Source organism: Streptomyces sp. ME02-8801-2C, from assembly GCF_033793965.1.
Taxonomy (GTDB): Bacteria; Actinomycetota; Actinomycetes; order Streptomycetales; family Streptomycetaceae; genus Streptomyces.
Genome location: NZ_JARAXP010000008.1, coordinates 432,567 through 489,817 on the forward strand (window position 1 = coordinate 432,567; position 57,251 = coordinate 489,817).

At 69.9% G+C, this 57,251-nt stretch carries 48 protein-coding genes and 2 pseudogenes (1 of these 50 only partly in view); 25 read left to right on the forward strand and 25 right to left on the reverse strand.

Annotated elements, in window-relative coordinates:
- Positions 1-233, forward strand: a 233-nt coding sequence (locus tag PV396_RS27830; protein ID WP_319209113.1) for a tectonin domain-containing protein, incomplete at its 5' end; no start/stop codon positions are given.
- 157 nt (positions 234-390) lie between these two features.
- Here the strand turns inward: PV396_RS27830 and PV396_RS27835 are convergent.
- Both PV396_RS27835 and PV396_RS27840 read right to left on the reverse strand, forming a co-directional pair.
- The gene (locus tag PV396_RS27835) at positions 391-537 is read right to left on the reverse strand and encodes a hypothetical protein (protein WP_319209114.1); all 147 of its coding nucleotides are present in this window, start codon (positions 535-537) and stop codon (positions 391-393) included.
- 121 nt (positions 538-658) lie between these two features.
- Positions 659-1,006 (reverse strand): DUF1330 domain-containing protein, encoded by a 348-nt coding sequence (locus PV396_RS27840; protein WP_319209346.1) that lies wholly within the window; start codon positions 1,004-1,006, stop codon positions 659-661.
- A gap of 182 nt (positions 1,007-1,188) precedes the next feature.
- Between PV396_RS27840 and PV396_RS27845 the strand changes: the two genes are divergently transcribed.
- Positions 1,189-1,383 (forward strand): hypothetical protein, encoded by a 195-nt coding sequence (locus PV396_RS27845; RefSeq protein ID WP_319209116.1) that lies wholly within the window; start codon positions 1,189-1,191, stop codon positions 1,381-1,383.
- A gap of 480 nt (positions 1,384-1,863) precedes the next feature.
- Positions 1,864-3,189, forward strand: a complete 1,326-nt coding sequence (locus tag PV396_RS27850; protein ID WP_319209118.1) for an MFS transporter — start codon at positions 1,864-1,866, stop codon at positions 3,187-3,189.
- Positions 3,190-3,379: 190 nt separating this feature from the next.
- Here the strand turns inward: PV396_RS27850 and PV396_RS27855 are convergent, their stop codons facing one another.
- The 4 genes from PV396_RS27855 to PV396_RS27870 are packed head-to-tail and all read right to left on the reverse strand — an operon-like array spanning position 3,380 to position 4,822.
- Positions 3,380-3,703, reverse strand: a complete 324-nt coding sequence (locus PV396_RS27855; protein ID WP_319209120.1) for a hypothetical protein — start codon at positions 3,701-3,703, stop codon at positions 3,380-3,382.
- Positions 3,700-4,047 carry a DUF6247 family protein gene (locus tag PV396_RS27860; RefSeq protein ID WP_319209121.1) on the reverse strand — a complete coding sequence of 116 codons (348 nt, stop codon included), beginning with the start codon at positions 4,045-4,047 and terminating at the stop codon, positions 3,700-3,702. The genes PV396_RS27855 and PV396_RS27860 overlap by 4 nt, the downstream gene beginning before the upstream one ends.
- A 29-nt stretch (positions 4,048-4,076) precedes the next feature.
- Complete coding sequence (locus PV396_RS27865) at positions 4,077-4,481, reverse strand: hypothetical protein (RefSeq protein WP_319209123.1); 405 nt, start codon at positions 4,479-4,481, stop codon at positions 4,077-4,079.
- Complete coding sequence (locus tag PV396_RS27870; protein ID WP_319209124.1) at positions 4,481-4,822, reverse strand: hypothetical protein; 342 nt, start codon at positions 4,820-4,822, stop codon at positions 4,481-4,483. Before PV396_RS27870 ends, PV396_RS27865 begins: the two co-directional genes overlap by 1 nt.
- Before the next feature lie 179 nt (positions 4,823-5,001).
- Between PV396_RS27870 and PV396_RS27875 the strand changes: the two genes are divergently transcribed.
- Positions 5,002-5,295 carry a winged helix-turn-helix domain-containing protein gene (locus tag PV396_RS27875; protein ID WP_319209125.1) on the forward strand — a complete coding sequence of 98 codons (294 nt, stop codon included), beginning with the start codon at positions 5,002-5,004 and terminating at the stop codon, positions 5,293-5,295.
- A gap of 475 nt (positions 5,296-5,770) precedes the next feature.
- Here PV396_RS27875 and PV396_RS27880 read toward each other — a convergent pair whose 3' ends face one another.
- The 3 genes from PV396_RS27880 to PV396_RS27890 all read right to left on the reverse strand — a co-directional run bounded on the left by PV396_RS27880 (position 5,771) and on the right by PV396_RS27890 (position 10,093).
- Positions 5,771-6,307, reverse strand: a complete 537-nt coding sequence (locus PV396_RS27880; protein WP_319209126.1) for a hypothetical protein — start codon at positions 6,305-6,307, stop codon at positions 5,771-5,773.
- A 20-nt stretch (positions 6,308-6,327) separates the two neighbouring features.
- Complete coding sequence (locus PV396_RS27885; RefSeq protein WP_319209128.1) at positions 6,328-8,835, reverse strand: hypothetical protein; 2,508 nt, start codon at positions 8,833-8,835, stop codon at positions 6,328-6,330.
- Positions 8,836-8,896: 61 nt separating this feature from the next.
- Positions 8,897-10,093, reverse strand: a complete 1,197-nt coding sequence (locus PV396_RS27890; protein ID WP_319209348.1) for an IS110 family transposase — start codon at positions 10,091-10,093, stop codon at positions 8,897-8,899.
- 888 nt (positions 10,094-10,981) lie between these two features.
- Here PV396_RS27890 and PV396_RS27895 point away from each other — a divergent pair.
- The 3 genes from PV396_RS27895 (at position 10,982) to PV396_RS45215 (ending at position 12,881) form a co-directional block, all read left to right on the forward strand.
- Positions 10,982-11,806: an amidase domain-containing protein gene (locus PV396_RS27895; RefSeq protein WP_319209130.1), complete on the forward strand. Its 825-nt coding sequence runs from the start codon at positions 10,982-10,984 to the stop codon at positions 11,804-11,806.
- 146 nt (positions 11,807-11,952) lie between these two features.
- Positions 11,953-12,273 (forward strand): hypothetical protein, encoded by a 321-nt coding sequence (locus PV396_RS27900; RefSeq protein ID WP_319209131.1) that lies wholly within the window; start codon positions 11,953-11,955, stop codon positions 12,271-12,273.
- Positions 12,274-12,476: 203 nt separating this feature from the next.
- Positions 12,477-12,881 (forward strand): GntR family transcriptional regulator, encoded by a 405-nt coding sequence (locus tag PV396_RS45215; protein WP_416071487.1) that lies wholly within the window; start codon positions 12,477-12,479, stop codon positions 12,879-12,881.
- On the opposite strand, the gene PV396_RS27910 is transcribed toward PV396_RS45215, so the two are convergent.
- Positions 12,834-14,222 carry a glycoside hydrolase family 43 protein gene (locus PV396_RS27910; RefSeq protein WP_319209133.1) on the reverse strand — a complete coding sequence of 463 codons (1,389 nt, stop codon included), beginning with the start codon at positions 14,220-14,222 and terminating at the stop codon, positions 12,834-12,836. The two genes, PV396_RS45215 and PV396_RS27910, sit on opposite strands and share 48 nt — an antisense overlap.
- Positions 14,223-14,583: 361 nt before the next feature.
- On the opposite strand from PV396_RS27910, the gene PV396_RS27915 reads away from it, so the two are divergent.
- A complete protein-coding gene (locus PV396_RS27915; RefSeq protein ID WP_319209134.1) occupies positions 14,584-15,156 on the forward strand; it encodes a hypothetical protein in 573 nt (190 codons plus the stop codon).
- 16 nt (positions 15,157-15,172) lie between these two features.
- Here the strand turns inward: PV396_RS27915 and PV396_RS27920 are convergent, their stop codons facing one another.
- On the reverse strand, positions 15,173-15,760 hold the full coding sequence (locus tag PV396_RS27920; protein WP_319209135.1) for a DUF2165 domain-containing protein: 588 nt from the start codon (positions 15,758-15,760) through the stop codon (positions 15,173-15,175).
- Positions 15,761-15,919: 159 nt separating this feature from the next.
- On the opposite strand from PV396_RS27920, the gene PV396_RS27925 reads away from it, so the two are divergent.
- Both PV396_RS27925 and PV396_RS27930 read left to right on the forward strand, forming a co-directional pair.
- Positions 15,920-19,261 (forward strand): tetratricopeptide repeat protein, encoded by a 3,342-nt coding sequence (locus PV396_RS27925; RefSeq protein ID WP_319209137.1) that lies wholly within the window; start codon positions 15,920-15,922, stop codon positions 19,259-19,261.
- A gap of 231 nt (positions 19,262-19,492) precedes the next feature.
- Positions 19,493-20,626, forward strand: coding sequence for an ADP-ribosylglycohydrolase family protein (locus PV396_RS27930; RefSeq protein WP_319209138.1), 1,134 nt, complete (start codon positions 19,493-19,495; stop codon positions 20,624-20,626).
- Between the two features lie 66 nt (positions 20,627-20,692).
- Here the strand turns inward: PV396_RS27930 and PV396_RS27935 are convergent, their stop codons facing one another.
- A complete protein-coding gene (locus tag PV396_RS27935) occupies positions 20,693-21,076 on the reverse strand; it encodes an SH3 domain-containing protein (protein WP_319209140.1) in 384 nt (127 codons plus the stop codon).
- A 201-nt stretch (positions 21,077-21,277) separates the two neighbouring features.
- Between PV396_RS27935 and PV396_RS27940 the strand changes: the two genes are divergently transcribed.
- A complete protein-coding gene (locus PV396_RS27940) occupies positions 21,278-23,683 on the forward strand; it encodes an ATP-binding protein (RefSeq protein WP_319209141.1) in 2,406 nt (801 codons plus the stop codon).
- A 641-nt stretch (positions 23,684-24,324) separates the two neighbouring features.
- Here PV396_RS27940 and PV396_RS27945 read toward each other — a convergent pair.
- On the reverse strand, positions 24,325-25,884 hold the full coding sequence (locus PV396_RS27945) for a sodium:solute symporter family protein (RefSeq protein ID WP_319209142.1): 1,560 nt from the start codon (positions 25,882-25,884) through the stop codon (positions 24,325-24,327).
- A gap of 183 nt (positions 25,885-26,067) precedes the next feature.
- The gene (locus tag PV396_RS27950) at positions 26,068-26,853 is read right to left on the reverse strand and encodes an SDR family oxidoreductase (protein ID WP_319209143.1); all 786 of its coding nucleotides are present in this window, start codon (positions 26,851-26,853) and stop codon (positions 26,068-26,070) included.
- Between the two features lie 99 nt (positions 26,854-26,952).
- Here PV396_RS27950 and PV396_RS27955 point away from each other — a divergent pair, with 99 nt between their 5' ends.
- Entirely contained in the window at positions 26,953-27,834 is an 882-nt protein-coding gene (locus PV396_RS27955) for a hypothetical protein (RefSeq protein ID WP_319209144.1), read from the forward strand.
- A 114-nt stretch (positions 27,835-27,948) separates the two neighbouring features.
- Here PV396_RS27955 and PV396_RS27960 read toward each other — a convergent pair whose 3' ends face one another.
- The 3 genes from PV396_RS27960 to PV396_RS27970 all read right to left on the reverse strand — a co-directional run bounded on the left by PV396_RS27960 (position 27,949) and on the right by PV396_RS27970 (position 30,733).
- Positions 27,949-28,158 carry a DUF397 domain-containing protein gene (locus PV396_RS27960; RefSeq protein ID WP_319209146.1) on the reverse strand — a complete coding sequence of 70 codons (210 nt, stop codon included), beginning with the start codon at positions 28,156-28,158 and terminating at the stop codon, positions 27,949-27,951.
- Between the two features lie 230 nt (positions 28,159-28,388).
- The gene (locus tag PV396_RS27965) at positions 28,389-29,246 is read right to left on the reverse strand and encodes a helix-turn-helix transcriptional regulator (RefSeq protein WP_319209147.1); all 858 of its coding nucleotides are present in this window, start codon (positions 29,244-29,246) and stop codon (positions 28,389-28,391) included.
- A gap of 731 nt (positions 29,247-29,977) precedes the next feature.
- Positions 29,978-30,733, reverse strand: coding sequence for a GOLPH3/VPS74 family protein (locus PV396_RS27970; RefSeq protein ID WP_319209148.1), 756 nt, complete (start codon positions 30,731-30,733; stop codon positions 29,978-29,980).
- A 224-nt stretch (positions 30,734-30,957) separates the two neighbouring features.
- On the opposite strand from PV396_RS27970, the gene PV396_RS27975 reads away from it, so the two are divergent.
- Positions 30,958-33,789, forward strand: a complete 2,832-nt coding sequence (locus tag PV396_RS27975; RefSeq protein WP_319209150.1) for a D-alanyl-D-alanine carboxypeptidase — start codon at positions 30,958-30,960, stop codon at positions 33,787-33,789.
- A 106-nt stretch (positions 33,790-33,895) separates the two neighbouring features.
- Here the strand turns inward: PV396_RS27975 and PV396_RS27980 are convergent, their stop codons facing one another.
- The 4 genes from PV396_RS27980 to PV396_RS27995 all read right to left on the reverse strand — a co-directional run bounded on the left by PV396_RS27980 (position 33,896) and on the right by PV396_RS27995 (position 38,404).
- Positions 33,896-35,680 (reverse strand): hypothetical protein, encoded by a 1,785-nt coding sequence (locus tag PV396_RS27980; RefSeq protein ID WP_319209152.1) that lies wholly within the window; start codon positions 35,678-35,680, stop codon positions 33,896-33,898.
- A 254-nt stretch (positions 35,681-35,934) separates the two neighbouring features.
- Complete coding sequence (locus tag PV396_RS27985; protein WP_319209154.1) at positions 35,935-36,747, reverse strand: MerR family transcriptional regulator; 813 nt, start codon at positions 36,745-36,747, stop codon at positions 35,935-35,937.
- A gap of 104 nt (positions 36,748-36,851) precedes the next feature.
- Complete coding sequence (locus tag PV396_RS27990; protein ID WP_319209156.1) at positions 36,852-37,379, reverse strand: glutathione peroxidase; 528 nt, start codon at positions 37,377-37,379, stop codon at positions 36,852-36,854.
- Positions 37,376-38,404 carry a winged helix-turn-helix domain-containing protein gene (locus PV396_RS27995; RefSeq protein ID WP_319209158.1) on the reverse strand — a complete coding sequence of 343 codons (1,029 nt, stop codon included), beginning with the start codon at positions 38,402-38,404 and terminating at the stop codon, positions 37,376-37,378. The genes PV396_RS27990 and PV396_RS27995 overlap by 4 nt, the downstream gene beginning before the upstream one ends.
- Before the next feature lie 84 nt (positions 38,405-38,488).
- Between PV396_RS27995 and PV396_RS28000 the strand changes: the two genes are divergently transcribed.
- Complete coding sequence (locus PV396_RS28000) at positions 38,489-39,712, forward strand: MFS transporter (protein WP_319209159.1); 1,224 nt, start codon at positions 38,489-38,491, stop codon at positions 39,710-39,712.
- 249 nt (positions 39,713-39,961) lie between these two features.
- Positions 39,962-41,122 (forward strand): annotated as a pseudogene (locus PV396_RS28005) (ABC transporter ATP-binding protein); the annotation flags it as partial.
- Positions 41,123-41,722: 600 nt separating this feature from the next.
- On the opposite strand, the gene PV396_RS28010 reads toward PV396_RS28005, so the two are convergent.
- Complete coding sequence (locus tag PV396_RS28010) at positions 41,723-42,550, reverse strand: helix-turn-helix transcriptional regulator (protein ID WP_319209161.1); 828 nt, start codon at positions 42,548-42,550, stop codon at positions 41,723-41,725.
- 147 nt (positions 42,551-42,697) lie between these two features.
- Here PV396_RS28010 and PV396_RS28015 point away from each other — a divergent pair, with 147 nt between their 5' ends.
- The 6 genes from PV396_RS28015 (at position 42,698) to PV396_RS28040 (ending at position 50,288) form a co-directional block, all read left to right on the forward strand.
- Positions 42,698-43,459, forward strand: a complete 762-nt coding sequence (locus PV396_RS28015; protein ID WP_319209162.1) for an SDR family oxidoreductase — start codon at positions 42,698-42,700, stop codon at positions 43,457-43,459.
- A 357-nt stretch (positions 43,460-43,816) separates the two neighbouring features.
- The gene (locus tag PV396_RS28020) at positions 43,817-44,374 is read left to right on the forward strand and encodes a (2Fe-2S)-binding protein (RefSeq protein WP_319209163.1); all 558 of its coding nucleotides are present in this window, start codon (positions 43,817-43,819) and stop codon (positions 44,372-44,374) included.
- Positions 44,371-45,387, forward strand: a complete 1,017-nt coding sequence (locus PV396_RS28025; protein WP_319209164.1) for a xanthine dehydrogenase family protein subunit M — start codon at positions 44,371-44,373, stop codon at positions 45,385-45,387. Before PV396_RS28020 ends, PV396_RS28025 begins: the two co-directional genes overlap by 4 nt.
- Positions 45,384-47,516 (forward strand): xanthine dehydrogenase family protein molybdopterin-binding subunit, encoded by a 2,133-nt coding sequence (locus PV396_RS28030; protein WP_319209166.1) that lies wholly within the window; start codon positions 45,384-45,386, stop codon positions 47,514-47,516. Before PV396_RS28025 ends, PV396_RS28030 begins: the two co-directional genes overlap by 4 nt.
- Complete coding sequence (locus tag PV396_RS28035; RefSeq protein WP_319209168.1) at positions 47,509-48,690, forward strand: XdhC/CoxI family protein; 1,182 nt, start codon at positions 47,509-47,511, stop codon at positions 48,688-48,690. The genes PV396_RS28030 and PV396_RS28035 overlap by 8 nt, the downstream gene beginning before the upstream one ends.
- A 137-nt stretch (positions 48,691-48,827) precedes the next feature.
- The gene (locus tag PV396_RS28040; protein WP_319209170.1) at positions 48,828-50,288 is read left to right on the forward strand and encodes an MFS transporter; all 1,461 of its coding nucleotides are present in this window, start codon (positions 48,828-48,830) and stop codon (positions 50,286-50,288) included.
- Positions 50,289-50,366: 78 nt separating this feature from the next.
- On the opposite strand, the gene PV396_RS28045 is transcribed toward PV396_RS28040, so the two are convergent.
- Complete coding sequence (locus tag PV396_RS28045) at positions 50,367-51,161, reverse strand: IS5 family transposase (protein ID WP_319209171.1); 795 nt, start codon at positions 51,159-51,161, stop codon at positions 50,367-50,369.
- Between the two features lie 243 nt (positions 51,162-51,404).
- Here PV396_RS28045 and PV396_RS28050 point away from each other — a divergent pair.
- Positions 51,405-52,112 (forward strand): annotated as a pseudogene (locus PV396_RS28050) (ATP-binding cassette domain-containing protein); the annotation flags it as partial.
- Positions 52,113-52,191: 79 nt separating this feature from the next.
- On the opposite strand, the gene PV396_RS28055 reads toward PV396_RS28050, so the two are convergent.
- Positions 52,192-53,040: a helix-turn-helix transcriptional regulator gene (locus PV396_RS28055; RefSeq protein WP_319209173.1), complete on the reverse strand. Its 849-nt coding sequence runs from the start codon at positions 53,038-53,040 to the stop codon at positions 52,192-52,194.
- 103 nt (positions 53,041-53,143) lie between these two features.
- Here PV396_RS28055 and PV396_RS28060 point away from each other — a divergent pair, with 103 nt between their 5' ends.
- Positions 53,144-53,851 (forward strand): SDR family NAD(P)-dependent oxidoreductase, encoded by a 708-nt coding sequence (locus tag PV396_RS28060; protein ID WP_319209174.1) that lies wholly within the window; start codon positions 53,144-53,146, stop codon positions 53,849-53,851.
- A 316-nt stretch (positions 53,852-54,167) separates the two neighbouring features.
- Here PV396_RS28060 and PV396_RS28065 read toward each other — a convergent pair whose 3' ends face one another.
- Positions 54,168-55,244, reverse strand: a complete 1,077-nt coding sequence (locus PV396_RS28065) for a saccharopine dehydrogenase family protein (RefSeq protein WP_319209176.1) — start codon at positions 55,242-55,244, stop codon at positions 54,168-54,170.
- 95 nt (positions 55,245-55,339) lie between these two features.
- On the opposite strand from PV396_RS28065, the gene PV396_RS28070 reads away from it, so the two are divergent.
- Together PV396_RS28070 and PV396_RS28075 are read left to right on the forward strand one after the other, a co-directional pair.
- On the forward strand, positions 55,340-56,320 hold the full coding sequence (locus PV396_RS28070) for a helix-turn-helix domain-containing protein (protein WP_319209178.1): 981 nt from the start codon (positions 55,340-55,342) through the stop codon (positions 56,318-56,320).
- Between the two features lie 116 nt (positions 56,321-56,436).
- Positions 56,437-57,251: the 5' portion of a cellulase family glycosylhydrolase gene (locus PV396_RS28075; protein WP_319209180.1), read on the forward strand. Its footprint extends 865 nt past the window's final position; the window shows 815 of its 1,680 coding nt (coding positions 1-815); it begins with the start codon at positions 56,437-56,439; the stop codon falls past the right edge of the window.

Genomic DNA, 57,251 nt, shown 5'->3' on the forward strand with positions numbered 1-57,251 from the left:
CGAACAGTGCGGGTCAGATCTGGACGCGGGCGCAGACGTCGATCGGTGGTGGGTGGTCGAGTTGGGTGCAGCTCGACGGCGGGTTGACGCAGGTGGCGGCGGAGACGAACGCGGACGGTCGGATCGAGTTGTTCGGCGTGAACAGCGCGGGTCAGGTATGGCACCGCTCGCAGTCAACTCCGGGAGGGGGCTGGGCGTCGTGGATCCAGTTCGACGGTGCGCTGAGGCCGTAACGCCGTAACTGCGTAGCTCCAGTGGTGCAGTTGGTGCCGATCGCGGGGCAGTGCGCAACCGCACTGCCCCGTACGGCGACCAACAGCACTACTCACTACTCCCAACGAGCGTTCAAACCAGCCAAGTCACGCTCGTACAGGGGCGGATGGCCTGCCCTCAGCGCCGGCCACGGAACTTGCCCAGCAGACGCTTGGCCTGCTCTCGCCGACGAGGGTCGGCCGCGGCCCGCCGCGCCTGCTCGGCCGCACGACGCCCCTGAGGACTCCTGGCGAACTGCTTGATCCGCTCCAACATGCCAGCCATCCGGCTCCACCCCTCCGTACGGGCCCCCAAAACCGGCGGGCGCCTTTCTTGGGTCGGGTACCCGGTGGGGGGTGAGGTAGGCGTGCTGGATGCGCGCAGTTGCGCCGGGCCTGGACCGGGGCTACTCGGTAGGCAGGGCCTCCCGCATCGCCTTGGCGGTGGCCGTCGGGTCGTAGCTCTCGGGGACGCCCTCGACCAGGATGATGTCGCCCTCGATGTGCCGCGAGCGCAGTGGTGCGATCTCCTGGTATGCGGGCGAGTCCCACCAGGCCCGTGCCTCGGCGATCCCGGGGAAGCCGATGACCACGACGTGCCCGGGCCAGCTGCCCTCTTTCACCTCATGCTGTGCGGCGTGCACGAGGAATCGTCCGCCGTGCGGCTCGAGGGTGGCGGTGATGCGCTCGATGTACTCGACGATCTCAGGGACCGGTGCGGCCTCTTGCAGGTGCGCGATGGCATAGGCGGGCATGGTGTCCTTCCAGTCGGTCGGGCTCCGTACGCCCCCGATCATGACATGCACCGCCGAGCAACTCAGCCTCGAGCGCGGTGCGTTCACTGGTACGGCACCGGTGAGACCCGCTGGAACGTTCGACGCGCTATGTCCCCCGGCCAGGAACCCGTACTCGCCTCAAACGGGCTTTCTTCCTGTCGGTGTTCGCAGCCCTGGCCGACCCAGCCTCCAGGGTCTACTACGACAAGGAGATCAACCAAGGCAAGGCGACGCTCACTATCGAAACGGTGGCCAGAACACCGCAGGTGAACCTGACCATCGCCGGCGTCAGGAGCCGATTGATCCCCACCGTGTTCACCATGAAGCCGTGGATTCGCCATGCGACATCGCGGTAGTTGAACGCGACCAGCAAAGTGGCGGCCCCAAGGGCCAGACCCCAACCAAGCCCAGCCCACCCACTCATCGATTCTCCCCCAGAGACAGTCGACGCCCAGTATGGATCCTGGCTCCTTGACCAAACCCATAGGGGCAGCCCCCAGGTGCGGCGAGCAGTGGAGGTCGTTGGCCATTGTGGTCTGCTCTTGCACCCGCAGGGTCGTCCCTGCTGCGGCCGTTTGACGGGCGCGTCGGGGCACCAGACCGTCGTCCAGTTCGGCGTCGGCTAGTGTTCGGGCGCAACCAGTCACCCACGAGGAGTCAATACATGCCCGGTCGTCCGAGCGCGCTTTGACGTCGTAGGCCGTGAACGGCCCGTCATCGCGTGCTGCCCTTGATGTTGCGGCACAGCGAACCTTCTCCGCTTCAACCGTAGGTGTGCCTGTCGGGCACGCCCCTGGGTTGGCGGGTCTCGTTTCCGGCGACTCAAGGGATCCCCCGTGCCGTCCGCTTCCTCCGCTGCATCTGACTCTGGATCTGAATTTAGTCGACCCGTTCCGCCGCCGGCTCTCTGGCGCAACCCCGACTTCCGCCGGCTCTGGGTGGGGCAGACCCTCTCCCAACTCGGCGAACACGCCGGGCTGGTCGTCCTGCCGCTCTTCGCGGTTCTGACACTTGATGCCAGTGCCGGTGAGTTGGGGGTTCTTCGGGCCGTTGGGCAGGCGCCGATCCTGTTGTTCTCGCTCTTCGCCGGTGCGTGGGTGGATCGGTGGCGGGCTCGTACGGTAATGGTGTCGGCGGATGTCGGAAGGTGTCTCGCACTGGGCGCCGCTGCCGTGGCCGGTCTCTTCGGGTGGCTCGGGCTGCCGACGCTGTTCGTGGTCGCCTTCGTCGTCGGGGCGTTGTCCGTGTTCTTCGACGTGGCCTATCAGGTGTCCCTCGTACGACTGGTGGACGATCGGGATCAACTGGTGCTTGGCAACAGTGCACTTGAGGGCAGTCGGTCCGCAGCTCAGATCGGGGGCCCTGCCCTCGGTGGTGCGTTGGTGTCGCTGCTGTCCGGGCCCGTCGCCGTCGCCTCGAGCGCGTCGTTCTTCGCGCTTTCGGTTCTGTCGATCCGGCGGATCCGCAAGAGCGAATCGGTGCCCCAGCAGCCAGGGCGCCCCCCTCGGGTCTGGCGGCGGATCCACGAGGGACTCCGTTTCGTCGTCAGCGACACCTCCCTGCGTACCGTGTGTCTCGCGTCGGCCGCGTTCCAGTTCTCCTTCGCCGCCCTGATGACCGTCTATCTGCTCTTCCTGCCTCGGGAACTGCACCTGTCGGGCGCCGCCGTCGGGCTGGTGCTCGCGGCGACCGGGCCTGGCGCGCTCCTCGGTTCGGTGTTGGCCGCCCGGCTGCCGAGGCGGTTCGGTCACGGCCCGGTGCTGGTGGCTGCGGCGGTCGTCGGCGACGGCGCGTTCCTGTGTGTGCCCGCGCTCCACGGCTCCTCTTCGCTGACGCTTGCCGCGCTCCTCGCGGTCGGCTTCGTGTTCGGGGCCGGGGGGCAGTTGGTGAACGTCACGGTGATGGCCGTACGCCAGGCCGTCACGCCGGACGGAATGCAGGGCCGCGCCGCAGCGACGATCACGTTCGTCGGGATGGGGCTGACCCCGCTCGGTTCCCTGCTCGGCGGTCTGATCGCGGAGGAGTGGGGGCTGCGCACGGGCCTCGTGGTGACGGGCGCGGCCATGCTGCTGTCCCCGGTGGTGATGGCCTTGTCCCCGCTCGCCCGCCTGGGACGGCGGCTTCAGGCCGAGGGCGACGCGCGTGGCTTTGACAATGGTTGACGGCCCCAGTTCACCCGTGTGGCTTCGACAGCGTGAGTTGGCCCTGCTTGTCAGACGCGAGGCTTGGTCATCGCAACACCCCTCAGGGTTCGGCAACGCATGGAAGTGGGCGGGCCGCGCTGACCTGCGGCCCGCCCGTTCACCAGCCACTCGGCGGCGAGCATCCGTCACCGGCGTGACCGGTGCCGCTTCACTGCCAGAAGACCTCTTCCACGATGATCTGCGGATCCTCGGCCCGCAGAACGAAGGTGTAGGCCAGCCAGCCCCGGTGGTTGTCGAAATACAGGATGTGCGGTCCCTTGGGGTCGGTGGATCGGACCGGTTCGACGTACATGGTCTCCGGAAGCCCGGCATCGGTGTCGATGCCCCGGAAGTAGGGGTCCTTCGCGGTGACCAGTTCCGCGCGGGCCTCGTCGACCATCTTCTGGACGTGCTCGGGCAGCGTGTCACGACGCGCCAGAACGTCGAGCCGCCAGTCCATCTGCCAGGGCGGCCCCATGAACGCGTCGGTCACTGGCCGGGCTCCAGTTCCCGCGCGCCGTAGCGGATGTGAGACACCTGCTCGATCAGAGCTTTGGCAACCTCATAGTCAGTGGCCTCCGCCGCGCGGTGATGCAGATCGGTTACGTGCGCGTCGAGCTGAGGATCACGGGCGATCGCGTACTCGACCCACCAGCGGGCCAGAAAGGCCGGCAGGGGGCCGATGTCGAAGGTGTCGGCGATCGCGCGCTTCCAGTGTTCGTCGAAGTCCGGGAGGAGTTGCGGAGCGTGCCGGGCGATCGCCTCGCGCAGCGCCTTCGGGGTCCGCTGAGGCATGGGCGGGACGACCGGTGTGGGTTCGGCGGCGTGGGCGGTCATGACCGGTGAACTCCTTCGATGCGTCGTGGTTACGACCATAGTCCGCTCCCTGTCTTCTGAGGGTTCTGTCCGCCGTCCTCGGTGTCCGGCACGGGCAGGCGCATGCCTCGGGACTCGGCGACGCGCAGGGCGTCGGTCAGGCACTCGGCGAGCCGGAGACCGGCGTAACGGACCTCGGTGTACGGGGACGCGGGGTCGTCCAGCAGGGGGCGGGCGAGGCCGAGCACGTCGACGGCCGTGGCGAGCTGGGTGGCCTCCAGGCCGTCGGCGAGGCGGGACAGGTAGCCGCCGCCGTTGTCGTCCGCGACCAGGTAGCAGGGTTTGCCGTCGAGGGACGGCCAGGGGAGAAGACGGAGGGGCGAGGAGGCGGGCGTCGCGGGGTCCGTCAGGTCCGTGTGGTCGGTGCGCTGGGTGTGGTTGCGGAGGTGCTTCATCAGGCGGCCACCTTCTGGGCGTCGATCAGGTACGGATCGAAGCCGAGGGCGAGGGCAAGGTGGCGGTGATGCCGGAGGGCGGCTTCCCGGCTGGGGGTGATGTCGGTGTCGGTGAGGTACGGGCGTACGAGGACGGAGTCGGTGCCGTCGAGGAACGTGACGAGGCCGTACGGGGAGCGGTGGGACGGGAGGTGCGGGGGCGGGGGTGCGGAGGGACTGCGGCGTACGGCGGTGATGTGCACGCAGAGGTGGGGGCGGTGGTGGATGCGGCGCCGTTTACCCGTGCCGGGGACGAAGAAGAGGCGCACCCAGTGGAGGGTGCGGCGGATAAGGTCGTACATGTCGACGCTCCTTGTAAGCGTTGGCCGTGCCCCGGGAGGTCTTGTCCACCTCGCCGGGGTCTTTGCTGCTCCGACTGTAAACCTCTTCCTACCGAGTCAGGTAGCACTATGACTCGGTAGGGAGAGGCATGACTCTTACTGCCCATCTGTGATCACTCCTGACCATCTAACGTGCTCTCATGGCTCAAGAGCAGGAGTGGCACCCCGATCCCGCATCCCGGATCTACGTCTACATGCAGATCGCAGAGCGCATTGCAGATCAGATTCGCGCGGGAAGCCTGCCCGTAGGCGCACGCTTGGCCTCGGAGCCCGATCTAGCGGCCCAGTACGGCGTCGGGATCAACACTGTCCGACGTGCGATTCGAGAGTTGCGGGAGCGAGGCGTTGCCGACACTGTGCCCGCGAAGGGCACGTTCATCATCGAGGTGCCCGAGCCCGCCGCTGGGAGCCCAGAGGCGCACCGGGACCGCTGACCAACCTGCCGCAGCCGCCGTACGACTACTCGGCGGCCGGTCACCGACCACCCCGCTTCCTCTCGGGGCGCCAGTCGTGAAGGTCGGACTCCGAGCGCTGTCGATCCAGGCGGCCCCGGTTGAGGGCGGTCTGGAACTCCTCGGCGGGAAGTCGGCGCCGGTGTACTTCGGGGGCACCTTGATGTCGAGCCGCACCCCGTCACGGTCCTCCTCGCCGGTCGGGTGCTGTGTCCCCTGACGTCGGTTGTGACGGGCGCGTCTCTTCTCCTTCCAGGTTCGAGGTTCCAGCCGAGCGCGGCCAACCACGAGTTCAGGCCCACGAATTGCCGAAGCTCCGCTGTACGCAAGCGACTTGAGGTCACCTTGCCTCAACGGAGCTTCTGCACGTTCAGTCACACCCCCGCTGACCGGACGCTCCAAGGGCAACCCGGACTCAGGCCGTTTCCCTGGAGCGCCTCGGTGTGGGTATCTCGATTCAGATGATCGTGGCCGGCACCCAGATTCCCTCCCGGGTCGGCCCGAATGTGGCCGACTCGTCCCGGCTGTCGATGACCCAGCGGTCGTAGGCGCCCACGCCCTCTAACCGAATTCCGAAGTGATACATCGGGTCGGCGAAGACGACGAAGTGGTGCTCGAACTCGAACTCGGCACACCTCACTGTTCCGCTGCCCGGCACGGACTCGTTGTTGAGTGCATAGCGAATCCGCGTGATCCGATACTCGGAGTGGGAGTCGGCAAGGAAGGAATCGCCGCAGGAAGCGAGCGTGAACTCCTCGTCCTCGCCCTGGAGCGCCGGAGAGGGTTCCGTCCCGGTGACCAGGCTCATGGCCAACTGTCCGTGATTGCCGACCGAGTCGAGCCGGAAGTATCCCTCGTCAAGGGCCAGGTAGACGCTGTCTGCCAGCGGTGTGAACCGTGGAACGGCCTCATCACGGTCGACGAAGCCGGGTACTTGCACGTCCCGGACCCTCCGCCCGGCCAAGGGCTCGAACACGGAGTGGATCTCATACACCGGCTTGCTCCTCGTAGTACTCACCCGACCATCACGATCTTCAAATCCATTCCCGTGCCCGACTTGAGGAGCGTCCAGAACTCTCCGGGGGCTTTCAGGACCAGCGTAAGCCCTTCGCCACGGAAGATCGGACCGGGCCCTGCGGTCTTGTTGAGTGTCCCCATTCCCTTATATACGAGCTTACCGCTGCGGATCATCTCCAAAAGGTTAACGAGAAACGTCGCACCTTCATCGTCTTTCCATTTCGGATATTTTTTCCCGAGGACGTCCTCAAGCAATGACTTGTGGCTGAGGTAGTGCGCTTTGAAGTTCTTACCGGCGGTCAGGAGCGTCAGGCATGGAATCTTCGGAACGTCGTCGGACTGGGCGAGGGGACTCACCATGTGCGATGTACCGGCCGTCCGAGCGAGGGACTTGTCCAAGCAGGACGGTTTGGGGAACTTCTTCGCCAGTTTGATGATCTGGCGCAGCCGTTCCACGGTCCGCTTGGCCCATTCTGCCTTCTCGAAGAATTTGACGATTCCCGTCGCCACTCGAACAACTGCCTTGGTGACGGCCGGGAGCTTGCCGAGGACGGTGACCAGTGTGCCGACGTCGACGAACGACCAGAGGCAGCTTTCGACGTCGTACTCGCCTATGCAGCGTTTGATGTTGTTGACGCCGATGACTTCGAGCAGGATTTCCGCGCCGTTCGCCCTGAGCCAGTCGGCGAGGGTCATCGCCAGGTCTGCCCGCGCCTGCCGGTAGTCGTCGACGCAACCCTGGCCGCATTCCGCGAGCAGGATGGCTTCGTCGTCGGCAGACAACGCGGGGCCCTGGTCAGCGCCGAGGACGCCCGTGTCGCCTGTCGCCATGGCGGCTTTGCGGGCAGCTTCCTGGTCCTTGCGCTCCTGCTCCTCTGCGCTGTCGGCGGCCTTGTCCGCATCCTTGGCAGCACCGTCGGCGTTGGCGGCGGCCGTTTCGGCGGCGCTGGCGTCCTTTTCGGCCTGGGCGGCGGTACCACGGGCGCTGGCCGCGTCGCTTTCGGCTGCGGTGGCGGCGGTGTGCGCGCCGGCCGCGTCGCGTTCCGCCGCGGTGGCCTCGTTGTCGGCGGCGGCGGCTTCGGACTTCGCCGTTGTGGCCGCGACCTGCGCGTAGTTGGCGTCAGCGCCTGCTTGTGCGTCGTAATTCTGGGCGCTGACGTCCGCCTTCTTGGCGGCTGCGGCGGATTTGGCCGCGGCAGCGGCGGAGGCCTGGGCTGCGGCCACGGAGAGAGCGGCCTTCGCGGCGTCGGCAGCTGCCGCCGAAGCTGCGGTGGCGGCTGCCTTGGCATCTCCTGCGGCCTTGTCGGCGAGCGCCTTGGCGACGGTCGCAGCCTTGGCCGCGTCGCCGGACTTGGCCTTCGCTGCTGCCGCCTGCTGTTCGGCCAGCGTCATGGAGGTCTGGCCGACGAGGACGGCGAACGCGGCGGAGGAGTCGGTCTCCTTGTACGGGGTGCCGATGTTGATGGCGTCATTGGCGGGTTTGATGACTTCGGCTGCCGAGTCGCGGGCCGCGGTGGCGGCTTCGCCAGCCGCGTAGGCCTGGCCCGCGGTGATGGCGGACCAGGAGGCCGTCTTGGCGGCTTCCTCCTGGGCAGCGGTTGCCTCATTACGCGCGGCTACGGCGGCGGCTGCTGCCTTTTTGGCCTCTACCTCAGCGGCGGCTGCGTTCTTCTGGGCAGCGGTCGCGGCAGCGATCGCGGTGGCTGCCGCCGCGTGTGCGGTGACGGCGGCGGCGTGGGTGGTGAGGGCCGCCGCGGCGGCGGCGTCGGCCGCAGCCTGGGCGCGGGATGCGGCCCCGTTCGCCCGGGTCGCTGCGGCACGGGCCGCCACAGCCGCGTCGCTCGCGATGTTGGCGTTGGCGCGAGCGCTGGTCGCCGCGCTCGTCGCGCTGTTGGCGGCTGTCCGGGCTTCCGTGGCCGCAGTCCTGGCCTCGCCGGCGGAGGCGGAACCGGCCGCGGCGGCAGCGGCTGCTTCGAGGGCCGAGGCGCGGGACAGTTTCGCCTGCTTGTCGACCTCGGCGTTCCGTGCGGCATCACGTGCCCGATATGCGTCGGTCTCGGCGTCTTCCGCCGCTTCCAACTTCGCGTCAGCTGTGGCACCAGCCGTTTCCGCCGCACTGCGCGCGGTGGCTGCGGCGTCCCGGTCGGCCTGGGCGCGGGATTCCGCGTCGCTGGCTCTGCCACGTTCGCGGGTGGCGTTGGCGTGTTCGGCCTTGGCGGTGTCGCGGGCCGCTTCGGCCTTGCTGCGTTCCGACTTGGCCTTCGCCGCGCCGGTCTTGGCGGTCTGTTCGGCGGTCTCGGCGGTGGTCTGGGCCGTCCTGGCGTTGGTGGCGTTGGTGGCGGCTTCGGTGGCCTGGGCTGCTGCGGCGGTCGCGGCGGCCTTGGCCTGCGCTGCCGCCTCCTGTGCGGCGGCCCGGCGGAACTCGGTGTTGAGAGCGTGCGCCTGGGTCTGCGAGAGCGCGAATTGCGCCTTGCTGTCGGCGGCAGTCGCCTTCGCCGCGTTCACCGCGGTCTGGGTGGCCTTGGCCGCTGCCTGGGCCGCGGCGTAGGACTTCCCAATGCCGTTGTCAAGCCGCTGCAGTGACTGGTGGTGTGGCTTGGTAGCACGCTCCGTCGCGGATCATGGCCCACAGGGCGTTGGCCCGGCGGCGGGCGAGTGCCAGCAGCGTCTGTTTGTGCCCCTTGCCCTCGGCCCGCTTGCGCTCATAGAACTGTTTCGAGGCGGGACAGTTCCGCAGGCTGGCGAAGGCCGAGAGGTAGAAGACACGGAGCAGGCCGCGGTGGTAGCGGCGTGGGCGGTGGAGGTTGCCGCTGACGCGTCCGGAGTCACGGGGGACGGGTGCGAGGCCGGCGTAGCCGGCCAGGCGGTCGGCGGTGCCGAAGGTGTCCATGTCGCCGCCGGTCGCAGCGAGGAACTCCGCGCCCAGCATGGTGCCCATGCCAGGCAGGCTCTGAATCACCTCGGCGTGCGGGTGCTCGCGAAACCGGGCCTCGATCAGGGTTTCGAGCTCGGCGATCTCCTCATCGAGGGTCATCACCCCCTTCGCCAGGCGGGCCACCATGGTGGCCGCGAGTTTCTCGCCGGGCAGTGCGGTGAACTGGGCCTCGGCGGCCTCGACAATGGTCCGGGCCAGGGCCGCACTGTTGCGAACCTTGCGGTTTTTCAACCACGTCGCGATCCGGGAGGCGCCGGCGCGACGGATCGCGGCCGGGGTCTGGTAGCCGGTCAGCAACAGGACCGGCCCCTTCTTTGTCAGGTCCAACGAGCGTTCCAACGCAGGGAAGATTTCCAAGAGTTGGGCGCGCAGGCGGTTGATCTGCCGAGTCCGGTCGCAGACCAGATCGGTGCGGCGGGTGACCAGGGTGCGCAGGTCGACCGATATCTCGTCGCCGGGCCGCAGGACACCGAGGTCGGTGCGCATGCGGGCCTGGTCGGCGATGACGAAGGCTTCCTTCGCGTCGGTCTTCGCCTGGCCCCGGTAGCCGGCCGATGCACGGTGGATGGCCAGGCCGGTGATGTAGGTGATGTGCTGGTCGTGGCTGACCAGCAGACCAAGCAGGAGCGCGGCCCCGCCGTGGTTGATGTCCACCGCCCACAGCACATCCCGCGACAGCTCCAGTACCTCAGCGATGAGCTGGAGCAACTCAGCCTCGTCGTTCAGGATCCGACGCGACAGCAGCCGCTTGCCCTGGGCGTCGATCACCACGCAGTGGTGATGTTCCTTGCCGATGTCCACTCCGGCCCAGATCTCGGGCACAGCCACCTCCGTCAGCTCGTCGTACACCAACCCAGCAGACGACCTCGCCGACGTTGTCTTACAAAGCGATCGCGTCGCGTCTCCCAATTAGCGGTCGAGTCGTCGCGGGGTTCCGGGCGGCCAAGTTCTCTGAGCCATCCAGCGGCGACTCCATGACAGCCATACCCGGAACCCCTGGGCCCCGCTGATCTTACGAATGACCAGCTCAGACCCACATCAAGAAAGGTAGGACTCCATGATCACGGGCATCCGTGCCTGTTCTGCATCCCAACCTGATCAACCATCAGGAAGCGGACGTCAGCCGAACTACGCCGAAGCCCTGGGCAACGCTGGAGTCATTCGTCCCGCAGAAACACCACCTCGGCCATGAAGCGGAATTACCTCTAGCGAAGTGAACACGCGCATTCCGGATTCGCGTTAGTCGCAGGCTGGTTTCAGTCGATCAGAAATCAAAACCAGCCTGAGCATAGGCGCCGAGCCAGGAATCCAGATGTCCATGCCAAGATTCCTACCACCACCCCCTGCCTTAGGAGATGCACCGATGCGCCGCACAAGACGCGCCACAATGCTCACAGCAACTGCAGTCCTCGCACCCTTCGTCGCAGTTGCCGGACCAGCACCTCAGGCCAGTGCCGCCGAGCCGGCGTTCCCAACCGTGGACTTCCTCACCGCGCGCGCCGATCAGTACTTGGAGCAGCGTGCACGCACGGTAACCATAAGCGGTGCACGAGCTGCCGCAACATCGACGGTGGCAGCCACGGCTGAGATGACTCAACGGCTCAATGCGGAATACCACCAGCTTGCCCAGATGGGCTCCGCGTATCAAGAAGCCGACGGGGGATACAGTCGGGCGGAGGTGACCGTCACCCGGAATCCGGACCCCCAGCAGGTTCAGTGGATGGAAAGACGGCCCTGTTCAGTTTCACCGAAGACACGAAGCTCTATCACGTGCTCACGCCAGAAGAAATAGCGGAAGGCGCCCCCGAGGCGGAAGAGTACTCGTTACATCACCTAGTGCGGTTCACTCGCGGCACCGACGAAATCTGGCGCCTGTCTAGCGATAACGCAAACACCGGCTCAATGCCACCTAGTACCTACATGGCGCAACCGGAACTTGATCTCGAGATACCTGAAGAAGATAGCGGTGCTCCAGATATGCCGGAAGGCGGTAAAGCCGAAGAGTCTTCGTCCACCGGCTCACCCACACCGGGGGACGATCCGAAAGCCTTCCAAGCCATGGCTGGGTACGACTACCCCAAGATGATTTCCTACGCCAACAAGCACTGGAAGAACTATAGCGACGACTGGCGCAAGTACGACAATGACTGCACTAATTTCATCTCACAAGCAATGTGGGCGGGTGGCTGGAAAGCGACGTCAGGCAGCATTGTCTCGCGCAAGGACAATAAGAAATGGTTCTACGGCTCAACGAAGCTGGCCACTAGCTATACCTGGGCGGGGGCCGAGAACTGGTACTGGTTCGCCCAGAAGCACTCCAAGCGAACTAGACACCTCGCCAGCGTGTGGGGCCTTGTCTACTCCGACGTGTTGCAGGCGGACTGGGATCGCAACGGCAACATCAACCACACGATGATCGTCACCAAGGATACGAGCTCAAACAGGTACCTCACGTACCACACCCCCAGCGTGCACAACAAGAGCCTCAAGAAGATCCTCGCCAAGTACCCGAGCGCCTGGTGGTATGCGCACCGCACCTGAGAAACTAACGGCCGACCCAGGAGGTAGGCATGCGTAGGCGACGAAAGTTTGCAGCAGCCGTCACGTTACTCATGGCCACAGGGTGTGGCCCCTCTGGCGCCAGTAGCACCTCGGGGAGCGAAACCCCACCACCAGGAGCCCCGGAAGTGGTGGAGCGCTATGTCCAAGCCCTTAACGCCCGTGACACCGAGGGTCTACTAGCAGTCGGTGCCGCCCCGGACAAGCCCTGGTCGCGGGAGCAGGCGGATGCACTCATCCAGTCGAAAGGCGGCAAGGGGCTGACCATCACCAATGCGCCCATTAGGTACGACCGCATGGGCGACTACATGGGCAAGGTCAGTCTCGCCGCCGCCGACAGAGAAGGCCGACCGGTGCGGGAGACCGTTGACCTGCTTCACGAGAACAGTCGCTGGCATCTCGTGCTATTCGAATGGCCAGCCGGGGACAAAGCGAGCTCAGCACCTTAGCTTGGTATTTATCCACGCTGTCGTTTTCAGGCGGTTATGTTCGGTGAGGGTTTCGGCTCGTTTCACGGTCTTCCCGGGCCAGGGCTTCGGCGTAGTTCGGCTGACGTCCGCTTCCTGATGGTTGATCAGGTTGGGATGCAGAACAGGCACGGATGCCCGTGATCATGGAGTCCTACCTTTCTCAAAAAGGACGAGACCCAACTATGCCGAAGCCCTGCATCGCAGAGCAGATCGGCACGGGACGCCTACCAGTGGGCGCCAGGCTTCCCGCTGAGCGCGATCTCGCCGAGCAGTACGGCGTCGCTGTCAACACCGTCCGCCGGGCCGTGCGCGCGAGCTTCGCGATCAAGGCCTGGTCATCACGGTCCCCATCAAGGGCACCTTCGTACAGGCCGCGCAGCCCCCCAGCGCCTCACCCGAAGAGGGCGAACCGAACGACTGAAGGGGCCGCGCGTTGCGCCGCGCGGCCCCTTCAGTGTCACGCCCGTGGTTCTGGGTGTTCTTCAAGGCACGTCAGTTCCGAGCGGGCACCGGCCCCGCTGTCAGTGCCCTCCGTGCCCTCAGTACCCCACCCGGAACGTCGCGTCCTGCTTCTCCGTGGTCGTTGAGATCGGGTCGATGCGCAGTACGTAGTTCGAGTGGCGGATGTAGCGCGTCGGGTTGTTGTACGACCGGAAGGACGACCACGAGCTGTCCGCCAGGCCCGCCGTCTGGTAGAACGTCGCGTCGCCCGCGAAAGTCGACGTGCCGTCGTTGACGTCGAGTTGCAGGGCGTAGCTGTAGTGGCGGAGGTACCGGGTGGGGTAGTTGACCGACTGGAAGGAGACCCCGGCGCTGTCCGCCAGGCCCGGGACGAGCTTCCACTCCGAGTCGGTGTACAGGTCGAACGGGTACTGGTCGATGCGGCCCACGAAGTTGGCGTGGCGGACGTAACGCGCCGGGAAGTTGTACGACTTGAGGCGGTTCCAGGTTGGGGAGCCCCACTTGGTGAGGAGGTTGTTGTACTCGGTCGTCGTGATCGTCGCGACGCCGCAGTGCTTGGAGTTGACCGGCTGGGTGTACGTCTTCTGGTCGAGCGGAGTCCAGGTGCCCGAGGCCAGGTCGCTGGTCTGCCAGGCGTAGAAGACACCGTTGGGGGTGTAGGTGTCGCCCCACATGTACCAGGTGTTCGACGAGAGGGACTTGAAGACCGTCGGCGCTTCCGTGCCGCCGTGTGACACTCCCGCGCTGTACTCGGTGAAGCTGCCCGGGTCGAGGGTCGTGGAGCGCGTGCCGACCAGCGTCTGGTTCTTCTTGATGAACAGGTAGTTGTAGCCGTTGACGCCCACCGCCATGTCGCCGTCGATCACGTCGTAGCCGGCGTCGAAGAAGACCTGGGGCGCCGACGCCGTGACGAAGTCGCTCGTGTAGTTGACCATGATCACGTTGTGGCCGCTGGAGTTGACCGCCGAGTAGATCACCGCGTACTGGCCCCGACCCGCGTCCCAGAACGCCTCGGGTGCCCAGGCGTGCGTGGCCATGTCGTGGAGCTTGAGGCGGCGGTAGCCGGTGAAGGTGCGCAGGTCGGCGGAGTCCCAGACGTGGATGTACTGGCTGTTGTACGACCAGTCCGTGCCCTTGAGGTCGGTGGCGAGGACGACGAACGTGCCGTCCTGCTTGCGCATGAGGAACGGGTCGCGCAGACCGAGGGCGCCCGCGGTGGGGGTGACCACGGGGTTGTTCTGGTTCAGCGGCGTCCAGTTCAGCGAGTCGGTGCTGACGGCCAGGTGGAGGCCGTAGTCGGTGCCCGCGCCGAGGCTCGTCGACTCGGTGAAGTAGCACATCACGTACGCCGAGTCGGCCGCGTGGGCGGTGCCGGCGCCGAGGGCGAGGACGCCGGACGCGGCGAGGGGAGCGGTGGCGGCCATGCCGAGGAAGAGGCGGCGGGACGGCTGGGGTCTTGGGGTCATCTTTGTCTCCAAGCGGTGCGGGTCCGGGAGCGGGGGCGAGCGGCTGCGTGAGGTGGGGCACGGTGGGGAACCGTGTGAAACGTGGGTAAACGGGGACGGACGTACGCAGCCACGCAGGCGATTTGGCCGAAATTTCGAACTAGGTTCGGAAAGTCGATCAGAAGGTAGATCGCCCCATCGTGCTCGTCAATCACTCTGACGACGCTGTGATGATTCTTTGCAGCCCTTCCCCAACAGGCGGGACGGCCGGGAGCGCACCGATGGCCGCCCGGGGTGGAGCGCGCCTCGGAGTAGGATGATCCGACCTCCGGCGGAGGATCCGGCGAGGATCCGGCGGTGGTTTCTGTAGCTGAGGAGATGCGTGACCGTGGCTGCCCGACGGCTTCCCTCATCGGTCTGGGTCACCGGTCTGACCTTGGGCGCGGTTGCCGTGGTCGCCGCTCTGGCGGTGAGGGCCGAGCAGGGTCCGCACCCCCACGTCACCGCCGCCGCCAAGCCCAGCGCGTCCGCCTCCGCGAAGCCCTCCGCCAAGCCCAGCCAGGCCACCGACGCGCCCGTCCCGGACGGGTCCGGCAGCGGTCGGCGGGTCGTCTACTCGCTCGGGCAGAAGCGGGTCTGGCTCGTTGACGCGAGCGGACAGACCCGCCGTACGTTCGTGGTCTGGCCCGGCTCGGTGAGCCCCGAACCCGGCAGCTACTCGGTGGGGGAGCGCGATGACGCCCGTACCGGCTCCGACGGCGTCGCGATCGAGCACGTCATGTTCTTCGCCACCGGCTCCGGGCTGTCGATCGCCTTCTCCAACGCCGTCGACGGATCGTCACCGCCGCCCGCCGCGTCCGGCACAAAGACGGGCGGCATCCGCATGTCCAAAGCGGACGGCACCGCCCTGTGGGCCTTCGGTGGCACGGGGACCGCGGTGACGGTCGTCAAATAGCGCGACTACCTCCTCCCTACTCCGGGGCCCCGGACTCCTGGGCCCCGGCCTTCGGCTCCTCAGCCGCAGCCGCACGCGCGGTGTCCGGCAGGTGGAGCACCAGCAGCACCACCCCGCTCAGCAGGAACACCCGTGTCGCCGCTTCCAGGCCGTTCCAGTCCTCCGACTGCCACATCGCGAACCACTCACCGCCGATCGCGATGAAACCGGCGCCGAACAGCAGCATCAGCATCAGCAGGCCGTACGTCGAGACGCGCCGCGCCCGTTCGAGGTCGCGGCGCGCCCACAGCCACGTACCGGCGACGAGGACGAGCGCGGCGACGGTCTCCCACGCGATGATCGCCACGTACGCGGCGTCCGCGAGGCCCTTCGACGTGATCGCCCGCCACATCAGGTCGTCGTCCTTGAACGTGGTGTCCATCGCGAGGACATGGCGCACGAACTGTTGGTTGGAGTCGAAGTCGGTGATGTTGCCGAGCGCCACGAGGGCGATGTAGAGCGCGACGGTCGCCGTCAGCAGGGTCGCGGCGAGGGTGAGCGCGGTGCGTGGGGGGTGGGCGGTACGGGTGGGGTGGGGGGTGTGGGGGGTACCTGTAGTGGTCATGGCGTCAACTCTATGGAGCGGCCCGCACCCGGTCTCCCCGCGCCCTGCCCGCTCCCCGCCGGGTGACCTCCCGTGCACCGAAAGGGAGTTGGGCCAGACTGGTGGCAGCACCAACCGGCACCCCGGACCCACCCACAAGGAGACGAAGGAGACGTACGGATGGCTCAGGCCCCGCGGCCGTCGATGCGGCAGCTGATCCAGCAGCGCCGACGCGCCGGATTCGTCGGCCGGGGAGCCGAACGCGCCGCGTTCCGGGCCAACTTCGACCTGCCGCCGGACGACGAACGCCACCGCTTCCGCTTCCATGTGCACGGCAACGCCGGAGTCGGAAAGACCTTCCTGGTAAGGGAGTTGGAGCAGCAGGCCAAGGAACGGGGCGCGCTCACCGCGTACGTCGACGAGGGCGCCGGCAGCGTTCCGGAGGCGTTGGCGGTGATGTGCCGTCAGTTCGCGGCTCAGGGGCGGCGGTTCAAGGAACTGGAGCGGCTCCTCGCGGCCCATCGTGAGCGGCGGCACGAGGCGGAGTCCGCCGTCGCGAGCCTGGAACCGCAGCCGGAGGGACCCTCGGCGGGGAGTCCCTCGGCCGGGAGTCTGACGGCCGCCCGGATCGGGCTGGTCGGCGCCGGACTCATCCCCGTCGTCGGCCCGTTCGCCGGTGCCCTCGACGCCGACCGGATCGCCCAGGGCGCCGACCGGGTGCGCGCCGGGATCGCCGCCCGGCTGCGCAACCAGGACGACGTACAGCTCGTCCTCGCCCCCGAGCGCGTGCTCACCCCGGTGCTGCTCGCCGAGCTGGACGGCATCTGCGCCGACGTGCCCTGGATCGTCCTGTTCCTCGACACGTACGAACGCACCGGCCCGTTCCTCGACGGGTGGCTGCACGACATCATGACCACCGACCGCTACGGCGACCTCTCCTTCCCGGCCAACCTCGTCCTCGTCACCGCCGGTCAGCGCCCCTTCGACACCGGACGCTGGGGCGGCTTCGCCGACTTCGTCACCGAGGTGCCGCTCGGGCCGTTCACGGAGGCCGAGGCGCGCGGACTGCTCGCCGACAAGGGCGTGACGGACGAGCCGGTCGTCGAGGAGGTGCTGCGGCTCACCGGCGGGCTGCCGGTACTGGTGTCGACGCTCGCCGAGGCCCGCCCCACCGACCCGGACGACGTCGGCGACCCGAGCGCGACCGCCGTGGAACGGTTCCTCAAGTGGGAGACCGACCCCGTACGCCAGGCCGCCGCCCTCGCCTGCGCCCTGCCCCGGCGCCTGGACGCGGACGTCTTCCGCGCCGCCGTCACCTGCGAGGAGGCCCAACTCGACGCGCTCTTCGGCTGGTTGAGGTCGCTGCCGTTCGTCAGCGAGCGGGGCGACCGCATCCAGTACCACGACGTCGTCCGCGCGCCGATGCTCCGGCTCCAGCGCCGCCGCTCCCCGCGCGGCTGGGCCGAACGCCACACCCGGCTCGCCGAGACCTTCGCTCGCTGGCGGACGGAGGCAGAAGTCCCGCTCACCGCCGACGAGTTGTGGGGCGAGGAGGAATGGCGCGAGCTACGGCTCGCGGAGTCGTACCACCTGCTGTGCGCCGCCCCTCGTACCGCGCTGCCCGTCGTCCTGCGCGACGGCGTCGACGCGTGCGACCACGGGGAGGTGGTCGCCCGGCGGTGGGCGCGCGTCCTGGTGGAGGCGGGTGAGGACAACGAGACGCCGAACGTTGCCAGTTGGGGGCGCGACCTGATCGCCGTACTGTCGGAGGAGGAGAGCGGCGGGGTGCTCGGCGCGCTCGCGCTGCTGCTCGGCCGGGCCGGGCTCGACGCGCGCGGGCAGGCCGTCGCGCGGATGCTGCGCGGGCGGGAACTGCGGCTGGGCGGCGAGTACGAGAAGGCCCTCGGCGAGTACGAACAGGCCGTCGCCCTCGATCCGGAGCTGGAGCGCGCCTACTACGGCCGGGCCGTCACCCTCGCCGAACAGCGTGACTACGCCGCCGCCATCACCGACCTCGACCGGGCCGACGAACTCGCCCCCGACACCGCCCGCGTGCTGTTCGTACGCGGCGACTACCACCGCATCCTCGGCCACCGCGAGGAAGCGGTCCGCGACCTGGACCGGGCTGTCGTCCTCGGCCCCGACCTGGCCGGCGCCTGGGCCTCCCGCGGTGTCGCCCGGCACGGCACCGGCGACACCGAGCAGGCCCTCGCCGACCTCGACCGGGCCCTCGAACTCGACCCCGAGCACGTGTGGGCGCTGGTCCGGCGGGCCCGGGTGCACCGCTCGCGCGGCGATCACGACCGCCAGTTCGCCGACCTGGACCGGGCGGTGGCCCTCGGCCCCGAGCTGGCCTGGGTCTCGTGCCAGCGCGGCGACGCGCTCCGCGTCGCAGGCCGGGACGCCGAGGCCCTCGCCGACTACGACCGGGCTCTCCAACTCGACCCCGACTACGCGTCGGCGTACGCCAGCCGGGGCGTCTCCCGCAGCCGACTCGGGGGCCACGAACGGGGGTTGGCCGACCTGGACAGGGCGCTGTCGCTGCATCCGGCGTATCCCTGGGCGCTGGTGCAGCGCTCGGTGGTGCACCGGCGGATCGACGGCTACGAGGCGTCGTACGAAGACGCCGACAGGGCGGTCGAGTTGGAGCCCGAGAGCGCGTGGGCGCTGTGGAACCGGGGCGAGGCACTGCGCTGCCTGGGCCGGTACGAGGAGGCGCGCGCGGACCTGGACCGGGCGCTGTCGCTGTACCCGGACAGTGTGTGGGCGATCGGCTGCCGGGGCGCCGTACTGCACGAACTGCACCTGTACGGCGAAGCGTTGGCCGATCTGGATCGCGTGGTCACGCTCGATCCGGAGGGTGCCTGGCATCTGATGCGCCGGATCATGACCCTGCTGGCGGTGGGTCGGCCCGACGACGCGCGCACCGACCTCCACCGCTATCTCGCGATCGGCGACGACCTGGCGTGGGCGCACCACACCCTCGCGCAGATCCATCTCCTCGACGGGCGTCACGAGGACGCGGCGGCGGCGCTCGCGCAGGCCGCGCGGCACGGGCTCGTGGAACCGGCCGGTCTCGAGGAGCTGTCCCGCGCCGAGCGCCAGGCGGGGGAGTGGGCGGCGGCCCGGGAGACGGCGGAGCGGATGCGTGCCCTGCACGAGGCGGGCGGCGCCTTCTGCCTCGCCCTCGCGGTCGGCGGCGAGCAGGGTGCCCCGGCCGCCCGCCCGGTCTGGCGCGAGGCGCACCGGCTGGCCGCGGGCTGGGACCTGACCGAGGGCGCCTCCGACTTCCTGCACGCGGTGATCGCGGCGGGCCTCGGCGACTGGGCGGACCTGGACGACCACCTCGCCGGTCTGCTCACGGGGACGCGGGAGTGGATGGACGTGGCGTGGCTGGCCGACCTGCTGAGCGAGGTCGCGCGGGCCCGGGGCGGCTCGACGGCGGACGACGAGCGGATCGCCGTACGACTGGAGCGGGTGCGGGAGGCCCGGGAGGGGATCCGCCGACGGTACGCGCGCTGAGAAAGGCTCGCGCTGGGAAAGGCTCGCGCTGGGAAAGGCTCGCGCTGGGAAAGGCTCGCGCTGGGAAAGGCTCGATTGGTGACCAGCCGGGATCACTCATGTCGAGTCATGCCCACTCGTGCCACATTTCGCATACCAATCCGGGCCCTGAACAGACCGTTCGCGGTCGATTACAGTGCTGAGCTGTCAATCGTACGAACTCTGCTGTGAGGGAGGACCGAGGTGGGTGTGATGACATCCGGTGGCGCGACCGGTGCCGTGTCCGGCGCCATCTGGGGCCGCTCCGAACAGCAGGACTTCCGCAGCCGGGTACGTGGCACTTTGCTCGGCGCGGCCCTCGGCGACGCCCTGGGCGCCCCGCTCGACGGACTCAGCCTGGACTCCGTCCAGGAGGCGTACGGCGTCGACGGTCTCACCGATCTGGCGTTCGCGTACGGCAGACGCGGCGCGATCACCGACCTCACCCAGCTCACCCTCTTCACCGTGGACGGCCTGATCCGCGCCCAGGTGCGCCGCGACACCGGCGCCTGGCACCCGCCGACCGACCTGCACCGCGCCTACCGCCGCTGGGCGGCCACCCAGAGCGACTGGGGGCCCGACGAGCGCCGCAAGGAAGACGGCTGGCTGGCCCGCGAGGAGTGGCTGTACGCCCGCCGCGACCCGTCCCTGGCCTGTCTGCTCGGCCTCGGCGACGAGACGATGGGCACTCTCGACGCGCCCAAGAACCCCGGCGAGGCGGGGGTCGAGGCGGCGGCCCGCTCGGGCCCGTTCGGGCTCCTGGTCGGCTGGGAGCCGCAGCTCGTGATGCAGCTGGCGGTGGAGTGCGCCGCGCAGACCCACGGCCACCCGACGGGCTACCTGGCGGCGGGCGCGTACGCGGTGATCGTGCACGGCCTCGCGCGCGGCGAGAGCCTCGACGCGGCGGTGCAGCGGGCGCTGGCCCTGCTGGCGGCGAGGCCCGGCCACCAGCCGGTGGCGGAGGCCCTCCAACGAGCACTGGGCGCCGTACGCCAGGGCATCCCGTCCCCCGCGCGGGTCGCGGACCTGGCCGGCGCCTGCACGGCGGAGGGCCTCCTGTCTGTGGCGGTGTACTGCGCGCTGGTCGGCGAGGACGTACGGCACGGGCTGTCCCTGTCGGTCAACCACGGCGGTCCGTCCGCCGCGACGGGCGCCCTGACCGGCGGCCTGCTGGGCGCCCTGCACGGCGAGACGGCCCTCCCGCCCGCCTGGCTGGCGGAACTCGAGGGCCGTCCGACGATGCTGGTCCTCGCGGACGACTTCGCCATGGAGATGACTCAGGGGCCGGCCCTGCACGGTCCGGCGGGGTCGTCCACCGGTTGGCTCACGCGGTATCCGCGAGCGTGAGCCGGCCCGGGGCGCGGATTCGCCGCGAGTCCCCGTGCTATGAATCCCTGCGCTGCGAGTCCCGGATCAGAACTCGCACCACACGTTCGAGCCGTTGTCGGGCAGCAGGGTGTCCTTGACCCAGCCGGCGGTGCCGTCGGTGTCGTTGCGGACGTACGTCCAGGTGCCGTTCTGGCCGGCGGTCCAGCAGTGGTAGTCGAGGACGTTGCGGTTGTCGGCGTAGCCGGTGTTCCCGCAGTCCGTGCTGGAGCCGCTGCGCTGGTTCGCGGCGACGCCCGCCGTCTGCTGCGGCCACGACCTGTCGTCCTTGTCGGGGGCGGTCCGGCCGCAGTAGGCCGCCGAGGAGGCGGGCCCGGCGGTCGCGACCACGAGCAGCGGAACGGCGAGTGCGGTCACGGCCGCGGCCGCGATTCCGCTTCTCTTCAGCCTGGACCTCGATATCGCGATCATTTTTCCTCCTGGTGCGTGGCGCGATGACGTATGCGAACAGTCGCAGCGCGACACCGTGCGCAACCAGGAACGTGACACGCAACTGACCGGCAACTGACCGGTAATCGCTTCCGCAAGTGGCCGGATGTGCTCTCACCCGACGGGGGCGGCGGGATGGGAGGGTGGGGGCCGAACGGGCGGCGGGGGCCAGGGGGGTTTCCGATGCTGGGTGAGGTGCTGCGCGACCGACGGCGCCGACTGGGGCTCACGCAGGAGGAGTTGGCGGAGCGGGCGGGCGTCAGCGTGCGCACGATCTGCCATGTCGAGACGGGCCGTATCGAACACCCGAGACCGGCCACCGTACGGCGGCTGGCCGACGCGCTGGACCTGACGGGAACGGACCTCGAGGACTTCCAGCGGGCGGCGACGGGCGTCGCGTCTCCGACGCCGCACCCGTCGCGGTCGTCCAACTCGCCGTACTCGCCGTACTCGTCGTATGCGTCGAATCCTTCATACTTCGCCTACCCGGAGGCGAAGTCGATTCCGGCTCAACTGCCGCCCGCGCACCCGGGGTTCAGCGGCCGTGCGACACAACTGGCGGCATTGGACGCCTTGTTGGACGGTGGCGCGGATGAATCGCAAGCGCACGCCGCCGAAGCCGTCGTCGTCTCCGCCATCGCCGGGACCGCGGGCGTCGGCAAGACGGCCCTCGCGGTGCACTGGGCTTCGCGGGTTGCCGCCCGGTTCCCCGACGGGCAGCTGTACGTGAACCTGCGTGGCTTCCATCCGACCGGGGCGGTGATGACGAGCGCGGAGGCGGTACGGGTGTTCCTGGACGCCTTCGAGGTGCCCGCCGAGCGGGTCCCGGCGGGCGCCGAGGCGCAGTTCGGCCTGTACCGGAGTCTGTGCGCGGGCAAGCGGCTGCTCGTCCTGCTGGACAACGCGCGGGACGCCGAACAGGTCAGACCCCTGCTGCCCGGCGCTCCCGGCTGCCTCGCCCTGGTCACCAGCCGCAACCAGCTCACCGGTCTGGTCGCCGCCGACGGCGCCCACCCGCTCCGCGTCGACCTCCTGACCACGGCCGAGGCGAGACAGTTGCTGGCCGGGCGGCTCGGCCCCGCCCGCCTGGCGGAGGATCCCAAGGCGGTGACGGAGATCATCAACCGCTGTGCCGGCCTCCCCCTCGCCCTGTCGATCGTGGCCGCCCGCGCGGCCACCGACCCGCACTTCAGGCTGGCCGAGTTCGCGGGCGAACTCCGCGCCACGGGTACGGGTGCCCTGGACCCCTTCACCGACGACGACCCCGCGACGGACGTACGGGCGGTCTTCTCGTGGTCGTACCACCACCTCGGCCCCGAGGCCGCCCGGCTGTTCCGCCTCCTGGGACCGCACCCCGGCCCGGACATCACCGCCCCGGCGGCGGCCGGCCTGACCGGTCTGGGACCCGAGCGGCTACGCCCCCACCTGGCCGAACTGACCCGCGCACACCTGCTGAACCAGCACGCCCCGGGCCGCTACACCCTCCACGACCTGCTCCGCGCCTACGCCACCGAACTGACCCACGAGCACGACCCGGAGCCGGACCGACGCGCCGCGCTCCGCCGCCTCCTCGACCACTACCTCCATACGGCGGCCACGGCGTCCGAGGCCCTCAGCTGGTACCGCGACCCGATCGCCCTGCCCGACCCGGACGACACCGTCGTACGGGTTCAACTCGACTCCCCGGCACAGGCGTTGGCGTGGTTCACCGCCGAACTGCCCAACCTGACAGCTGCGGTGCAGCAGGCGGCCCGGTCCGGTTTCGAGACCCACGCCTGGCAACTGGCCTGGACGATGGCCGCGTTCTTCGACCTCGCCGGGTACTGGCCCGAGTGGGTCACCACGCACCAGCAGGCGCTGGACGCGACCAGACGGGCCGGCGACACCGTCGGCGAGGCCCGCACCCGTCGCAACCTCGCCCGCGTCCGCTCCCGCCAGGGCCGCCACCAGGACGCCCTCGTCCATCTCGGCCGGGCACTGAGCCTCAGCCGTGAACTCGGCGACCCGGTGGGCCAGGCACAGGCGCTGCGCAACATGAGCGCGGTGCTCGGCCGACGTGCCCGGCACACCGACGCGCTGGACCTCGCCCGACAGGCGCTGATCCTGTTCCAGGGCGCCGGACACCGCATCGGCCAGGGCAGGGTCCTGAACCAGATCGGCTGGCACCTCTCCATGCTGGGCGACCATCGGCAGACCGTCGACTACTGCCGACGGTCCCTGCGCATCCTCCAGGAACTGGGCGACCGCGACGGCGAGGGCGCCACCTGGAACAGCCTGGGCCGCGCCCACCACCACCTGGGCGCCCACCAGGAGGCGATCACCTGCTTCAACCGCTCGCTGAACCTGCGCCGAGAGCGAGGCGACCTGGGCGAGATCGCGGAGACCCTGGACCACCTGGCCGACGCACACCTGTCCGTCGGCGACCACGCGACAGCGGCGACCTGCTGGCGGGAGGCACTGGAACTGCTGGACCGCCTGGGCCACAAAGACACCGAGGCGGTCCGCATCCGCGCCCGCCTACGGGGACTGGAAACCCCGAACGCGTCCCCGGCCCCGACACCACCGGACGACACATTGCACCTGGCGTGACCGACCGCGGCGGCCGCCCAGACTGGAGTGTGGCAGCGCCTGGCGTGCCAGGCCGCCCCAACTGGTCTGACCGAACAGGGCACTTGGCGCGACCGGGCGGCGGAATCGGCGACAGGACGTCGCGCCCGTCCCGACCGGACATGGTGCTTGGCGTGGCCGGGGAGCGCGCCCGGAGTCCGGACGTCGTACCCGACCTGGTCGGTCAGTGCACCTGGCGACGGGAGGTCGGGCTCGCCCCGAGTGGATGTCGCGCTTGGCGGTAGCCGGGTGACACACGCGGTGACCCGGATGTCGTTCGTGATCTGGTCGGGCAGCGCGCGTGGCGGCCGGATGGCGCCCTCCGCCCGACCAGACGTGGCGCTTGGCGTGGCCGTGCAGCGCACCCGGCGACCTGACGCAGCGGGCCGGACGCCGGCGTCCGATCCGACCGCATGTCGCCCCCGACCTGACCGGACAGCGCACCCGGTGACCGAGCCCCGCACCCGGCCTGGCCGGGCCTCGCACTCGACCCGGCCGGGTGCACCTGCTCTGCCTTGCCTCGTCGGGCACCGATACGGCTTCCGGGGCGCCAGGAGGTGCTGGCGGCCCGGAAGCCGAAGGTCACGAGTGCCAGGAGGTGCCGGCGGTCCGGAAGCCGGAGGTTACTTCGAGCCAGGTGTTGCGTCTGCCGGTTCCGGTACAGGGGGCCGGGCCGCCGCGCTCTCGTCGCCGTCCGTGTTCACGGCCTCGATGACCGCCAGCCTCTCCGGGGTGTCCTCGGGGCGGAGGAACCCGATCAGGATGTACAGCACCAGCGACACGGCCAGCGGGATCGACACCTGGTACTGGAGCGGCACGCCGCCGTCCACGTTCCAGTCGATCGGGTAGTTCACCAGCCAGAAGGCGAGCAACCCCATCGACCAGCTGCCCAGCGCGGCTGTCGGCCCCGAGCGGCGGAACGGCCGCAGCAGCCCCAGCATCATCGGGATCGCCATCGGACCCATCAGACCGGCCACCCACTTGATGACGACGGTGATGATGTCCTTGAACGCGGGGGAGTTGACCTGCGTCGCCGCGGCCATCGACAGCCCGAGGAAGACGACCGTCGTCACCCGCGCAGCGACCAGCCCCGACGAGTCCGTCCACGTCCGCGCCCGCTTCCAGATCACCGGCGCGCAGTCACGGGTGAAGACGGCGGCGATGGCGTTCGCGTCGGACGAGCACATGGCCATGGTGTGGGAGAAGAACCCGACGATGACGAGGCCCAACAGCCCGTGCGGCAGCAGCTGTTCGGTCATCAGGGCGTACGAGTCGGACCCGTCCGTCTTCTGCGACTCGACCAGCAGCGGGGACATCCACATCGGGAAGAACAGCACCAGCGGCCACACCAGCCACAGCACCGCCGACAGCCGCGCCGACCGCTCGGCCTCGCGGGGGCTGGCCGTCGCCATGTACCGCTGGGCCTGGTTGAGCATGCCGCCGTTGTACTCGAACAGCTTGATGAAGAGGAACGCGAGCAGGAACACCGTGCCGTACGGACCCACCAGCGGCTTCCCGTGACCCTGCAGCGCGGGCTCGTCCCAGACCCCGAAGAACCCTCCGTGGTCGTCGAGTTTGGCGACGACAGCCACGAACATCGCGATACCGGCGAGGAGTTGGATGACGAACTGTCCCAACTCGGTGAGCGCGTCGGCCCAGAGCCCGCCGATCGTGCAGTAGACGGCCGTGATCGCGCCGGTGATGAGGATGCCCTGGTTGAGGGAGATACCGGTGAAGACGGACAACAGGGTCGCGATCGCGGCCCACTTGGCGCCCACGTCCACGATCTTCAGCAGCATCCCGGACCACGCCAGCGCCTGCTGTGTCTTCAGGTCGTACCGGTTCTTCAAGTACTCCAGCGGGGAGGCCACATGGAGCCGGGACCGCAACCGGTTGATGCGCGGCGCGAACAGCTTGGAGCCGATGGCGATGCCCAGCGCGATGGGGAAGGACCAGGTGACGAAGGACGTCACGCCGTACGTGTAGGCGATACCGGCGTAACCGGTGAACATCACCGCGCTGTATCCGGACATGTGGTGGGAGATGCCGGACAGCCACCACGGCATCTTTCCGCCCGCCGTGAAGAAGTCACTGACGTTGTCGACCCGTTTGTGGGACCAGACACCGATCGCGACCATCACACCGAAATAAGCGATGAGCACGGCCCAGTCGAGACCGTTCATGTGCTCCCTCCCAGGGGCGTCGAGCAAGTCGAGCGGGGGTGTCGAGCCCGCTCATACTCGATTCGCGGGCATGGCAGCGACAACAGCCCGGATGGTCAAGAGGGAGTAAAAAAGTTCGCCGCACTGACCTCGGTTCATGTCCATGAACTGAGAGCGACCACTGAAAGATTGGCGGAATATCAGCTACCGCATCAGCTCACCCGCGTTCACCAGCAACGACTGCCCGGTGATGGCCCGGGCCCGCTCCGACGCCAGAAACACCACCGCGTCCGCGACATCCCCGTCCGTGGCCAGCTCGGGCAACGCCATCCGCTCGGTCAGCCGCCCCCGAACCTCGGCCTCCGGCACCCCCTCCCCGTGGGCCGTGAACCGCACGTACGCCTCCACCGGCGGCCCCCACATCCACCCCGGCAGCACGCTGTTGACCCGTATCCGATGAGGGCCGAGCTCCCGGGCCAGTGAGTACATCGCGCTCGTCAACGCTCCCTTGGAGGCGGCGTACGCGGCCTGCCGCACCTGCGAGGGGGCCGCCACGGCGGACTGCGTACCGATGAACACCACACTCCCGCCCCGCTCCTTCAGCGCCGGCAGACAGGCCCGCGTCATCCGTAGCGTGCCCAGCAGGTTCACATCGACAACCCCGGCCCAGCTGTCGAAGTCGGCATCCTCGATCCCCCCGAAGTAGCTGTCCCAGGCGGCGACGTGGACGACCGCGTCGATCCCGCCGAACCGCTCGCGCGCCAGCGCGGCCAGCGCCCGGCACTGCTCCTCGTCGGTGATGTCGGTCGCCCGGTACGCCGTGTGCGCCCCGTCCGGATCGAGCTCGGCGGCGGTCTTCACGAGGTGCGCCTCGGTACGCGCCCCGAGCACGGCGTTCCCCCCGTCCCGCACGACGGCCGCCGCGACCTGACGCCCGAGCCCGGCACCGACTCCCGAAACGACGACGGTCTTCCCTGCGAGCAGCGACATCAAAGCCTCCTCGACCCTGGCGGATTATCTGACGGAGCGTCAGAGTATGGGCGTCCGAAGGAGGAAGGAAGAGGGCGAAGAGGAAGGAAGGGGAAGGCGATGACCGAGGAGACCCGCCGTGAGGCGGAGGAGACCCGCAGTGAGGCCGAGGGGACCCGAAGCGAGACGTACGCCGAGCTGGCCGCCGTCGGACCGTACGGAGTCCGGCCGGGCCATGCGCTCATCACCATGGTCGAACCGCACCCCGGCCACGAGTACGCGTACAACCGCTGGTACGAGGACGACCACTACTACGCCGGGGCGATGGCCATGCCCTGGATGTTCTCCGGCCGCCGCTGGGTCGCGCCCCGGGACCTCCAACTCCTGCGCCGGCCCGAGAAGTCGGCGGTCGCGCAGCCGGTCACCGCGGGCTGCTACCTCTCCACGTACTGGATCACCGAGGGCCGCTACGCCGACCACATGCGCTGGACCGTGGGCATCAACAAACGCCTCAACCGCGACGCACGCGTCTATCACGACCGTACCCACGTCTTCACGGCGTTCCAGGACCACGAGGCGACGGTCTACCGGGACGGTGCCGCCGGACCCCGTGACTTCCACGCCCTCGACCACCCGTACGCGGGGCTGGTGTTGCAGGTCATCGACGCCGAAACCCCGGAGCAGCGGGTCGAGTTGCTCGAGTGGCTGTGCGCCCGCCACCTCCCGAAGCGGTTGGCCGGCTCACCCGCGGCCATGGTCACCGTCTTCCGGCCGACCCCGCTGCCCGGTGACCGTATGACGTACGTGAAGCAGGTCGAGGGCGTGGACGTACGGCTGACGCTGCTGTGGTTCCTGGAGGCGGATCCCCGGGCGTGCTGGGAGCCGTACTTCACGGGGCTGGAGGAGGCGGTCACTGAAGTGGGCCTGGGGAGGGTGGAGTTGGTGGCGCCCTTCATTCCCACGGTGCCGGGGACGGACCGGTACGTGGACCGGCTCAGGTGACCGCTCGGGTGACCGGAGCCGGGCATGGCCGAGCCCCCTCGGCCAGGACGGCGGGCCAGTCGAGAGGGCTCTTCCTGCGGTGCTTATGGAGTTGTGGAAAGTGGCGGTGAACCATCAGATGAGGTCGAACGCTCCCCGGCTGACCTCTGCCACGAACGAGTTCCATGAGTCGGCCGGGAAAGCCAGCGTCGGACCGGACGGGACCTTGGAGTCCCGGACCGCCATCGCCGCGTGAATCGGGGACTTGACCTCGACACACGCGCCGTTGCCAGTGGAGTACGAGGACTTTGTCCAGGTGCTCGTGGCGCCTTGCTGAATTGCCATGTTCGCTCCGCTTTGACCAGTGGTGAGAGTTGCTGTCGCCGACCGGAGGGCTCCCTGCGGAGCCCACGGCACGGTTTGCGCCAACGTTGTTTCTCGATGGCCTGATCGACGCTACTCGCCAACACCGTTATGCGGACCAACCGTTCACTCGACCGGGTGGCATATACCAGCGGGCTCTTCCTCTGGCGTGATGCGGAGGTGTACTGTGCGTCCCTTGCTTCTCCAGGGCGTCAGTGTGCGTACTCTTTCGCCAAGTCCGCGATGAATTGCCGGGATTGCTCCACGTTGAGGGCCTGCGCCCGCAAGTGTTCGTACATGACGCTGTACTTCTGTACGTCCTGCGCCTTCTCGAGATAGAGGTCGCTGGTGACGCCCTCGATGTAGACCACGCTGGAGTCGGCCGCGTCGGGGAACTCCAGGATCGCGTACTGGCCGTTGAGGCCCGGATGCGCCCCCATGTCGAAGGGGATGACCTGCACGGTGACGTGCGGCAGCTGGGACTGCTCGACCAGGGACTCCAGTTGCTCCCGCATCAGCAGCTTGTTGCCCACGACGCGGCGCAGCGCCGCCTCGTCGAGCACCGTCCACAGGCGCAGCGGGTTCTCCAGCGCGGTGATTCGTTCCTGCCTTCGCAGGCGCACCTGGACGCGGTTGTCGATGTCGCTGGACGACGTCTCGGGCAACGCGCCGGTGATCAGCGCCTCCGCGTACGGGCGGGTCTGCAACAGCCCAGGGATCACCTGGGGGTCGTAGACGCGCAGCGACGCCGCGTCCGTCTCCAGCCCGATGTACACGCTGTACGGGACGTCCCCGAACGCGTGCCACCAGCCTTGCTGGCGGGAGTCCTTGGCCATCTCCATCAGGGAGTCGACCATTCGCTGGTCCTCGACCTCGTACACTCCGCACAGGTCTCGGACGTCGCGCTGACTGATGCTGCGGCGGCCGTTCTCCAGCCTGCTGATCTTCGACTGGGACACCAGGAGCCGCTCGGCGACCTCTTCGGCCGTCATGCCCTTCTGCTCGCGGAGCCTGCGCAACTCCTGGCCCAGCCGGCGTCGCCTGACGGTGGGATTGACGTTGGACGCCATGGGAACGTGCACCTCCGGCTGCGTGCCTGTACTTGCCACTTTCCGTATCTGCTGTTGAGCAGACTGCCACCAAGGCGCGTGCTACCGCTGGGAAACTGCGGATATGCGGTGCCTAGGCGGGAGATATGCGCCCGGTACACGCCAGTTCAACGAATTCCGCTTACCCTTCGGCCCCACTCCCGATGGACCGCACGTACGCATGTGCCGGACGCCATGTGTCGACGGCAGGGGCCGCGGCGGCGGTACGGGGGTTGGGCGCGGGTGCACCTACTCGGCGTAGGGCTACGCGGGGCCCTGCTCCGGGCCGCGCCTGGCCGGCGCTGCCTTGCCCGGGCCGCCCGGCCAAGGGTCCGCCCAGGCTGCTCGGTCAGGGGTCCGGCTGCTCGATCGGGGGTCCGGCCGCTCGGTCGGGGATGTCCGGCCCGGCTGCCAGTTCGAGGGTGTTCGATTGCGGTCAAGGGCGCGCCCACCGGGTTGCGGTCGTCCCGGGCATCGGGTTGCGGATGCCCGGTCACTGCCGCCGGGTTGTGGCTGTCCGCGCCCCGGTCGCGCCGGGCGCGGGCATGCGGTCGCGCGGGGCGGTGGGGGGCGGTTGGAGTCCTCGTGGACTTCCTTGCGCTTCCTCACCGACCCGCGCGGCCAGCGGCTCCCGGACCGGTCTTGGGGACTGCGGTACGGCGCTCTTGATGTCCTGCGTGGTGCGGATCCTGCGGGCGTCGTGGGACTGCGGCTCAGTGAGCCACGGCACGCGCCATGGTTCCGCGGTGCTGCTGCATCGGAACGCCGCGTGCGGGCTCCGACACCGACCTGGCTCCGGGGGCGGCCTGACGGCCGGCCGGTGCCGGGCTGCGACGCGGCTGGGCCGCGACGCCGTTCTGCACGTCCATGACAGCGTGGGCCACCAGACCGCCCATGGGGTCGTGCCGGATCAGGTCCCGCAGCCGGGAGCGGGACGAACGTCCCTCGTTACCCGGATACAGGTGCTTGCCGAGACCGACCGCATGGGCCAGCGCGGCGAGCGCCGCCGTCCGCGGGTCCGGCGGAACGCCGGTACGGATGGCGGTGTCCAGTCGGGTTCTGATCTCCCGGCTGATCTCCGTGTCCGTCGCCTGATAGCGAGTGGTCGGCAGCACCCCGCACATCTGTCCCGCCACGGCATGCACCATGCCGCACCGCTCGAGATGCGAGAGGTAGGTCTGACGCAGCCCCAGGCGGGGCCCGCCAATCCAGTTGACCGCGCGTACGGGTGCTCCGCGTCGGCGAAGCAGTTCCAACGCACAGTCGAGTGTTGGATCTCCAGTCGGCCGTGGTACGACCACGGCGATACGATCCCCGTCCGGGGCTATCCGTCCGGCCATCGCCAGCTCCACTAGCTGTGCTCCGGCCAGACCGAGGTCGAGCGACTGCGGCTGTGCGGTGGTACCCGTGGCCGGGTCCAACGCCAGCAGAAGAAGCTCTTCCGGAATTGATCTGCGGCTCCTGCCCATCCATGCCTCCCCGCGTGGATGAATGACAGGGTGACCCCTCTCACATTCATCTGTCGAGAGGGCGTGACCGGTTCGTAGTGGAACCAGTAGGTATGTCGTTCTCGTCTACCGCAGGAGTCAAGGCTGCGCACAGGACACTGGTAGCTCGTTCGGACAGTGTCGTTCGGGCGGCGTCTGACGGTTCACGGTTCACGTTCAGTACTCGCACGGAGAACGTGCGGCGCATGAAGGAGGCATCGGTGGCGGGCGAGTCCCCCGACAGGTCGAAGCAGCGCGAGTCGTCGGAAGAACCGACGTCGGGGAGCGCGGGGTCGGTTCCCGGGGCCAGGGGTGAATCCGGCGCCGGGGCACGTGACCCACGGCTCGCGGTCGCCCGGGACCGGGAGTCCGCGCCACGCGGCGGCGTCGACACGGCGACGCGGGTCTTCTCCCGCCCGCCGCTCCCCGCGAAGGCGGACGCGGATGCCGCGGACGCGGGTGCGGGAACCTCGGGCGCCGGCGCTCCGGACACGGAGGGCGAGGTCGACGCCGACCTCGACACGCCCCCGGCGGTTGCGAACGAGCCCGAGGACGCCGCGAAGGCCGACTCGGCCGACGGCGCCGAGGGGACCGACGGGACGGGCAGCACCCGGCTGCGTGCGGCTGTGGCCGCGTGGGTCGCCGGTGAGGGCGACGGTGGGGCGAAGGAGCCCGAAGGCGTCGAGGATGCCGCCGACGAGACCCGCCCCGTGACGGACGCTTCGGCCGAAGTCCCTGAGGGCGACGAGGAGCCGGTTACGGAGCCTGAGGGCGACGCGGGCCCATCCGCCCCCTCCGAGGCCGCTGACGGGGCCTCTGGTGTCGCTGAGGGGGCCTCCGGAGCCTCCGACGGGGACTCCTCTGAGCCGGACGGTGCACAGGAGAGCGCGTCGCGGCCCGAGCCGGCCGACGAGCCCGACTCCGACTCCGCATCGGCACCCGGGCCCAAGTCCGAGTCGCAGGCCGAGCCTGAGGCTGTATCAGAACCGAGCCCCGAAGCCACGTCTGAGCCTGAGCCTGAGTCCGAGTCCGAGTCCGAGTCCGAGCATGAGTCGGACGCGATCACCGAAGCCGAAGCCGGCGTCGAAGCCGATGGCGGTGGCGATGGCGAAGCCGACCCCCGCGCCGACTCCCGTCCGGACCCCGCCGACGCTCCGGAAGAGGCGCCGGACAAGGATCCCCGAGACGCGGCTCCCAAGGACCCCGTCGACCAGTCGCCTGCCGACCGGACCCCTGCGGACCAGTCACCTGCCGACCGCACCCCCAGCGACCAACCCCCCGTAGACCAGCCCACCGCCATCTTCAAAGCTGTCCGTCCCCCCGCCGCACCCCCGGTCGACCAGCCCACAACCATGCTCAAGCTGGGCGACGTTCCAGGCGCGAAGCCCAAGAGCGACAAGAGCGACAAGGGCAGCACAGGCGGCACAGATGGCACCGGCGGCAAGCGTGACGCGGACGTCAACTCTGAAGGCGACGGGCGAGTTGGCGCCGACGCGGCGACCGACCCGCCAACCCCCGCCGCCGCCCGCGTCGAGTCCCCTTCTGAGCGCACCAGCAAATTCGTAGCCCTGAAGCAGCTCGACGACCCCGCCACCCGCAAGCCGCCGACCGCCGCCGAACCGTCCGCGGCACCCGGGGCCGGTGCCGCGCCCGCGGCCCGGCGTGCGGCCGCGCCGCCGCCCAAGGCTCCCGTCGCCGAGGCGACCGCCGCGATTCCGCAGGTCGGGCCCGAGCGGACGACGCAGCAACCCCTGCCGCCGCTGCCGCCGTTGGATCTGCTCGCCGAGCTGACGAACACGCCGCCGCCCCGGAACACCGCGGTGCGGTCGATCGCGCGGCGCATCAAGATCTGGACGCCGGTGGCCGTCCTGTTGGCGATCGTCTTTGCGGTCGTACAGACGTTGCGCCCGTTGCCGACCCCCGAACTCACGCTGACCGCCAAGGACTCCTACACCTTCGACGGAACGGCCGCCGCACTGCCGTGGCCCTCCGAAGGACAGGGCTGGATGGACGTCAACGGCGTCGGCACCATGGGCAGGTTCGGCGAGCAGAAGGCGGTCGCCATCGGGTCCGTCGCCAAGGCGATGACCGCGTACATCATCCTCAAGGACCACCCGCTGAAGGCCGGCGAGGACGGTCCGAAGATCCCCGTGGACGCGCTCGCGGAGAAGGAGGCGGGCTACTGGAAGCAGGGCGAGTCCACCCTCACCACCGCCAAGAAGGGTGACGTCCTCACCGAGCAGCAGGCCATCGCGTCCATCATGATCCCGTCCGCGAACAACATCGCGCGGCTGCTGGCGCGTTGGGACTCGGGGACCGAGACGGCGTTCATCAAGAAGATGAACGACACCGCCAAGGAACTCGGGATGAAGAACACCACCTACACCGACGCCTCCGGACTCAAGGAGACCACCGTCTCCAGCGCCGAGGACCAGGTGAAGCTGGGCAACGAGCTGGTGAGGATGCCGGCCCTGATGGCCATCACCAAGCTGCCGGTCTGGTACGACCACACCGGCAAGAAGTGGGACAACTTCAACCGTCTCGTCCCCTACAACGGCGCCATCGGCATCAAGACCGGCACCACCACCGCCGCCGGCGGCAACCTGCTCTTCGCCGCGACCAAGGAGGTCGGCGGCGAGACGGCCATCGTCGTCGGCGCGATCCTCGGCCAGCACACGTCGCCGATCATCGACACCGTCAACGCGGTCAGCAAGACGGCGATGATCGCCGCCCGGGACGCCCTGCTCTCGTCGAAGATCCTGAAGAAGGGCGACGTCGTCGGGTACGTCGACGACGGGCTCGGCGGTCAGACCCCGGTCGTGCTGTCCAAGGACGTCACGGCGATCGGCTGGGCCGGGCGGAAGGTCGAGCTGTCGTTCGCGGCCGTCGACGACCTGCCGCACTCCGCGAAGGCGGGCACCCCGGTGGGCTCGCTCACCGTGGGCGACGGCAAGGGCGGCGCGGTGAAGGTGCCCGTACAGCTCCAGAAGGACCTGGTCGAGCCCGGCTTCGACAAGAAGCTGACCCGGCTCGGCTGAGCATCAGCGGAAAGAGAAGCGCCCGTCCCGGTCGGAGAGACCGGGGCGGGCGCTTCGCTGTGACCAGTGCGGTCCCCGTTATTTCCTGTCCTCTACTTCTTGCCCTCTACTGCTTGTCCTCTTCCTTCTCGCACTGCAGCGTCGTCTCCCGGGACGGCCCCCCGTACGCCGAGCTGATCCGGATGTCGCCGGGCTGCTCGACGGTCAGCTTGGTGAACTCGCCGTCGTCCGTCAGACAGCCGTTCTCCGCCCACAGCCACGGGGAGTACGCGATCCGTACGGTCACCGCGCCGGCCCTCGGCATGTGGACGACGAGGTTGGCGCCGTCTGCGCTGACCACGCTGGCGGGCTTGTCGACCAGCGGGGTCGCGTTCTTGACCCGGTAGATCTTCCAGTTGGCGTCCTCCCAGACCGGCTGGAGATAGCTCGGCCCGCTGGTCACCAGGGCGTGCTCCAGCTTCGCGGGGCCGTCCGGTTCGCCGTTGACGAGGACGACGAAGCCCACCGCCCACTGGGAGAGCCACGCCTTGTAGGCCGAGGCGGAGAAGCCGCCCTCGGGCTCGGCGGTGCCGCCGTGGCCCTCGTAGAAGAGGCGGCCCCGCTCGACGTCCGCCTGCCGGTTCCAGCCGCGGGCCATGTTGATGTACGGGGCGAGGATGGCGGCCTCGCGGTGGTCGCGGGCCGGTACGACCTCGACGCGGGTCTCCTCGGCGCCCAGCCGCTTCAGCTCGTTGACGACACCGTCCGTCTTGACGGCCCACTCGGGCACCGTCGTGTTGGTGACGATGTCGGCGATCGTCTTGCCGGACAGCCAGCTCACGGCGATGGTCATGGCCAGCCCGAGCGCCACCATGCGCCGCCGGGCAGTGAACCAGGGGAGGGGCAGCTGGAAGGGCAGCCGGGGAAGGATGCCGGCCACCTCAGGGAGGTCCCCCCGGTCATCGGCCCCGTTGTCTCCGTTGTTCCCGTTGTTCCCGTTGTCCCCGTGCTCCCCGTGCCGCTTCTCGGTCCGGTACATCATGATCGCGAGCATTGTCGCCGGGGCCGCCAGCTCCGAGAGCCGCTCGACGTTCGTACCGATCGGCGTCGGGATGAGGTAGCAGAGGACCACGCCGAGCGCGTACACCGCGGCGCCCAGACGCAGTGTGCGCCAGGCGCTCGGGGCCGTCAGAACGACGATCGCGCACAGCACGACCGGCAGCCATATGCGGGCGAACGGCATGGGCTGCTCTCCCTCGAACGGGAACAGCAGGGTCGTGACGCCCACGACGGCCACCGGGGGCACCAGCAGGGCCGCGGCCCGGCCCCAGTCGCGGGACAGGAAGTAGGCCGCGCCGACGACCAGGACGAACAGACCGGCGACGGGACTGCCGGTGGTGGCCAGCGTCGCGCACAGGGCTGCCACGCCGAGGTGGCGCGCGCTGCGCCCGCTGACCACGGACAGCACGGCCGCCATCCCGAAGGCGGTGCCCAGGACGAACGTGGAGCGCCCCGAGATCACCTGACACCACAGCGAGAACCCGACCGCCACGGCCGGCCACAGCGGCTTGCGAACACCTGTGCGAGCGATGAGTTCCGCGCCGAGCACCGTGGCCGCGACCCCCGACAGCATGGTGGTCGCGACGACACCGATGGCGGCCATCAGGTACGGGGACATCAGGCTGTAGTTGGCCGCGTGCAGACCGCCGTACCAGAACAGGTTGTACGCGGAGTTCGGGTACATCTTCGCGAACTCGGCCCACGCCACCTGTGCGGCCAGGTCACCGCCGCCGGTTGCGAAGACCGCCCACCACACGAAGTACAGGGGCACCGCGCCGGCGGTGACCGTGAGGGCCACCCGATGTCGCTCGTGCCACACCTCACGCGCCTGCGTGGGCTTGTCGGCACGCATGGCAGGCCTGCGTGGGGTCAGCTCGGCAAAGGCCACTGCAACTTCCGTTTCGGCTCGGCTCGGCTCGGGCGCGCGCACGCCTGGCGGTGTCTGTCCTGTGGAGGTAGACGCTAATGGCACCCCGGGCGTTGGTTCACAGGGCCCCATGTGACCGGGTGGTGACCAGGGCATGACGGGAAAGAGCCTTACCAGCTTCGGACGGTTCCCGGGCGGGCGCGACCGGATAATTCAGGCCGCGCCCTTCCGGACACCGGTCAGGAGCCTCCCGACAGACCGACGGGGAACGCTACGTCGCACACCGCGTCGTCCGGCCCCGCCGCGTCCCAGTCCGCGAAGTACACCTCGCGGCACGGCCCCACCGGCTCGATCCCCTGCCCGGCCATCCACCGCTCGACCGCCTCGAAAGCCGCGATGATCTGCGGATGGGCCACCTGCGCCTTGACGATCCGCGTGTACGCGAGCCGCCGGGCCGGCTCCACCCGTACCGCCGTCGACCGGGCCCGGCCGTGCGCCGCCACCCAGGCCCGCGCGGCGGCCTCGTCGGCGACCGGGACGCACGACTCGGCCGGGCCGTCGCTCTCCATGGACACCTCGGAGTGATAGACGACGAACGGCGCCGCGCTCACGCCCCCGCACTCCCGGGCCCCCGCCTCCAGGCGCCCCAGCGACGCCCCGATCCACGCGGGCAGCTCGTCCGCGAGAGTGTGCCGCGTCTCGGTCAGCACCACCCGCTCGGGCACGTCCACGGTCTCGACCACGAACCTGCCGTACAACTCGTCCAACCCGTCCATCTCGGAGCTCCTCCCCGACAGTCGTCCACGGAGGAAGTCGGCCAATGTGCGCGCCAGCTGCCGCAGCAGCGCCACCAGGCGGGCGCGTTCGGTCTGCGCCGGCCGGTAGTAGCGGTAGCCGCTCGTCGCGTCGACGTGCGCGGGGGCGAGCAGCCCGAGCCGGTCGTACAGCCGCAGGGCCTTGGGCGAGAGCCGGGCCCGGGCGGCGAACGCGCCGATGGAGAGCAGTTCGTCGTCCCCGTACGCGCCGTAGCCGTTGACCCCGTGACCGTTCACTCCGACATCCTCCGTCACCGGGCGCGGTCGGCCCGGTGACACAGGACGCTCACCCTTGCCCCAGGGACAAGGCCAACCCACGCGATCGACTCGGATCCGGTGGGTCAGCCGATGGCCTTCTCCACCGCGCCGACCAGCTCGTCCGTCTCCGGCTCGGTCTGCGGGGAGAAGCGCGCGACGACCTGCCCGTCACGGCCGATGAGGAACTTCTCGAAGTTCCAGCGGATGTCGCCGGTGTGGCCCTCGCCGTCGGCGAAACCGACCAGGCGGTCGTACAGGGTGTGCCGGGCGTCCCCGTTGACCTCGATCTTCTCGGTCATCGGGAAGGTCACGCCGTACGTCGCCGAGCAGAACTCGGCGATCTCCTCGGAGCTGCCGGGCTCCTGGCCCATGAACTGGTTGCAGGGCACCCCGAGCACGGTGAAGCCCTGGTCGGCGTACCGCGCCTGGAGCTTCTCCAGCCCCGCGTACTGCGGGGTCAGCCCGCACTTGGAGGCGACGTTGACGATGAGGACGGCCTTGCCCGCGTACTGGGCGAGGTCCGCGGAACCACCCGTGAGGGCGCCGATCTCGACGGCGAGGGGGGAGTCGGCGGCGGGGGAGGAGGCGGGGGAAGTGGCATCAGTGGTCATAAGCGGATGCTAGCTCCGGAAGGTACCGGCCCGTCCCCCGCCCCTGCCGCCTCCGCCCCGGCCCCCGAAGCCTCGACCAACACCTCCCCGGCGGCCGTACGCGAGTACAGCACCGACCGTCCCGCCCGCCGCCGCTCCACCAGCCCCGCGTCCAGCAGCACCCGCAGATGCCGTCCGACCGAGCCGAGCGTCTGCCCGGTCACGGCGGTCAGCTGGGTGGTGCTGTGCGGCGAGTCCAGGAGTACGAGCACGGCGGCCCGGGCCGGCCCGAGCAGCGCCCCGAGTGCGGCGGACGCCCGCCGCCCGCCCTCGTGCCCGGCCAGCACGCCCGCGCACGGGTAGATGACCGCGTACCGCTCCGGGTCCTCCCACGCGACCCACCCGGCCTTCGGTGTCACGGGTACGAAGACCAGCTCCGCGCCGGAGATCTCGCGGGGCGGGTACTCGTGCAGGTTCACCTGGAGCCGGTCGCCGTCGAGCCAGCGGGTGCCGGGGCGCAGGGCGTCCAGTACGGCGGCCCAGCCGTCGTGACCGACCCGCACGGTCCGCGCGACCACGTCGGCTTCGAGGACGCGTCGACGCCGGTCCCAGTCCGGGAGTACGGCCTCCTCCCAGATGTGGGTGAGGAGATCCGCGGCGCGCTCGGGGAGGTCGTCCCGGTCGGCGAGGCCGGCGGGGAGCGGGCCGGGGCGGGAGCGGACGAGGTGGTCGCGGGCAAGGGCGGGGGCGACCGCACGGACACGCGCGACGCCCGTTTCGAACGTCTCGCCGTACCGGGGGGTGGGGGTCAGGAAGTCGGCGATCCACTCCCGCCCGAGGCCGACCCGGACAAGGAGGGCGGTGATGGGGTCCCGCTCGAGACGGTGGCGGTACGCGGGCAGGTGGGCGGCAAGCCACGCGCGCTCGCCGGGGTGCGTGGCCGTCCCGGCGTGCAGCAGTTTGAGGCTCGCGAAGGTCTCGGCGAGGGGCGAGACGACGAACCGGCTGCGGGCGAGGGTGTCGGCGTTCACCTGCCACCAGCCCATGCCCGTACCTCCAAGTCGCCGCTGGATGTTTCGCGTGTGCGCGAAACAATAACGCGGGCCGGCTGCCCCTCGCAGACTCCCCGCATGCGCAGCTACTCCGCCCTCTTCGGCACCCCCGAGTTCACACCGCTCTTCCTCGCCACGGCCCTCAGGTCGGCCGCCTCGACCATCGGCGGTCTGGCCCTCGCCACCCTCACCTACCGTGCGACGGGCTCGCCGCTGCTCTCCGCTGTGAGCATGTTCGGCCCCCAGCTCGCCCAGGTGGTGGGCGCGACGACCCTCCTCTCGGCCTCCGACCGGCTGCCCCCGCGCGCGACCCTGACGGGCATCGCGGTGGCCTTCGCGCTCGGCACGGCGGCGATGGCGATCCCGGGGCTGCCGATCGCAGCCGTCTTCGCCCTGCTCTTCCTCCTGGGGCTGATCGCGTCCCTGGGGGCCGGGGTCGGCTGGGGTCTGCTCAACGAGATCCTGGCGAAGGAGGGCTATCTGCTGGGGCGTTCGGTCTTCAACATGTCGAACGGCCTGATGCAGATCGCGGGTTTCGCGACGGGCGGCATCATGGTCGCGGCCCTCTCCCCCCGGACCACGCTCCTCACCGCCGCGGCCCTCTACCTCGCGGGCGCCCTGACGACCCGCCTGGGCCTGACCCGCCGCCCGCCCCGCCTCTCCGGGCGCCCGTCCATCGCCCAGACCTGGCGTACGAACGCCCAGTTGTGGTCGGACCGGCCGCGCCGGCTCACCTATCTGGGCCTGTGGATCCCCAACGGCCTGGTCGTCGGAGTCGAGTCCCTGTACGTGTCCTACGCCCCGGACTCCGCCGGCATCCTCTTCGCCTGCGGGGCCCTGGGCATGCTGATCGGGGACGTGACCGTCGGCCGGTTCGTGCCACCCCGGGTGCGCCGCCAACTGGCCGTACCGCTCCTGCTGTTGCTGGCCGTGCCGAACCTGCTGTTCGCCGTGGGACCCGGGGTGTGGACGGCGGCCGTGACGGTCTGCGTCGCCTCGGTCGGCTACGGCGCGAGCCTCGTCCAGCAGGAACGCCTGATGTCCCTCACCCCGGCCGAACTCTCCGGCCACGCCCTCGGGTTGCACTCCGCCGGCATGCTCACGATGCAGGGCGTGAGCGCGGCCCTGGCGGGCACCCTCGCCCAACTCACCACGCCGGGCGCGGCGATGGCCCTGATGGCGACGGGGTCGGTGTGCGTGACGGTGGGGCTGGTGGGGGCGGGCCGGTGTGAGGGGCGCGGCCGGGGTGAAACGGGGGGCGCGGTTTCGAGTCCCGGGGAGCGGTCGCGCTCCGGCACGTGACTCCTGACGGTCCCCGGACCGGGTGAGCAATTCCGCGCGCGGGCAGAACTGGGCAGACATGCGCGCGGCTCGACCGGCTCACAAGGGGGACCCACTCGGATGACGACGCGTGACGAACGCACGGAAAAGGCGGAGAAGGCAGCCGAGGAGGGAGTCGGAGAGGAGACCGGTGCGGGCGCGGAGACCGGTGCCGACGAAGGTGTCTCCGAGTCCGAACGGCTGCTGTTCGGGGGGCCGTTGAGGTACGACATGGGGTGGAACCAGCATCAGGGGTCGTTCCTGCAGCTGGGGCTGCGGACCATGGTCGCGCGGATGCCCCGGCTGATCGCCGCCACCATCCGGCTCGCCGACCGTGCCGACCCGCGTGCTCTGCGCCGGGTGGCGATCGCCGAGTTGGGCGGGGGAGTGGCGCAGGCGGTCGGGCTCGTGGCCGTCAACCGGGTCCTCGGCGAGTTGCTCGGCGGCGGGGACACCACCGACCGACTGCGGGCCGCCGTACCGGCGTTGATCCTCGTCGCGGTCACCGCGGTCGTCGGCGCGCTGTTACGGTCCGTGTCCACGGCCGGGACCGGGCGGCTGGAGCCCAAGGTGTTCCGGGTGGCGACCGAGGAGTACCTGGAGCGGGTGGCCCGGGTCGAGTTGGCCGCCGTGGAGGACGAGGAGTTCCACAAGCTGCTCGACTCCGCGCAGTGGGGCGCCGAGTCCGCGCGGCGCATGATCCGGTTCTGTACGTCCGTGATGACGGCGGGGATCGCGCTGGTCGCCGCCGCCGGGGTACTCACCGTGCTGCATCCGGCCCTCCTCCCGCTCCTCGCGCTGATGACCCTGCCCAGCGCCTGGAGCGCCCTCACCATCGCCCGCAGGCGGTACGTCTCCTTCCACACCTGGGTCCAACACGCCCGCGCGGGACAGCTGTTGGGGCGGCTGCTGATCGACACGCAGGCCGCGCCCGAGGTGCGGGTGCACAACATCGGGCCGTTTCTGCTGCGCCACTTCCGGACCATGGCCGAGACGGGGGAACGGGAGCAGACCAGGCTCGCCTCGCTGGCCGCCCGTACCGGCCTGATCGCCTCCGGATGGACGGGCATCGCGACGGCGGGCGCGTACGGCGTGCTCGGGCTGCTGCTGTGGACGGGAGCCATGGATTTGGCCGTCGCCGGTACGGCGGTCATCGCGATCCGGACCGGTTCCGCCAACCTGGAGGCGCTGGTCGTCCAGCTCAACTACCTCTACGAGGAGAGCCTGTTCGTCGCCGACCTGGAGCGACTGTGCCAGGAGGCGGACCGCCGGCTCATCCCGGAGACCGGCCGCCCGCTGCCCGCGCACGTGGACGCCGTCCGCTTCGAGAACGTCTCCTTCACCTACCCGGGCACGGCCACCGAACCCGCCCTCGACGCGGTGAACGTCACCTGTAGGCACCATGTGGAGCTGAACACGGTCGACGCCATGACCACGGCCGCATCTCACCGATCCAAACACATGAACATCGCGCTTGCGGGAACAGGGTGAACAATCCCTCAGGGCTGTTCCGTATGACCGACAACGCGAGAACGCCTGCGACCGACGGCGGTTTGAAACCACTCGATCTGAAGTAACCCGGCCGGAAGCACCATGACTGAGCAGCCCGACCAACTGTCGTTGGAGGTCTCGCGCCGACAGGCCGACCGTGTTGCAACTTAGCCGCCCGAATCATCGATGAGACCGTATGAAGGGGCGCTCTGCGTCCCTGCTGAAGGGCACGATGACGTTCTTTTCCACCTGTTCAGGCGGAACGTTGTCCGCGGCGGATCATTGCCGCCGGCGCCGACCCGCGCGCCACGCTCATGGTCGGCGACAACCCCGTACGCGACGGCGGCGCGACCGCCTGCGGTCTGCGGATGTACATCCTTCCGGCCGAACGCCGCACCGGAGACCGCGGCCCGGCGGACGCTCTTCGGCTCGTGGGCTCCCGATGATCAGGTCCGGGCCTGGACCCGACCGCACTGCGGGATCTGCTCGTACGAGGCTTCGCTACGTGCCCGTACTGGCCCAGCTTCCCAGCAGAGCCAGCCTCTCCGCCGTCTCCGAGCCCGGCTCAGAGGCGTAGATCACGAGGGTCTGCTCGGGATCCGCCGGGTGGACGGTCAGGGTCTCGTACTGGAGGGTCAGCTGGCCCGCCACCGGGTGCCGGAGCCGCTTGACGCCGAACATGCACTCCTTGACCTGGTGGTCTGCCCACAGGTGGCGGAAGTCCTCGCTCTTGACGGAGAGCTCCCCGACGAGTTCGGCCAGTTGCCGGTCCTCCCGTCGGTGCCCCGAGACTCTCCGCAGGTGGGCGACACACTCGGCGGCCATAGCCGCCCAGTCGGGATAGAGGTCGCGAGAGGCGGGGTCGAGGAAGACATGACGCGCGACGCTGCGTGCCCTGGGCGCGACGCGGGAGTAGCCGAAGAGGGCGTCGTAGAGCGCGTTCCACGCCAGGATGTCCAACCGGGGCCCCACGACGGCCGCAGGGCTGCGGTCCATGCTGTCGAGCAGCAGCCGGATGCCCGGGCGTACCCGGGGCGCGGCCTTGCGCCCGGGGCGATTGGCGGGGCGGGCCACCGCGTGCAGGTAGGCGTGCTCCGTCTCGTCCAGGCGCAGCACGCGCGCGATGGCGTCCAGGACGGCAGCGGAGACGCTCTGGCCCCGGCCCTGTTCGAGGCGGATGTAGTAGTCGACGCTCACGCCGGCCAGCTGCGCCACCTCTTCCCGGCGCAGGCCCGGAACGCGGCGCCGCCCATGAGAGGTCAGTCCCACTTCCTCCGGCTGGATGCGGGCGCGCCGCGAGCGAAGGAATGCGCCCAGTTCGCCGTCCATGGACTCGATCGTACGGGAGGAGCTGAACCCTAACCTGGTACTGCCAGACCCAGGAAAAACACATCCCTGGGTACGCCTGCAGGGGTGCCGGAAGGTGGTCGAGACGGGGGAGACACCCGACCGATCTACTTCCCGAGGAGCACTTCCATGTCGTACGAGAACCTGGCCGGCCGTACCGCCGTCGTCACCGGGGCCGCCAGCGGGATCGGAGAGGCCACCGCCCTGCTGCTGGCCGCGCAGGGTGCGAAGGTCGCGCTGATCGCGCGGCGCGCGGAGCGCCTGGAGGCGATCGCCGACAAGATCCGGGCCAACGGCGGGCAGGCACTGGCCGTCGTCGCGGACATCACCGACGACGCGTCCGTCGAGGCCGCGGCCGCCCGCGTCCACGACGCCTACGGCACGGTCGACCTGGTCGTCAACAACGCCGGCGTCATGCTGGTCAACCCCGTGGACGACGGTCGTATCGACGAGTGGCAGCGGATGATCGACACCAACCTGACCGGCGCGCTTCGGGTGATCCGCGCCTTCACCGGGGACCTGGTGGCCGCGGCCGCCGATGGCCGTGCTGCGGACCTGGTGAACATCTCCTCCGTCGCCTCCCACACCCCCTTCCCCAACTACACGGTCTACGGGGCGACCAAGGCCGCGGTGTCCTTCCTCTCCCAGGCGCTGCGCACCGAGCTCAGTCCGCGGGACGTGCGGGTCACCAACATCGAGCCCGGGATGACCCAGACCGAGATATCCACCCACATCAGCACCGACGAACTGCGCGAGCAGGTGGACGGGGTGCTCGCGGCCATCGGCGCACTGGCTCCGGAGGAGCTCGCCGACCTCGTCGCCTACGCCACCAGCCGGCCCCGGCACATGAACCTGCGGCAGATCATCGTCCTGCCCACCCGGATGGCGTAAAGACCCGCGGGGAGGCAGGCGCCGCCGAGCGCGGGGGCGGACCGTCTCAGCAGTTCGGTTCATGGGTGCACCCCGACTGCCGCCGCCCTCTGCCCCACCCCGCCCTCTGGTGTGCGCAACGAGCCCGACCCGTACCCGGTGCGCACCTGCGGCTGCCGGAACCCTCGCCGGCGCCGATCACTGTCCAGGGACGGCTGCCCCAGCGACGGCCGCGTTCAAAATGAGCCGCCGGTGACGTGTCCGAGCCCCGTTCCTTGCCGCCCCCCACATCTTCCCTTCTCCCGTACACGCCGTCTGACTCCTCGGTCTGCCGGACCGTCGCCCGGCGTGTTCCGGATCTGTGAAAGAAGGCTGACCATGACCCCGCCGACGACCAGCGCCATCACCCTGAACATCAACGGCGAGAAACACACGCTCTCCGTCGACCACCGCACCACGCTGCTCGACGCCCTGCGCGAGCGCCTCGACATGACCGGTACCAAGAAGGGCTGCGACCAGGGGCAGTGCGGTGCCTGCACCGTCCTCGTCGACGGACGCCGGGGCGTCTCCTGCCTGCAGTTGGCGGTGGCGGCCGAGGGGCGTGAGATCACCACCATCGAGGGCGTCGCCGACGGGGACGAACTGCACCCCGTGCAGCAGGCGTTCCTCGATCTTGACGGCTTCCAGTGCGGCTACTGCACGCCGGGCCAGATCTGTTCGGCGATCGCGGTCATCGAGGAGCACGCGGCGGGCTGGCCCAGTGCCGCCACCGACGACGTACGCCCGGAGGCCGGACCGCCACCGCTGACGCCCGAGGAGATCCGGGAGCGGATGAGCGGCAACCTGTGCCGCTGCGGCGCCTACGTGTCGATCGTCGAGGCCGTCGCCCACGCCGCCGCCGACAGCACCGTGAAGGCCAAGGAGGCCGTGGCGTGAGGGAGTTCGACTACCAGCGGGCCCATGACGTCTCCGGCGCGGTCGCCCTGCTCGGCGCCGACCCCGAGGCGCGCTTCCTCGGCGGCGGCACCAACCTCGTCGACCTGATGAAGATGGGAGTCGAGCGGCCCGCCCGTCTCGTCGACGTCCGCGAACTCCCGCTCGACGGGATCGAGGCGACCGAGGACGGCGGGCTGCGGATCGGCGCGACCGTGACCAACAGCGACCTCGCCGCACACCCCGAAGTCCGCCGCCGCTACCCGGCGTTGGCCCAGGCGGTGCTGGCCGGTGCCTCCGGGCAGCTGCGCAACATGGCCACCGTCGGTGGCAACCTCCTGCAGCGCACCCGCTGCGGCTACTTCGCCGACGTCACCCGGCCGTGCAACAAGCGGGATCCCGGCAGTGGCTGCCCCGCGATCGAGGGCGAGCATCACAACCACGCGATCCTGGGCGCCTCCTCGCACTGCGTCGCCACCCACCCCTCCGACATGGGCGTGGCCCTGGCCGCCTTCGACGCCGTCGTGACGTACGAGACGCCCGACGGGCCGGGCACGTCACCGCTCGCCGACTTCTACCTTCCCGTGGGCGACACCCCCCACCTGGAGACGGCGCTGCCGCCGGGCGCCCTGATCACCGGCATCATCCTGCCGGTCACCCCGGTGGCCGCCCGCTCCCGTTACCGCAAGGTCCGCGAACGCGCCTCGTACGCCTTCGCCATCGGCTCGATCGCCGCCGCGCTCGACGTCCGCGCCGGGGTCGTGCGGGACGTGCGGCTGGCCTTCGGAGCGGTCGCGTCCCGGCCGTGGCGGGCCCACGCCGCGGAACGCGCGCTGATCGGCGCGCCCGCCGACGCCACGAGCTTCGCGGCCGCCGCCGACGCCGAACTGGCGGACGCGAAACCGCTGCCGCACAACGCGTACAAGGTGACGCTGATGCGCAACCTCGTGGTGGCCGTCCTGTCCGAACTCACCTCCGAACTCGCCACCGCTGCCCCCGAGGAGGCCAACCGATGACCACCGCCCCCACCGCACACCCGGGCGCCGTCGGCACCGCGCACACCCGCGTCGAGGGCCGCGCCAAGGTCACCGGCGCCGCCCGCTACGCCGGTGAGATCCCCTTCGCCGGACTCGTCCACGGCTGGCTCGCGCTGTCCACGGTGTCACGCGGCCGGATCCGCGCGATCGAGTCCGCCGACGCGCTCGCGCGGCCCGGCGTGCTCGCCGTCCTGACCCACGAGAACGCCCCGCGCGTCGAGACCGACTACGTGACCGGCTACACGAGCCTCATGGGGACGCCCAACCCGACCCTGGCCGTCTTCCAGCACGACAGGATCCCCCATCTGGGCTGGCCGGTCGCGCTCGTCGTCGCCGAGACCTCCGAGCAGGCCAGGGAGGCCGCCGAGGCCCTGGTCGTGCACTACGACCAGGAGCCGCACGACGTCGCGTTCACCGCCGAGCACCCGAACGCCTACGACGCGGGCCACCTCGGCCCGGCGGTGACCGGGAAGGGAGACCTGGAGGCCGAACTCGCCACCTCCGCCGTCGTCCTGGACGCCGAGTACACCACCCCCGAGGAACACCACAACCCGATGGAGCCGCACGCCGTGACGGCTCACTGGGACGGCGGTCGGCTCGACGTCGTCGACTCCAACCAGGGCACCACGGTGGTCGCGGTCGACCTGGCCCACCTGTTCTCCCTCGCCCCGGCCTCGGTGCGGGTGCGCTCCGAGCACGTCGGCGGCGGCTTCGGCGGCAAGGGGCAGGTCCGCGTGCACCAGATCGCCGCCGTCATGGCCGCGACCGTCCTGCGGCGGCCGGTCCGGGTGGTCATGACCCGGCGTCAGATGTTCTCCCTGGGGGGACACCGCAGCCCCACCATCCAGCGGGTCCGGCTCGGCGCCGATGCCGACGGACGGCTGCGCGCCCTGGAACACCGCTCCCAGAGCCACACCTCGACCCTCCACGAGTTCGTCGAGGCGGGCGCCGGACCGGCCCGCGTGCTGTACGACGCCGACGCCCACCACACGGCCAACCGGGTCGTCCGGCTCGACGTGTCCACCCCGACGTTCATGCGGGCGCCCGGCGAGGCCCCGGGATCGTTCGCACTGGAGTCGGCGGTCGACGAACTCGCCGAGAAGCTGGGCATCGACCCGATCGAACTGCGCGCCCGCAACGAACCCGAGCGCGGCCCGGTCTCCGGGCTGCCGTTCGCCAACCGCAACCTGCACGCCTGCTTCCGCGAGGGCGCCCGCCGGTTCGGGTGGGCCGACCGAGACCCACGCCCGGGCCTGCGCCGCGACGGCCGCTGGCTGCTGGGCACCGGCACAGCGGCGGCCTCCTTCATCGTGGTAGTGGGACCGTCCACGGCGGCGGTGACGGCCGAGGCCGACGGCACCTACACCGTGAAGGTCAACGCGGCGGACATCGGTACGGGCGCCCGCACCGCCCTCACCCTGGTGGCCGCCGACGCGCTGGACGTCGCCGTGGACCGCGTTCGCGTACGGCTCGGGGACAGCGACCTCGGCCCGGCCATGAACGCCGGCGGTTCGATGGGCACCCGCTCCTGGTCCTGGGCGGTCACCCTCGCGGCGGCGGAACTGCGCCAGCGCCTCGCTCTCGGTGAGGCCATCCCGCCCGAGGGCGTCACCGTCCGCTCCGACAGCAGCGCCGCCATCGGAGCCCTCGCCCAGAAGGAACGCCACGCCTACGGCGCCCAGTTCGCCGAGGTCGCCGTGGACCCCGCAACCGGCGAGGTACGCGTACGCCGCATGCTCGGCATCTTCGCGGCCGGAAAGATCGTCAACCCGCTCACCGCCCGCAGCCAGTTCATCGGCGGCATGATCTGGGGCATCTCCATGGCCTTGCACGAGGAGGCGGTACGCGACCAGGCGTCCGGCGGCCACTACGGCGCCGACCTCGCCGGCTACCACGTGGCCGCGCACGCCGACGTCCCCGCCGTGGAGGCCGGCTGGGTGGACGACGCCGACCCCGAGGACCCCGTCGGCATCAAGGGCATCGGCGAGATCGGCATCGTGGGCGCGGCGGCCGCCGTCGCCAACGCGGTCTGGCACGCCACCGGCGTCCGCCACCGTCATCTGCCGATCCGGCCCGACCGCGTCCTGACGGCGGTGCGGAATGCTTGACCTGGCAACCGAGTTGAGCGTCTGGGCCGAGGAGGGCCGCGACTTCGCCGTCGCCACCGTCGTCGCGGTCGGCGGCAGCGCACCGCGCGGCCCCGGCGCGGCCCTCGCCGTCGACGGCGAGGGCACGGTCATCGGCTCCGTCTCCGGCGGATGCGTCGAGGGCGCGGTGTACGACATGTGCCAACAGGCCCTGGCGGACGGCGAGAGCGTCCTGGAACGCTTCGGATTCAGCGACGACGACGCCTTCGCGGTCGGGTTGACCTGCGGCGGGATCGTCGACGTCCTGGTCACGCCGGTGCGCGCGGGAACAACCGCCAGGGCGGTGTTCCGGTCCGCCTTGACCACCGCGGCCCGCGGCGAGCCGGTGGCCGTCGCCCGGATCGTCCGCGGCCCCGCCGATCAACTCGGCGCCGCCCTGCTCGTACGGCCGAGCGAAGCGAGATGGGGCTCCCCCCGGACGGAGTCCGGGGGAGGTTCGTACGAGGGCGGTCTCGGCGGACACGCCGACCTGGATCGGACGGCGGCGGCCGAGGCACGCGCCCTGCTGGAGGCCGGCCGCACCGGCACGGCCGACCTGTCCGAGGACGGCTCGCACTGTCCCGGCGGCCTCACCCTGTTCGTGGAGTCGAGCACCCCACCACCCCGCATGATCGTCTTCGGTGCGATCGACTTCGCGACGGCGCTGGTCCGTGTGGGCAAGTTCCTCGGCTACCACGTGACCGTGTGCGACGCCCGCGCCGTCTTCGCCACCAGGGCACGCTTCCCGGAGGCGGACGACATTGTGGTCGACTGGCCACACCGCTACCTGCGGCGCACGCCGACCGACCCGCGCACGGTGCTGTGTGTGCTCACCCATGACGCCAAGTTCGACGTACCGCTGCTGGAGACGGCCCTGCGGCTGCCCGTCGCCTACATCGGTGCGATGGGCTCGCGCCGCACCCACACCGACCGCGACCGCCGACTGCGCGAAGCCGGGCTCGGCGAACACGAGTTGGCCAGGCTCAGGTCCCCCATCGGCCTGGACCTCGGCGCCCGTACGCCCGAGGAGACCGCGCTGTCCATCGCGGCCGAGATCGTCGCGCTGCGGCACGGCGGTACGGGCATGCCGCTGACCGAAACGCAGACGCCCATCCACCGCGCCGGGCAGACACAGGAACCCGAGCTGGCGGCCTGACGGCCCGGACGCACTCCACCCCCGCGCGAGAGCGTCCGGGCCTCCCACGCGGGCGGTGTCCTGCGCACCGCCCGTCCCCACCACCCTTTCCCTTTTCCCTTTCCGCAATCGCCGCACTCCGTTCGCAGAGGCTCTTCATGCACCGCAAGTCCACCCCCCTCACTTTCGTGGTCCTGGCGATCGGTACGGGCGTTTTCTCCATGCTGCAGTCGCTGATCGCGCCGGCCCTGCCGACCGTGCAGCACGCCCTGCACACCTCTCAGTCCACCACGACCTGGGTGATGACGGCGTATCTCCTGTCCGCCTCGGTCTTCACGCCGATCCTCGGCCGCGTGGGCGACCTGATCGGCAAGAAACGCACCCTGGTCGCCGTCCTGGCCACCGTGGCGGTTGGCTGTCTGCTCGCCGCGCTCGCGCCGAACATCGGCGTGCTGATCGCCGCCCGGGTCGTGCAGGGCGTCGGCGGCGCGCTGTACCCGCTGTCCTTCAGCATCATCCGGGACGAGTTCGCTCCCGAGAAGGTGAGCGGCGGCATCAGTGACCTGTCCGCAGTCGCCGCGGCGGGCGGCGGCGTCGGCATGGTGGCGGCCGGTCCCGTCGTGTCCGCGCTCGACTTCCGCTGGCTGTTCTGGATCCCGGCCGCCATCGCCGCCGTCACCGCGCTCATCGCCCTGCGGTACGTGCCCGAGTCGCGCAACAGGGCGGAGGGGAAAGTAGGTTGGCTCGGCGCCGTGCTGTTGTCGGCATGGCTGGTGGCCCTCCTGCTGCCGCTCAGCCAGGCCGGCCAATGGGGTTGGGGTTCGGCGCCCGTGATCGGTCTGTTCGCCGCCGCCTTGGTCCTGTTCGCGCTGTGGTTGCTGGCCGAGTCACGCTCGCGCACCCCGCTGATCGACCTGCGCGTGATGCGGCTGCCCGCCGTGTGGACCACCAACACCGCGGCGCTGCTCTTCGGCGCGGGCATGTACGCACTCTGGTCCTTCCTGCCCGGCTTCGTGCAGACACCGAGTTCCGCCGGGTACGGCTTCGGCGCGAGCGTCACCGCCGCCGGCCTGCTGATGCTGCCGATGCTGGTCGCGATGGTCCTCTCCGGCGTGCTCAGCGGCCGTCTGGAGCCGGTGCTGGGCGCCAAGACCCTGCTCACGGCCGGTGCGTCGCTCTGCGCCCTCGCCTGCGGCTTCCTCACCCTCTGGCACCACGAGCAGTGGCAGATCGCCCTTGTCGCGGGCGTGTTCGGGCTCGGTATCGGCCTGGCCTTCGCCGCGATGTCCCACCTGATCGTGGCCAGCGTCCCGGCCGACCGGACCGGTGTGGCCACCGGAATGAACGCCAACATCCGCACCATCGGCGGCTCCATCGGCACAGCGGTGACCAGCGTCCTGGTCACCGGCCGGCTCCAGCCCTCGGGCCTGCCCTACGCCTCCGGCTACACCCACGGCTTCGCACTGCTGGCCCTGCTGTGCCTGACGGCGGCCCTGGCAGCCCTCCTGGTCCCGGTCCGGCACACGCGACCGAGCCGCTGGGTACGGCTGTCAGCCGCCCGCGGCACATCGGCGGTGAATTCCGGTAGCACCGGAATCTCGAAGAGCAATGAAGCGTGAACAACAGTGAGCGAACTGAACGATCACGAGATCGACGGCATCCATGTGTATCGAGCCGACCCCGAGAAGGGCACGCGGTTATTGATCACGCGGCGAGCGTGAGTTTAGCGGTGCGGTGTCGGCGTTCGATTCATCGGGGCTGAGGTGGCCGTTGGCCGAGTGCCGGCGGCGGGTGTTGTAGCGGGTCAACCAGGCGAAAACAGCTCTGCGGCAGGGGCCGGCGTCACCGTAGTCGTGGGCGCCCTGGAGGGTCTCGCGTTTCAGGGACTTCACCGCCCCGTGGATGATCACGGCGTCTTTGAAACCCTGGTCGACCAGGACCTTTTCCAGGCGCATCCCGCACCGCTCGGCCGCCTGGTCCAGCAGGGCGATGCCGGCCTCGTTGTCATGCGCGCTCGCGGCGAGGATCACCACACCGATGATCAGGCCCAGCACGTCGACGGCAAGTCCCCGCTTCCTGCCCGGCGTTTTCTTGTGTGCGTCCAGTCCCGTCGTCGCCTTCGGCACCCCGGCCGCCACGCGGACGGACTGGGTGTCGATGATCACCAGGGACGGGTCCTCTAATCGTCTGGCACGCTCCCGCACCTGACAGCGCAGGATCTCCTGGATCCGCTGGTCAAGGCCGTCCTGGCGCCACAGGGTGAAGTAGTAGAACACCGCCGACCAGGCCGGGAGATCGTGCGGCAGGAGCCGCCACTGACAGCCCGTCCGGTTCTGGTAGAGCAGCGCGTTCACGACCTCACGCAGGTCGCAGGAGCCCGGGTCCCCGGTCGCCGACCGCGCCACCCGCTCCTGCTTCCACGCGGTGACCAACGGCTCGATCAGCGCCCACTGCTCGTCGGACAAGTCGGTTGCGTACGGCATCCGTTCCATGCCCGCGACTCCATCATGCACACGACATGACGCGAGCGTGGAACCGTCCCATCACCCACGAACGGGCGACACCACATCATCAGGAACGGGACTTAACGGCTCTCACCGGTAGAAGTTCGGGGTGCCGCGCATGCACCACACCGCAGCGGGCATGATTGCGAAATGCTCAGCGGCGCGTTCCCAGACACTGTTCAAGCAGTGTTCAGGAAGTACCCGCATTGTTCATTCGGGCGCGGAACCTACATCACCATCCCGACCGGCCGGATCATCGCGCTGGTCGGCAACAACGGCAGCGGCAAGTCGACCCTCGCCAAGCTGCTGTGCGGGCTGTACCCGCCCGACACCGGCCGCATCCTCTGGGACGGCATCGACTCCACCGAGCTGGACCGGGGCGACCTCTTCGACCGGATCGCGGTCGTCGCCCAGGACTTCTACCGCTGGCCCTTCACGGCCCGCGTCAACATCGCCATCGGCCGTCCCGACGCCCCGCACGAGGACGAACTCCTGCACGCCGCCGCCGAGTACGCGGGCGCCGACGAGACCATCGCCGCCCTGCCCCGAGGCTGGGACACCCTCCTCGCCCGCGGCTACAAGGGCGGCCACCAGATCTCCGGCGGCCAGTGGCAACGCCTGGGCATCGCCCGCGCCCGGCACCGCGACGCCCGCATCCTGGTCGTCGACGAACCGACCAGCGCCCTGGACGCGGAGACGGAGCAGCGAGTCTTCGACCAGATCCGCAGCCTCGCCGCGACGGGCCAGACGATCATCCTGATCACCCACCGCCTGCACAGCGTCAGGCACGCCGACGAGATCTACGTCCTGGAAAGGGGCCGCGTCGCCGAACACGGCACGTTCGAGGAGCTGTTGAGGCCGGGGGGCGACGGGCCGGGGCTGTTCCGGCGGATGTATCTGGTGCAGTCGGAGCAGTATCGGGTGGACGGAGAGGGGTGATCCACGCGTGGTGATCGTCCGCGGCTGACGCGTCAGCCCTGCTTCTCCCCGAGTGCCTGACCTGGGCGGGCTGAGTGTGTCAGGTGGCGGGATCGGTGAGCGTCTGGGTGCCGAGCACTGTCAGTAGGGCGAGGCGTTCTGCGTCCTCGGTGCCGGGTTCGGCCGTGTAGACCATGATCCGAAGGTCGCTGCCCGCGACCGTGAGTACGTCGCAGTCCAGTGTCAGAGGTCCCGCATGTGGGTGGTCGATGGTCTTGCGTGCGGCCTCATGGCGGCCGACGGTGCCGGCATCCCACAGCGCGGCGAACCGGTCGCTGTTCGCGCGTAGTTCCGCGATCAGCCGCTGCAGTCGCCGGTCGGCCGGGTAACAGCCGGCCGCCGCGCGCAGGTCTGCCACCAGCGCGGCCTCGAAGTCGCGCAGGGACTGAGGCGTGTGCCGGGCCCGGGTGCCCGGGCCGAGGAAGTGGCGCCACACACCGTTGCGCTCGTTGCCACGCCATCCGGACGGATCGCCCATCAGGGCCGCGTACCGCGCGTTGGCCGTGAGGAGGCTCCAGGAAGCGTCGTAGACCGCCACGGGTGTCCCCGTCAGTCTGTCGAGCAGCCGCTGGACACTCGGGGTGATGTACCCCGGCACTGTCTGCGGGCCCGGCGGCACGTGCCCGGCCAGCCGGAACAGATGGGCGCGCTCGTCCCCCGACAGCCGCAGCGCCCTGGCCAGCGCCTCGACGATCTGGGACGAGGGATGGGCCGCGCGGCCCTGCTCGAGCCGGGTGACGTAGTCGACGGACATCCCGGCGAGCATGGCCAACTCCTCGCGGCGCAGCCCGGCCGCGCGCCGAACAGCGCCGACGGGCAGCCCGGCCGCCTCGGGTGGGATCCGGTCGCGCCAGCGACGCACCGCCTGCCCGAATTCCGTCGTCGCCATACCTGCCAGTGTGCACCGCCCACCGTCCGGCCCGCCTGGTACTGCCAGTCCCAGGAAAACCGGACGCCTGGCTGACCGAATGGTCCGCACGCACCGTGGAGCCATGACGACAACACTGATCACCGGAGCGAACAAGGGTCTCGGCTTCGAGACCGCCCGCCGCCTCGTCGCCGCAGGCCACACCGTCTATATCGGCAGCCGGGACCCCGAGCGCGGCCACCGGGCCGCCGTGCGACTGGGCGCGCGGACCGTACAACTCGATGTCACCGACGACGCCTCCGTCGCGGCAGCCGCCGAGACCATCGAAGCCGACGGCGGACTGGACGTGCTGGTCAACAACGCCGGCGTCGAAGGAAGAAGCGAGGACAACGACGTGATCGGCGCCGCGGACGTCACCGCCGACATGATGCGGCAGATGTTCGAGACCAACGTCTTCGGCACGGTGCGGGTCACCCACGCGTTCCTGCCGCTGCTGCAGCGGTCCGCTTCCCCGGTCGTCGTCAACCTCAGCAGCGGCCTGGCCTCCCTCACCCGGGCCACCACCGCCGGCACCCCCGTCCACGCCTACCCCGGCGTCGCGTACCCGGCGTCGAAGACCGCGGTCAACATGATCACCGTGCAGTACGCGAAGGCGTTCCCGAACATGCGGATCAACGCGGTGGAGCCCGGTTACACCAAGACGGACCTCAACGGGAACACCGGCATCCAGACCGTCGAACAGGGCGCCGAGATCATCGTCCGCATGGCACAGACGGGCCCCGACGGCCCCACGGGAGGCTACTTCGACGCGGAGGGGCCTTTGCCCTGGTGAGCTTCTGGGGCCTGGCGACGACGAAGACGAAAGGGTGACTGAGCGCCTCACCTGACGCATCCCGCCGACAGAGCGCCCAGCCGGATATCGGAGGTTTTGGGGATCCGGACAGTAGCGCCGGCGATACTATCGCCGCCGATACTCTTCCTGGTGGGACCATCGCCTACGTCGGCGATCACCGACGAACCGGTCCCCCTGGTGCGAAGAACTGCTGGGCGCCCGGCGCAGGACCGCTGCCGCCGCCACGGCCGAACCCGGAGAGTCCCGCCCTTGTCCGGACGGCTCCAGCCCGGACAGGCCCACTCACCCCCACCCCCTACCGGGACAACTCCACCGACACATGCGCCGACAGCGCGTCCAGGAAGTCGGTCGCGTCGAACGCCGCCCCCGCCGACAGCACCCCCACCGCCCGCGTCTGCCCCGTCAGTACTCGGCGTACCGCCTCCACCGCCAGTGGTGCGCTGACCGCGTAGATGTCCCGCCCGCTCGCCACCGCCCGCCGCTCCACACCACCGGACCGTACGACGACGTCGACCACGAACGTCTGCGCGGACCGCCCATCCTCGTCGACCGCGACCGGTGCCGGGGTCTCCGGTGCCGCCAGGTCCCTGGCCGCGTCGGCCGCCATGTAGGAGCGCACCTCGGGAATCGCCAGGTGGCTCGGGACGGTGACCACGTCGGCCATCGAGAACTCGCCGATCACCTCCCGGGCGCCCATCGGGTCCGGGAAGGTCCACTTCAGGGTCGGCAGGGCGTCGTCGTGGTACTCGAGGCCGCCCCCGCTGTAGCGGACCCGGCGGCCGTTCCTGCGGTCCCGGGAGACCGTGCCCGCGATGCGCGTCCCGGCGGTGGGGTGCCAACTGCTCAGCCCGTACGCGACATGCGCCTCGTCCGCCGACGTCCAGTCGCCCATCGCCGCCGTGACCAGCAGATCGCTGAGGCCGCCGAAGAACGCCATCGCCGGGACGACCACCGCGTCCGCGGCCCGCGCGCGGTCCCCGAAGTGCGTGAACGTGTCGAGGTTGGCCTCGATCTCCGCCGCCACGTCCACATACGGGATTCCCGCCCGCAGTGCCGCCTCGATCACCGGCGCCCCCGTCGCCGCGAAGGGCCCGGCGCAGTTGATCACGGCCGCCGCTCCGGCCAGCGCCCGGTCCAGCGAGCCCGGGTCGTCGACCGAGGCGGGGCGGACCTCGAGCCCCGGGCGGGACACCGCCGCCAACTCCCGCAACCGCTCCGGGTCCCGCCCGGAGAGGACCGGGACGAACCCCTTCTCCACCAGCTCCGCCACCACGAAGCGCCCGGTGTGCCCGTACGCGCCGTACACCACGACCGTCTGCCCGGAAACCGTCTGCCCGGAAACCGTGTGCCCGAACTCCATTGCCGATCCCATGACTTCTCCCCGTCCTGTTCGCATGACCACCATCCTGGCGACGCCCACCGCCCCGCACGAGTGTCCGGAACGACATGCCCCGTACAATTACGGACATGAGCAGGAACCCGGGTACCAAGACCGTCGCCCTCGCCCTCACCGAGGGCATGCTCCACTTCGAACTGGCCGTCGCCCACGAGGTGTTCGGCTCCGACCTCTCCGGCCTCCCCGGTCTGGCCTTCCCCTGGTACGACCTCGCCGTCTGCGGCCCCGCCCCCGTCCGCGTCGGCAGATTCCTCATGGAGCCCGACGCCGGCCTCGACCAACTCCCGTACGCCGAAACGGTGATCGTCCCCGGCTGGGCCGACATCGACATCGCCCCGCCCGCCGAACTGGTCGACGCCGTACGCGCCGCCCACGACGCCGGAGCCCGCATCGCCTCCCTCTGCACCGGCGCCTTCGTACTGGCCGCCGCCGGAATCCTGGACGGTCTGCGCGCCACCACTCACTGGGCGCACACCGATGACCTGGCCGCCCGTCACCCCCTCGTCGAGGTCGACCCGGACGTGCTGTACGTCGACAACGGCAGCGTGCTCACCTCCGCCGGCAAGGCGGCCTCGATGGACCTGTGCCTGCACCTCGTACGCCTCGACCACGGCCCGGCGATCGCCAACACCGTCGCCCGCCGGCTCGTCGTACCCCCGCACCGGGCCGGTGGTCAGGCGCAGTTCGTCACCGCGCCGGTGCCCGCCCAGGACGACCATCCGCTCGCCGCGCTGCTTCCGTGGGCGATCGAACGGCTCGACCGCGCGCTGACCGTGGAGGACCTGGCCCGACGGGCGAACATGAGCTCGCGCCATCTGGGCCGCCAGTTCCGGACCGTCACCGGCACCACCCCGCTGCAGTGGCTGCTGAACCAGCGGATCCGGCGCGCCCAGGAGCTGCTGGAGGCCACCGGCGACAGCGTGGACGCCATCGCGGAGGCCGTCGGCATGGGTACCGCCACGACCCTGCGCCGGCACTTCAACCGCACGGTCGGAGTTCCGCCGGACGCCTACCGCCGTACGTTCCGCAGCGCACGGTCCCTGACCCGCTGACGAGCGGCGGATGTCTGTGCGACTCCTTGACGTGTCCCTGCCGCAGTGCGTTTATGGGAGCGCTCCCATATTTCTGCTGATCTGAAGTTTCTTGGCGCTCACTCCCTGGAGTCGCAGTGAGAACAACGAGAAGCACGACGACAAGCACCACGCGAAAGAGCTCCCTGGCCGTCCTGCTGACCGCCCTGGCCACCCTCCTCGGCCTGCTGGCGCTCGCCCCGACCCCCACCCAGGCGCAGGCCGCACCACCCGGCGCCCTCGCCACCGGCCTCCACATCTCCAATGGCCGTCTCCTCGAGGGCAACGGCAACGACTTCGTGATGCGGGGCGTCAACCACGCCCACACCTGGTACCCGACCCAGACCCAATCCCTCAGGGACGTCAAGGCGTTGGGCTCCAACACGGTCCGCGTCGTCCTCGCCGACGGGCATCGCTGGACGAAGAACAGCGCGGACGACGTGGCCGCCGTCATCGCGCAGTGCAAGGCCAACCGGCTGATCTGCGTGCTCGAGGTGCACGACACCACCGGCTACGGCGAGGAGGCCGCCGCCGGGACGCTCGACCAGGCGGCCGACTACTGGATCGGCCTCAAGAGCGTGCTCGAGGGCCAGGAGAACTACGTCATCATCAACATCGGCAACGAGCCCTGGGGCAACACCGATCCGGCCGGCTGGACCGCCCCCACCGTCGCCGCCGTACAGAAACTGCGCGCCGCCGGCTTCCAGCACACGATCATGGTGGACGCGCCCAACTGGGGCCAGGACTGGCAGGGCGTCATGCGCGCCAACGCCCAGACCGTGTACAACGCCGACACCACCGGCAACCTGATCTTCTCGATCCACATGTACAGCGTCTTCGACACGGCGGCGGAGATCACCGACTATCTGAACGCCTTCGTCACGGCCAGACTCCCCATCCTCATCGGTGAGTT

Coding starts and splice junctions, on each gene's coding strand:
- PV396_RS27835 (WP_319209114.1), bottom strand. CDS start 537: ATGGCTGGCATGTTGGAGCGGATCAAGCAGTTCGCCAGGAGTCCTCAG.
- PV396_RS27840 (WP_319209346.1), bottom strand. CDS start 1,006: ATGCCCGCCTATGCCATCGCGCACCTGCAAGAGGCCGCACCGGTCCCT.
- PV396_RS27860 (WP_319209121.1), bottom strand. CDS start 4,047: ATGACCGCCCACGCCGCCGAACCCACACCGGTCGTCCCGCCCATGCCT.
- PV396_RS27865 (WP_319209123.1), bottom strand. CDS start 4,481: ATGAAGCACCTCCGCAACCACACCCAGCGCACCGACCACACGGACCTG.
- PV396_RS27870 (WP_319209124.1), bottom strand. CDS start 4,822: ATGTACGACCTTATCCGCCGCACCCTCCACTGGGTGCGCCTCTTCTTC.
- PV396_RS27875 (WP_319209125.1), top strand. CDS start 5,002: ATGGCTCAAGAGCAGGAGTGGCACCCCGATCCCGCATCCCGGATCTAC.
- PV396_RS45215 (WP_416071487.1), top strand. CDS start 12,477: ATGCCGAAGCCCTGCATCGCAGAGCAGATCGGCACGGGACGCCTACCA.
- PV396_RS27910 (WP_319209133.1), bottom strand. CDS start 14,222: ATGACCCCAAGACCCCAGCCGTCCCGCCGCCTCTTCCTCGGCATGGCC.
- PV396_RS27920 (WP_319209135.1), bottom strand. CDS start 15,760: ATGACCACTACAGGTACCCCCCACACCCCCCACCCCACCCGTACCGCC.
- PV396_RS27925 (WP_319209137.1), top strand. CDS start 15,920: ATGGCTCAGGCCCCGCGGCCGTCGATGCGGCAGCTGATCCAGCAGCGC.
- PV396_RS27930 (WP_319209138.1), top strand. CDS start 19,493: ATGACATCCGGTGGCGCGACCGGTGCCGTGTCCGGCGCCATCTGGGGC.
- PV396_RS27935 (WP_319209140.1), bottom strand. CDS start 21,076: ATGATCGCGATATCGAGGTCCAGGCTGAAGAGAAGCGGAATCGCGGCC.
- PV396_RS27940 (WP_319209141.1), top strand. CDS start 21,278: ATGCTGGGTGAGGTGCTGCGCGACCGACGGCGCCGACTGGGGCTCACG.
- PV396_RS27945 (WP_319209142.1), bottom strand. CDS start 25,884: ATGAACGGTCTCGACTGGGCCGTGCTCATCGCTTATTTCGGTGTGATG.
- PV396_RS27950 (WP_319209143.1), bottom strand. CDS start 26,853: ATGTCGCTGCTCGCAGGGAAGACCGTCGTCGTTTCGGGAGTCGGTGCC.
- PV396_RS27955 (WP_319209144.1), top strand. CDS start 26,953: ATGACCGAGGAGACCCGCCGTGAGGCGGAGGAGACCCGCAGTGAGGCC.
- PV396_RS27960 (WP_319209146.1), bottom strand. CDS start 28,158: ATGGCAATTCAGCAAGGCGCCACGAGCACCTGGACAAAGTCCTCGTAC.
- PV396_RS27965 (WP_319209147.1), bottom strand. CDS start 29,246: ATGGCGTCCAACGTCAATCCCACCGTCAGGCGACGCCGGCTGGGCCAG.
- PV396_RS27970 (WP_319209148.1), bottom strand. CDS start 30,733: ATGGGCAGGAGCCGCAGATCAATTCCGGAAGAGCTTCTTCTGCTGGCG.
- PV396_RS27975 (WP_319209150.1), top strand. CDS start 30,958: ATGAAGGAGGCATCGGTGGCGGGCGAGTCCCCCGACAGGTCGAAGCAG.
- PV396_RS27980 (WP_319209152.1), bottom strand. CDS start 35,680: ATGCGTGCCGACAAGCCCACGCAGGCGCGTGAGGTGTGGCACGAGCGA.
- PV396_RS27990 (WP_319209156.1), bottom strand. CDS start 37,379: ATGACCACTGATGCCACTTCCCCCGCCTCCTCCCCCGCCGCCGACTCC.
- PV396_RS27995 (WP_319209158.1), bottom strand. CDS start 38,404: ATGGGCTGGTGGCAGGTGAACGCCGACACCCTCGCCCGCAGCCGGTTC.
- PV396_RS28000 (WP_319209159.1), top strand. CDS start 38,489: ATGCGCAGCTACTCCGCCCTCTTCGGCACCCCCGAGTTCACACCGCTC.
- PV396_RS28010 (WP_319209161.1), bottom strand. CDS start 42,550: ATGGACGGCGAACTGGGCGCATTCCTTCGCTCGCGGCGCGCCCGCATC.
- PV396_RS28015 (WP_319209162.1), top strand. CDS start 42,698: ATGTCGTACGAGAACCTGGCCGGCCGTACCGCCGTCGTCACCGGGGCC.
- PV396_RS28020 (WP_319209163.1), top strand. CDS start 43,817: ATGACCCCGCCGACGACCAGCGCCATCACCCTGAACATCAACGGCGAG.
- PV396_RS28030 (WP_319209166.1), top strand. CDS start 45,384: ATGACCACCGCCCCCACCGCACACCCGGGCGCCGTCGGCACCGCGCAC.
- PV396_RS28035 (WP_319209168.1), top strand. CDS start 47,509: ATGCTTGACCTGGCAACCGAGTTGAGCGTCTGGGCCGAGGAGGGCCGC.
- PV396_RS28040 (WP_319209170.1), top strand. CDS start 48,828: ATGCACCGCAAGTCCACCCCCCTCACTTTCGTGGTCCTGGCGATCGGT.
- PV396_RS28045 (WP_319209171.1), bottom strand. CDS start 51,161: ATGGAACGGATGCCGTACGCAACCGACTTGTCCGACGAGCAGTGGGCG.
- PV396_RS28055 (WP_319209173.1), bottom strand. CDS start 53,040: ATGGCGACGACGGAATTCGGGCAGGCGGTGCGTCGCTGGCGCGACCGG.
- PV396_RS28060 (WP_319209174.1), top strand. CDS start 53,144: ATGACGACAACACTGATCACCGGAGCGAACAAGGGTCTCGGCTTCGAG.
- PV396_RS28065 (WP_319209176.1), bottom strand. CDS start 55,244: ATGGGATCGGCAATGGAGTTCGGGCACACGGTTTCCGGGCAGACGGTT.
- PV396_RS28070 (WP_319209178.1), top strand. CDS start 55,340: ATGAGCAGGAACCCGGGTACCAAGACCGTCGCCCTCGCCCTCACCGAG.